The 56,218-nt window shown below is 68.6% G+C and carries 55 protein-coding genes and 2 pseudogenes (1 of these 57 cut by a window edge); 31 read left to right on the top strand and 26 right to left on the bottom strand.

Annotated elements, in window-relative coordinates:
- The 10 genes from clpB to AC5Y4Q_RS20650 form a co-directional block, all read left to right on the top strand.
- Positions 1-1,723, top strand: partial view of an ATP-dependent chaperone ClpB gene (clpB, locus tag AC5Y4Q_RS20695; RefSeq protein ID WP_064924411.1) — the 3' portion only. It extends 824 nt beyond the left edge of the window; the window shows 1,723 of its 2,547 coding nt (coding positions 825-2,547); its start codon lies off the left edge, out of view; it ends in the stop codon at positions 1,721-1,723.
- A gap of 160 nt (positions 1,724-1,883) precedes the next feature.
- Complete coding sequence (locus AC5Y4Q_RS20690) at positions 1,884-3,104, top strand: PecA family PE domain-processing aspartic protease (RefSeq protein WP_064924410.1); 1,221 nt, start codon at positions 1,884-1,886, stop codon at positions 3,102-3,104.
- Positions 3,105-3,218: 114 nt separating this feature from the next.
- Positions 3,219-4,451, top strand: coding sequence for a PecA family PE domain-processing aspartic protease (locus tag AC5Y4Q_RS20685; protein WP_064924409.1), 1,233 nt, complete (start codon positions 3,219-3,221; stop codon positions 4,449-4,451).
- Between the two features lie 86 nt (positions 4,452-4,537).
- Positions 4,538-5,416: a trehalose monomycolate transport factor TtfA gene (ttfA, locus tag AC5Y4Q_RS20680; protein ID WP_065019058.1), complete on the top strand. Its 879-nt coding sequence runs from the start codon at positions 4,538-4,540 to the stop codon at positions 5,414-5,416.
- A gap of 26 nt (positions 5,417-5,442) precedes the next feature.
- Positions 5,443-6,219 (top strand): SDR family NAD(P)-dependent oxidoreductase, encoded by a 777-nt coding sequence (locus tag AC5Y4Q_RS20675; RefSeq protein ID WP_064924407.1) that lies wholly within the window; start codon positions 5,443-5,445, stop codon positions 6,217-6,219.
- The gene (gene pyrE, locus AC5Y4Q_RS20670) at positions 6,206-6,754 is read left to right on the top strand and encodes an orotate phosphoribosyltransferase (protein ID WP_064924406.1); all 549 of its coding nucleotides are present in this window, start codon (positions 6,206-6,208) and stop codon (positions 6,752-6,754) included. The genes AC5Y4Q_RS20675 and pyrE overlap by 14 nt, the downstream gene beginning before the upstream one ends.
- Positions 6,755-6,762: 8 nt before the next feature.
- Complete coding sequence (locus AC5Y4Q_RS20665; RefSeq protein ID WP_064924405.1) at positions 6,763-7,656, top strand: hypothetical protein; 894 nt, start codon at positions 6,763-6,765, stop codon at positions 7,654-7,656.
- Positions 7,653-8,354 (top strand): TrmH family RNA methyltransferase, encoded by a 702-nt coding sequence (locus AC5Y4Q_RS20660; protein ID WP_064924426.1) that lies wholly within the window; start codon positions 7,653-7,655, stop codon positions 8,352-8,354. Before AC5Y4Q_RS20665 ends, AC5Y4Q_RS20660 begins: the two co-directional genes overlap by 4 nt.
- 17 nt (positions 8,355-8,371) lie before the next feature.
- Positions 8,372-9,214 carry a metal-dependent hydrolase gene (locus tag AC5Y4Q_RS20655; RefSeq protein ID WP_082952803.1) on the top strand — a complete coding sequence of 281 codons (843 nt, stop codon included), beginning with the start codon at positions 8,372-8,374 and terminating at the stop codon, positions 9,212-9,214.
- A 28-nt stretch (positions 9,215-9,242) separates the two neighbouring features.
- Entirely contained in the window at positions 9,243-10,343 is a 1,101-nt protein-coding gene (locus AC5Y4Q_RS20650; RefSeq protein ID WP_064924403.1) for a glycoside hydrolase family 76 protein, read from the top strand.
- 20 nt (positions 10,344-10,363) lie between these two features.
- On the opposite strand, the gene AC5Y4Q_RS20645 is transcribed toward AC5Y4Q_RS20650, so the two are convergent.
- Positions 10,364-11,050: a DedA family protein gene (locus AC5Y4Q_RS20645; protein WP_064924402.1), complete on the bottom strand. Its 687-nt coding sequence runs from the start codon at positions 11,048-11,050 to the stop codon at positions 10,364-10,366.
- Positions 11,051-11,136: 86 nt separating this feature from the next.
- On the opposite strand from AC5Y4Q_RS20645, the gene fbaA reads away from it, so the two are divergent.
- A complete protein-coding gene (fbaA, locus tag AC5Y4Q_RS20640; RefSeq protein WP_125225820.1) occupies positions 11,137-12,168 on the top strand; it encodes a class II fructose-bisphosphate aldolase in 1,032 nt (343 codons plus the stop codon).
- A 72-nt stretch (positions 12,169-12,240) separates the two neighbouring features.
- Here fbaA and AC5Y4Q_RS20635 read toward each other — a convergent pair whose 3' ends face one another.
- The 4 genes from AC5Y4Q_RS20635 to AC5Y4Q_RS20620 form a co-directional block, all read right to left on the bottom strand.
- Entirely contained in the window at positions 12,241-13,110 is an 870-nt protein-coding gene (locus AC5Y4Q_RS20635; protein ID WP_125225697.1) for an Rv0361 family membrane protein, read from the bottom strand.
- A 107-nt stretch (positions 13,111-13,217) separates the two neighbouring features.
- The gene (locus AC5Y4Q_RS20630) at positions 13,218-14,105 is read right to left on the bottom strand and encodes a cation diffusion facilitator family transporter (RefSeq protein ID WP_125225698.1); all 888 of its coding nucleotides are present in this window, start codon (positions 14,103-14,105) and stop codon (positions 13,218-13,220) included.
- A 106-nt stretch (positions 14,106-14,211) separates the two neighbouring features.
- The gene (locus tag AC5Y4Q_RS20625) at positions 14,212-14,997 is read right to left on the bottom strand and encodes a site-2 protease family protein (RefSeq protein WP_499960118.1); all 786 of its coding nucleotides are present in this window, start codon (positions 14,995-14,997) and stop codon (positions 14,212-14,214) included.
- A gap of 9 nt (positions 14,998-15,006) precedes the next feature.
- A complete protein-coding gene (locus AC5Y4Q_RS20620; protein WP_428844292.1) occupies positions 15,007-15,669 on the bottom strand; it encodes a peptidase M50 in 663 nt (220 codons plus the stop codon).
- Positions 15,670-15,747: 78 nt separating this feature from the next.
- Between AC5Y4Q_RS20620 and AC5Y4Q_RS20615 the strand changes: the two genes are divergently transcribed.
- Both AC5Y4Q_RS20615 and AC5Y4Q_RS20610 read left to right on the top strand, forming a co-directional pair.
- Entirely contained in the window at positions 15,748-17,046 is a 1,299-nt protein-coding gene (locus AC5Y4Q_RS20615) for an adenylosuccinate synthase (RefSeq protein ID WP_064924397.1), read from the top strand.
- Complete coding sequence (locus AC5Y4Q_RS20610; protein ID WP_064924396.1) at positions 17,043-17,699, top strand: PaaI family thioesterase; 657 nt, start codon at positions 17,043-17,045, stop codon at positions 17,697-17,699. Before AC5Y4Q_RS20615 ends, AC5Y4Q_RS20610 begins: the two co-directional genes overlap by 4 nt.
- Here the strand turns inward: AC5Y4Q_RS20610 and AC5Y4Q_RS20605 are convergent.
- Together AC5Y4Q_RS20605 and AC5Y4Q_RS20600 are read right to left on the bottom strand one after the other, a co-directional pair.
- Positions 17,696-18,052 (bottom strand): DoxX family protein, encoded by a 357-nt coding sequence (locus AC5Y4Q_RS20605; protein ID WP_064924395.1) that lies wholly within the window; start codon positions 18,050-18,052, stop codon positions 17,696-17,698. The genes AC5Y4Q_RS20610 and AC5Y4Q_RS20605 overlap by 4 nt on opposite strands.
- A 53-nt stretch (positions 18,053-18,105) precedes the next feature.
- Complete coding sequence (locus AC5Y4Q_RS20600) at positions 18,106-19,704, bottom strand: Na+/H+ antiporter (RefSeq protein WP_064924394.1); 1,599 nt, start codon at positions 19,702-19,704, stop codon at positions 18,106-18,108.
- Positions 19,705-19,784: 80 nt separating this feature from the next.
- Here AC5Y4Q_RS20600 and purT point away from each other — a divergent pair, with 80 nt between their 5' ends.
- The 3 genes from purT to AC5Y4Q_RS20585 are packed head-to-tail and all read left to right on the top strand — an operon-like array spanning position 19,785 to position 22,771.
- Positions 19,785-21,050, top strand: a complete 1,266-nt coding sequence (purT, locus tag AC5Y4Q_RS20595; RefSeq protein WP_064924393.1) for a formate-dependent phosphoribosylglycinamide formyltransferase — start codon at positions 19,785-19,787, stop codon at positions 21,048-21,050.
- 45 nt (positions 21,051-21,095) lie between these two features.
- Positions 21,096-21,500, top strand: coding sequence for a rhodanese-like domain-containing protein (locus tag AC5Y4Q_RS20590; RefSeq protein WP_064924392.1), 405 nt, complete (start codon positions 21,096-21,098; stop codon positions 21,498-21,500).
- The gene (locus AC5Y4Q_RS20585) at positions 21,497-22,771 is read left to right on the top strand and encodes an O-succinylhomoserine sulfhydrylase (RefSeq protein ID WP_082952802.1); all 1,275 of its coding nucleotides are present in this window, start codon (positions 21,497-21,499) and stop codon (positions 22,769-22,771) included. The genes AC5Y4Q_RS20590 and AC5Y4Q_RS20585 overlap by 4 nt, the downstream gene beginning before the upstream one ends.
- On the opposite strand, the gene AC5Y4Q_RS20580 is transcribed toward AC5Y4Q_RS20585, so the two are convergent.
- The 5 genes and pseudogenes from AC5Y4Q_RS20580 to AC5Y4Q_RS20560 form a co-directional block, all read right to left on the bottom strand.
- Positions 22,768-23,622: an SDR family oxidoreductase gene (locus AC5Y4Q_RS20580; RefSeq protein WP_064924391.1), complete on the bottom strand. Its 855-nt coding sequence runs from the start codon at positions 23,620-23,622 to the stop codon at positions 22,768-22,770. The two genes, AC5Y4Q_RS20585 and AC5Y4Q_RS20580, sit on opposite strands and share 4 nt — an antisense overlap.
- Before the next feature lie 38 nt (positions 23,623-23,660).
- Complete coding sequence (locus AC5Y4Q_RS20575) at positions 23,661-24,422, bottom strand: isocitrate lyase/PEP mutase family protein (RefSeq protein WP_064924390.1); 762 nt, start codon at positions 24,420-24,422, stop codon at positions 23,661-23,663.
- Positions 24,423-24,628: 206 nt separating this feature from the next.
- Complete coding sequence (locus AC5Y4Q_RS20570) at positions 24,629-25,768, bottom strand: acyl-CoA dehydrogenase family protein (RefSeq protein ID WP_064924389.1); 1,140 nt, start codon at positions 25,766-25,768, stop codon at positions 24,629-24,631.
- Positions 25,768-26,953: pseudogene (locus AC5Y4Q_RS20565) on the bottom strand (acyl-CoA dehydrogenase family protein). Before AC5Y4Q_RS20565 ends, AC5Y4Q_RS20570 begins: the two are co-directional and overlap by 1 nt.
- A 191-nt stretch (positions 26,954-27,144) precedes the next feature.
- Entirely contained in the window at positions 27,145-28,683 is a 1,539-nt protein-coding gene (locus tag AC5Y4Q_RS20560; RefSeq protein WP_064924387.1) for an acyl-CoA synthetase, read from the bottom strand.
- Between the two features lie 403 nt (positions 28,684-29,086).
- On the opposite strand from AC5Y4Q_RS20560, the gene AC5Y4Q_RS20555 reads away from it, so the two are divergent.
- A complete protein-coding gene (locus AC5Y4Q_RS20555; RefSeq protein ID WP_234786382.1) occupies positions 29,087-29,632 on the top strand; it encodes a hypothetical protein in 546 nt (181 codons plus the stop codon).
- A gap of 21 nt (positions 29,633-29,653) precedes the next feature.
- Positions 29,654-30,766 (top strand): alkaline phosphatase family protein, encoded by a 1,113-nt coding sequence (locus AC5Y4Q_RS20550; RefSeq protein WP_064924385.1) that lies wholly within the window; start codon positions 29,654-29,656, stop codon positions 30,764-30,766.
- 66 nt (positions 30,767-30,832) lie between these two features.
- Here AC5Y4Q_RS20550 and AC5Y4Q_RS20545 read toward each other — a convergent pair whose 3' ends face one another.
- Positions 30,833-32,329 carry a potassium/proton antiporter gene (locus AC5Y4Q_RS20545; RefSeq protein WP_064924423.1) on the bottom strand — a complete coding sequence of 499 codons (1,497 nt, stop codon included), beginning with the start codon at positions 32,327-32,329 and terminating at the stop codon, positions 30,833-30,835.
- Between the two features lie 157 nt (positions 32,330-32,486).
- Here AC5Y4Q_RS20545 and AC5Y4Q_RS20540 point away from each other — a divergent pair, with 157 nt between their 5' ends.
- The 7 genes and pseudogenes from AC5Y4Q_RS20540 to AC5Y4Q_RS20510 form a co-directional block, all read left to right on the top strand.
- The gene (locus AC5Y4Q_RS20540) at positions 32,487-33,167 is read left to right on the top strand and encodes a potassium channel family protein (RefSeq protein ID WP_064924384.1); all 681 of its coding nucleotides are present in this window, start codon (positions 32,487-32,489) and stop codon (positions 33,165-33,167) included.
- 26 nt (positions 33,168-33,193) lie between these two features.
- Positions 33,194-34,108, top strand: a complete 915-nt coding sequence (locus AC5Y4Q_RS20535) for an SAM-dependent methyltransferase (protein ID WP_082952801.1) — start codon at positions 33,194-33,196, stop codon at positions 34,106-34,108.
- A gap of 686 nt (positions 34,109-34,794) precedes the next feature.
- Positions 34,795-36,069 carry a PPE family protein gene (locus tag AC5Y4Q_RS20530; protein WP_064924383.1) on the top strand — a complete coding sequence of 425 codons (1,275 nt, stop codon included), beginning with the start codon at positions 34,795-34,797 and terminating at the stop codon, positions 36,067-36,069.
- A gap of 66 nt (positions 36,070-36,135) precedes the next feature.
- A complete protein-coding gene (locus tag AC5Y4Q_RS20525) occupies positions 36,136-37,407 on the top strand; it encodes a PPE family protein (RefSeq protein WP_064924382.1) in 1,272 nt (423 codons plus the stop codon).
- Between the two features lie 48 nt (positions 37,408-37,455).
- On the top strand, positions 37,456-38,643 hold the full coding sequence (locus tag AC5Y4Q_RS20520; protein WP_064924421.1) for a sodium-dependent bicarbonate transport family permease: 1,188 nt from the start codon (positions 37,456-37,458) through the stop codon (positions 38,641-38,643).
- A gap of 7 nt (positions 38,644-38,650) precedes the next feature.
- A complete protein-coding gene (locus AC5Y4Q_RS20515) occupies positions 38,651-38,989 on the top strand; it encodes a DUF732 domain-containing protein (RefSeq protein ID WP_064924381.1) in 339 nt (112 codons plus the stop codon).
- A gap of 5 nt (positions 38,990-38,994) precedes the next feature.
- Positions 38,995-39,348, top strand: a pseudogene (locus tag AC5Y4Q_RS20510) (winged helix-turn-helix domain-containing protein); the annotation flags it as partial.
- Positions 39,349-39,398: 50 nt separating this feature from the next.
- On the opposite strand, the gene AC5Y4Q_RS20505 reads toward AC5Y4Q_RS20510, so the two are convergent.
- Positions 39,399-39,794: a heme-binding protein gene (locus tag AC5Y4Q_RS20505; protein WP_064924380.1), complete on the bottom strand. Its 396-nt coding sequence runs from the start codon at positions 39,792-39,794 to the stop codon at positions 39,399-39,401.
- 217 nt (positions 39,795-40,011) lie between these two features.
- A complete protein-coding gene (locus AC5Y4Q_RS20500; RefSeq protein ID WP_207516073.1) occupies positions 40,012-40,755 on the bottom strand; it encodes an MBL fold metallo-hydrolase in 744 nt (247 codons plus the stop codon).
- 55 nt (positions 40,756-40,810) lie between these two features.
- Here AC5Y4Q_RS20500 and fgd point away from each other — a divergent pair, with 55 nt between their 5' ends.
- Positions 40,811-41,821, top strand: a complete 1,011-nt coding sequence (gene fgd, locus AC5Y4Q_RS20495; protein WP_064924378.1) for a glucose-6-phosphate dehydrogenase (coenzyme-F420) — start codon at positions 40,811-40,813, stop codon at positions 41,819-41,821.
- Positions 41,822-41,994: 173 nt separating this feature from the next.
- On the opposite strand, the gene AC5Y4Q_RS20490 is transcribed toward fgd, so the two are convergent.
- From AC5Y4Q_RS20490 to glnX, 9 genes are all read right to left on the bottom strand, one after another.
- The gene (locus AC5Y4Q_RS20490; protein WP_064924377.1) at positions 41,995-42,309 is read right to left on the bottom strand and encodes a hypothetical protein; all 315 of its coding nucleotides are present in this window, start codon (positions 42,307-42,309) and stop codon (positions 41,995-41,997) included.
- On the bottom strand, positions 42,306-42,542 hold the full coding sequence (locus tag AC5Y4Q_RS20485) for a hypothetical protein (protein WP_131809634.1): 237 nt from the start codon (positions 42,540-42,542) through the stop codon (positions 42,306-42,308). The genes AC5Y4Q_RS20490 and AC5Y4Q_RS20485 overlap by 4 nt, the downstream gene beginning before the upstream one ends.
- Positions 42,543-42,622: 80 nt before the next feature.
- Positions 42,623-42,928 (bottom strand): hypothetical protein, encoded by a 306-nt coding sequence (locus AC5Y4Q_RS20480; protein ID WP_131809633.1) that lies wholly within the window; start codon positions 42,926-42,928, stop codon positions 42,623-42,625.
- Between the two features lie 298 nt (positions 42,929-43,226).
- Complete coding sequence (locus tag AC5Y4Q_RS20475) at positions 43,227-44,708, bottom strand: hypothetical protein (protein ID WP_064924374.1); 1,482 nt, start codon at positions 44,706-44,708, stop codon at positions 43,227-43,229.
- Positions 44,709-44,714: 6 nt separating this feature from the next.
- Complete coding sequence (locus AC5Y4Q_RS20470) at positions 44,715-45,083, bottom strand: type VII secretion target (protein WP_064924373.1); 369 nt, start codon at positions 45,081-45,083, stop codon at positions 44,715-44,717.
- Between the two features lie 87 nt (positions 45,084-45,170).
- Complete coding sequence (locus AC5Y4Q_RS20465; protein ID WP_082952799.1) at positions 45,171-45,536, bottom strand: hypothetical protein; 366 nt, start codon at positions 45,534-45,536, stop codon at positions 45,171-45,173.
- 204 nt (positions 45,537-45,740) lie between these two features.
- Positions 45,741-48,023: a serine/threonine-protein kinase PknG gene (locus tag AC5Y4Q_RS20460; protein WP_064924420.1), complete on the bottom strand. Its 2,283-nt coding sequence runs from the start codon at positions 48,021-48,023 to the stop codon at positions 45,741-45,743.
- Complete coding sequence (locus AC5Y4Q_RS20455; protein WP_064924372.1) at positions 48,023-49,006, bottom strand: glutamate ABC transporter substrate-binding protein; 984 nt, start codon at positions 49,004-49,006, stop codon at positions 48,023-48,025. Before AC5Y4Q_RS20455 ends, AC5Y4Q_RS20460 begins: the two co-directional genes overlap by 1 nt.
- Complete coding sequence (gene glnX, locus AC5Y4Q_RS20450; RefSeq protein ID WP_064924371.1) at positions 49,006-50,325, bottom strand: protein kinase G-activating protein GlnX; 1,320 nt, start codon at positions 50,323-50,325, stop codon at positions 49,006-49,008. The genes AC5Y4Q_RS20455 and glnX overlap by 1 nt, the downstream gene beginning before the upstream one ends.
- Before the next feature lie 158 nt (positions 50,326-50,483).
- On the opposite strand from glnX, the gene AC5Y4Q_RS20445 reads away from it, so the two are divergent.
- The gene (locus AC5Y4Q_RS20445) at positions 50,484-50,957 is read left to right on the top strand and encodes an NUDIX hydrolase (protein WP_064924370.1); all 474 of its coding nucleotides are present in this window, start codon (positions 50,484-50,486) and stop codon (positions 50,955-50,957) included.
- On the opposite strand, the gene thiE is transcribed toward AC5Y4Q_RS20445, so the two are convergent.
- A complete protein-coding gene (thiE, locus tag AC5Y4Q_RS20440; RefSeq protein ID WP_499960126.1) occupies positions 50,954-51,610 on the bottom strand; it encodes a thiamine phosphate synthase in 657 nt (218 codons plus the stop codon). The two genes, AC5Y4Q_RS20445 and thiE, sit on opposite strands and share 4 nt — an antisense overlap.
- 78 nt (positions 51,611-51,688) lie before the next feature.
- Here thiE and thiO point away from each other — a divergent pair, with 78 nt between their 5' ends.
- The 4 genes from thiO to AC5Y4Q_RS20420 all read left to right on the top strand — a co-directional run bounded on the left by thiO (position 51,689) and on the right by AC5Y4Q_RS20420 (position 54,589).
- Positions 51,689-52,699, top strand: coding sequence for a glycine oxidase ThiO (gene thiO / locus AC5Y4Q_RS20435; protein ID WP_064924368.1), 1,011 nt, complete (start codon positions 51,689-51,691; stop codon positions 52,697-52,699).
- Positions 52,700-52,775: 76 nt separating this feature from the next.
- Positions 52,776-52,973, top strand: a complete 198-nt coding sequence (gene thiS, locus AC5Y4Q_RS20430) for a sulfur carrier protein ThiS (protein WP_013827329.1) — start codon at positions 52,776-52,778, stop codon at positions 52,971-52,973.
- On the top strand, positions 52,966-53,727 hold the full coding sequence (locus tag AC5Y4Q_RS20425; protein WP_082952798.1) for a thiazole synthase: 762 nt from the start codon (positions 52,966-52,968) through the stop codon (positions 53,725-53,727). The genes thiS and AC5Y4Q_RS20425 overlap by 8 nt, the downstream gene beginning before the upstream one ends.
- A gap of 85 nt (positions 53,728-53,812) precedes the next feature.
- Positions 53,813-54,589 carry an SGNH/GDSL hydrolase family protein gene (locus tag AC5Y4Q_RS20420; RefSeq protein WP_065019062.1) on the top strand — a complete coding sequence of 259 codons (777 nt, stop codon included), beginning with the start codon at positions 53,813-53,815 and terminating at the stop codon, positions 54,587-54,589.
- Here the strand turns inward: AC5Y4Q_RS20420 and AC5Y4Q_RS20415 are convergent.
- Positions 54,586-55,719, bottom strand: coding sequence for a PGRS repeat-containing protein (locus AC5Y4Q_RS20415; RefSeq protein WP_499960117.1), 1,134 nt, complete (start codon positions 55,717-55,719; stop codon positions 54,586-54,588). The two genes, AC5Y4Q_RS20420 and AC5Y4Q_RS20415, sit on opposite strands and share 4 nt — an antisense overlap.
- Between the last annotated feature and the right edge of the window lie 499 nt (positions 55,720-56,218).

Here is a 56,218-nt window from a genome sequence, read left to right as displayed (position 1 = left end):
CTTCATCGACGAGCTGCACACCATCGTCGGCGCCGGCGCCACCGGCGAGGGCGCGATGGACGCCGGCAACATGATCAAGCCGATGCTGGCCCGCGGTGAACTGCGGCTGGTCGGCGCCACCACGCTCGAGGAGTACCGCAAGTACATCGAGAAGGACGCCGCGCTGGAGCGTCGTTTCCAGCAGGTCTACGTCGGCGAACCCTCAGCCGAGGACACCATCGGCATCCTGCGGGGCCTGAAGGACCGCTACGAGGTGCACCACGGGGTGCGGATCACCGACTCCGCGCTGGTCGCGGCGGCCACCTTGAGCGACCGCTACATCACCGCCCGGTTCCTGCCGGACAAGGCCATCGACCTGGTCGACGAGGCCGCCTCGCGCTTGAGGATGGAGATCGACTCCCGGCCCGTCGAGATCGACGAGGTGGAACGGCTGGTGCGCCGGCTGGAGATCGAAGAGATGGCGCTGAGCAAGGAAGAGGACCCGGCGTCGAAGGACCGGCTGGAGAAGCTGCGCGCCGAGCTGGCCGACCACAAGGAGAAGCTGGCGGAGCTGACGGCCCGGTGGCAGAACGAGAAGAACGCCATCGACATCGTGCGGGAACTCAAGGAACAGCTGGAAACCCTGCGTGGGGAATCCGACCGGGCCGAGCGTGACGGCGACCTGGCCAAGGCCGCCGAGCTGCGCTACGGGCGCATCCCCGAGGTGGAGAAGAAGCTCGAGGCGGCGCTGCCCAAGGCCGAGGCCCGCGAGCAGGTCATGCTCAAGGAAGAGGTCGGCCCCGACGACATCGCCGACGTGGTGAGCGCCTGGACCGGCATCCCCGCCGGGCGGCTGCTGGAAGGTGAGACCGCCAAGCTGCTGCGCATGGAGGACGAGCTCGGCAAGCGTGTGGTCGGGCAGCGCAAGCCGGTGCAGGCGGTCTCCGATGCAGTGCGCCGGTCGCGGGCCGGGGTCGCCGACCCCAACCGGCCGACCGGGTCGTTCCTGTTCCTCGGGCCCACCGGTGTGGGCAAGACCGAGCTGGCCAAGGCGCTGGCCGACTTCCTGTTCGACGACGAACGGGCAATGGTGCGCATCGACATGAGCGAGTACGGCGAGAAGCACTCGGTGGCCCGGCTGGTCGGGGCGCCCCCCGGCTACATCGGCTACGACCAGGGCGGTCAGCTGACCGAGGCGGTGCGCCGCCGGCCCTACACGGTGGTGCTCTTCGACGAGGTCGAAAAGGCGCACCCGGACGTGTTCGACGTGCTGCTGCAGGTGCTCGACGAAGGCCGGCTCACCGACGGCCAGGGCCGCACCGTCGACTTCCGCAACACCATCTTGATCCTGACCTCCAACCTGGGATCGGGGGGCAGCGACGAGCAGGTGATGGCCGCGGTGCGCGCGGCGTTCAAGCCGGAGTTCATCAACCGGCTCGACGACGTGCTGATCTTCGAAGGCCTCAACCCCGAGGAGCTGGTGCAGATCGTCGACATCCAGTTGGCGCAGCTGGGCAAGCGCCTGGCGCAGCGCCGGCTGCAGCTGGAAGTGTCGCTGCCGGCCAAGAAGTGGCTGGCGCATCGCGGGTTCGACCCGATTTACGGGGCGCGGCCGCTGCGCCGGCTGATCCAGCAGGCCATCGGTGACCAGTTGGCCAAGCTGCTGCTGGCCGGTGAGGTGCACGACGGTGACACCGTGCCGGTCAACGTCAGCCCGGACGGCGAGTCGCTGATCCTGGGCTGACCGGCCGAGCAACGCAAAGGTTCCCCCGCCCCGGGCGGGGGAACCTTTGCGTCTGCCGAGCTGTGCTTACGGATGCGGTCGCAAACAGGATGAGTTACCCTAACGGTCGCTGAGAAAGTCCGGTTATTTCGAAATCCGTCGCTAATTCGGAGGGGGCCTCATGTCGGGTCGTCGTCATCGCCTGGTCGGGGCCGTCAGTGCGGTAGGGGCATTCCTGGTGGTGGGGACGGCCCCGCTTGCCGCCGCGCCCACCGCGAATGCCGAGTGGGACGACCTGTTCGCGCCCTTCGTGGATGCGTTCAGCATGGTCGATCCCGGCATCGCGGCCGACACCGACCCGGGCGCGGCGCTGGCGTCCCTGGACACCCTGCTCAACGGCTGGTACCAGGACCTCGTCTACACCCCGCTGCACGGGATCGCGCCCTGGTTGTTCGGTCCGGACCTCGCGGGTAGCGCGGTCGCCTACGATGCAGATAGCACCAACCTCCCGGACAGCTTCACCGTCCCGATGGAGGTCAACCTCACTACTCAGCCGGTGGTCAGCGTCTCGGTGGGCGGCGGCGCGCAGACAGACGTTCTGGTCGACACCGGCGCGGCCGGGCTGGTGATCCCGATCTGGAACATCAACCCCTTCGGCATCACCGGCCTGCCGACCGGGTTCAACATCGGCCAGTTCGGTGGTGCACTGAACTACTTCTATATGGAACTGCCCACCACGGTCACCTTCACCGGTGCGAATGGCGACACCCTCACCGCGGACACCACCGTGGATGCGGTGCTCTTCGCGTTCCCGGCGGACCTCAATCCCTTTGGCGCGTGGTCCATTTACGACTACCTGGCCGGCTCCTCCACCGGGGTCTTGGGGATCGGGCCCAACGCGCTCGGGCCCACTCCCGACCACATTCCGACCGCCGACCTGCCGGGCACCCTGGGCCACGGCGTGCTGATCGACCAGGCGAACAAGCAGTTGATCTTCGGGGACAACCCGTTGGAGGGCGGCACCGTGATTCCCGGCGCGCCCTGGTCCGAGCTGAGGGTGCAGCTCAACGACGGGCCGCTCACCAAAGTCGACGCGGTGATCGATTCCGGCGGGGTGTACGGGACGATGCCGTCCTCGGTGCTCAACGCTGCCGGCGTTGCCCCGACCGCCAATGGAACCCTGCCCAACGGGACGGAAATCTCCGTCTATACCGCGGACGGTAAGACGCTGTTGTACCAGTACACGGTGGGTTCCCAGGCGGACGAGGTGCGCAGCCCGACAGTGATCAGTGGCAACAGCATGAACACCGGCAACTGGCTGTTCGGACAGCAGCCGGTCTACATCAACTACCTCGTGAACGGTGGACAGACCATCATCGGTGGCACCCCCATCGAACCGTAAGGGCCATAGCGGCCCAGCGATTTTTGGCCGTTTCTTGGGTAAATCCCCTGGTGCTCTACGCCCATGCGTGGGTTAGCGTGACGCGATCGGCCTGGCGTGGGGAAGGTTCCGGAGATGGCAGTTCGTCGTCGGCAGCTAGTAGGTGCGACTGCGGCGGTCGGGGCGTTCCTCGCGCTGGAAACGCCTGCGCCGGCGGCGCACGCCGACTTCGATGATCTGTTCCAGCCGCTCATCGACACGCTCAGCGCGGTCGATCCCGGCATCGCCGCCGACACCGACCCGGGTTCGGCGCTGGCGTCGCTGGACTCCCTGTTCGACGGCTGGTACCAGAACCTGGTCGCCACCCCGATCAACGACCTCGAGCAGTGGCTGTTCGGCGGGGCCGCCGATGCCGGCACGGTCGGCAGCGCCGTCGCGTCCAGCCCGGACGCCGTCACCCCGGACACCTTCACCGTCCCGCTGACGGTCAACGCCAGCACCGAACCGGTGGTGAACGTTTCGGTGGGCGGCGGGACGGCGGAACCCCTTCTCGTCGACACCGGCGCCGCCGGCCTGGTCATGCCGATCTGGGACATCCCGTGGACCGGCATCACCGGCCTGCCCACCGGCTTCAACATCGGCCAGTTCGGCGGTTCCCTGGACTACTTCTATGTCGAGCTGCCCACCACGGTCACCTTCACCGACGCCGCCGGGGACCATGTCACCGCCGACAGCACGGTCGACGCCGTGCTCTTCGCGTTCCCGGCGAACTTCAACCTCTTCGGCCCGTGGTCCATCCAGGACTACCTCGGGCCGGCCAACGTCGTCGGCGTGCTGGGGGTCGGACCCAACGCGCTCGGCCCGACCCCCGACAGCATCCCCACGGCGGCGCTACCGGGGGATCTGGGTAAGGGTCTGTTGATTGATCAGGCCAATGGTCAGTTGGTGTTCGGGGACAACCCCTTGACCGGTGGAACTGCAGTCCAGGGGTCGCCGTACACGGAGCTCGAGGTCAGCATCAACGGCGCACCCGCCCAGCACGTAACCGCAGTCGTCGACTCGGGTGGTGTGTACGGCACCATGCCGAAGTTAGTGCTTGATCAGGCGGGCGTCGTGCCGACGCTCCAAGGAGCCTTGCCCAACGGAACGACTGTGCAGGTTTATACCGATGACGGTCAGACGCTGCTGTACTCCTACACCGTCAATTCGTCGGATCCGTCGGCCCAGAGTCCGACTGTGGTCGGTGGCGCCGGCGCCTTCATGAACACCGGCAACTTCCCGTTCGCCCAGCAGCCGGTTTACATCTCCTACAGCCCGAGCGGCAACGGGACCACCATCTTCGGCGGTTCCAACGCCGTCGAACTGTGACGTTGACCTCTTGGAATCGTGCTGATGCACGGTTGTGACCAGCAAGGGTTCTCGCTTCCGGCCCGACAGCAGATACGCTAGGCACAATGGTCCCGCTCTGGTTCACGCTGTCCGCGCTGTGTTTCGTCGGCGCGGGCGTGTTGCTGTACGTGGACATCGACCAGCGCCGCGGCCGCAGCCGGCGCCGCAAGTCCTGGGCCCGGTCGCAGGGCTTCGACTTCGAACCGGAATCCACCGAGATCCTGCGGCGCTGGAAACGCGGCGTGATGTCGACGGTGGGCGACGCGCCCGTCCGCAACGTGGTGCTGGGCCAGATCCGCGGCGAGGCGGTCTACATCTTCGACCTGGACGAAGTCGCCACGGTGATCGCGCTGCACCGCAAGGTCAGCACCAACGTCGTCGTCGACGTGCGGCTCAAGGGCCTCAAAGAACCGCGGGAGAACGACATCTGGCTGCTCGGGGCGATCGGCCCGCGGATGGTCTACTCCACCAACCTCGACGCGGCGCGCCGCGCCTGCGACCGCCGGATGGTCACCTTCGCCCACACCGCCCCGGACTGCGCGGAGATCATGTGGAACGAGGCGAACTGGACCCTGGTGAGCATGCCCATCACCAGCACCCGCGCCCAGTGGGACGAGGGCCTGCGCAGCGTTCGGCAATTCAACGACCTGCTGCGGGTGTTGCCGCCGACGCCGCGGCGCCAACCGGCCGAAGCCGCCGCCCCCGCCAAGCCGGCGGCCCGGCGCAATGGGCAGCCCAGCCGCCCGCTGGGTTCGGGCAGTGTGGCGGAATCACCGGAGGACGGTGCAGCCGATCAGGTGCCGTCTCCGTCCCGGGCGGCCGCCCCGCCGATGGGCAACACCGCCGCCGAACCGCGGCGGCGCCGTACGGCCCGCGATGAGGGCATGCTGCACGCCCCGGCCCCGGGCCGCAACGGGCGGCAGACCGCGCACTATCAACGCTGACAACCGACTTCGCTACGCTGTCGGTCATGTCACGACCCACGGCCCTGGTCACCGGACCTAGCTCCGGGTTGGGCGCCGGCTATGCGCGTCGCTACGCCGCCGACGGCTATGACCTGGTCCTGGTGGCCCGCGACGCCGAACGACTCGAAGTGCTGGCCGCCGAACTGCGGGCCGGCCACGGTTGTGAGGTCGAGGTGCTGCCCGCCGACCTGGCCGACGCCGACGGCCGCGCCAAGGTCGCCGACCGGTTGAGCGCCGGCGTGCGGGTGCTGGTGAACAACGCCGGCTTCGGCACCTCCGGGGAATTCTGGACCGCCGACCCCGCCCTGCTGCAGGCCCAGCTGGATGTCAACGTCACCGCGGTGATGCAGCTGACCCGGGCTGCGCTGCCGGCGATGGTCGACGCCGGCACCGGCACCGTCATCAACGTGGCCAGTGTCGCCGGCCTGCTGTCGGGGCGCGGCTCGACGTACTCGGCGTCCAAAGCCTGGGTGGTGTCGTTCACCGAGGGGCTGGCCGGCGGACTCAACGGCACCGGCGTGGGCATCCACGTGGTCTGCCCGGGTTACGTGCACACCGAGTTCCACGAACGCGCCGGCATCGACATGGCCACCCTGCCGTCGTTTCTGTGGATGGAGGTCGACGACGTCGTCGCGGCCAGCCTGGCCGACATCGCCCGCGGCGAGGTCATCAGCGTTCCGGGCTTGCAGTACAAGGCGATCACCACGGTCAGCCGGCTGATTCCGCGTGGCCTGTCGCGGACGCTGACCAACACCTTCGGGCGGGGCCGTGGGCGCACTTGACAACGGCGAACGCGACGAGCTGGCCGCGTTGGTACGCGAGCTGTCGGTCGTGCACGGCCGCGTGACGCTGTCCTCGGGTGCCGAGGCCGACTACTACGTCGACCTGCGCCGCTCCACGTTGCACCATCGGGCCGGGGCCCTGATCGGCCGGCTGGTCCGCCAGCTCACCGACGACTGGGACTACGTCGCCGTCGGCGGCTTGACTCTGGGTGCAGACCCGGTGGCCACGGCCGTCATGCACGCCCCAGGCCGGCCGATCGACGCCTTCGTGGTGCGCAAATCGGTGAAAACCCATGGCATGCAACGCCTTATCGAAGGCGCTGAGGTGGCCGGCCGGCCGGTTCTGGTGGTGGAGGACACCAGCACCACCGGCGGCTCCGCGCTGACCGCGGTGCGGGCGGTGCGGGAAGCCGGCGGCCAGGTCGTCGGCGTGGCCACCGTGGTGGACCGGGCCACCGGAGCGGCCGAAGCCATCGAGGCCGAGGGCGTGCCGTACCGCAGCGTGCTCGGCCTGGCCGAGCTGGGACTGGGCTGAGCGCGGTTGTGCGGACACTGATCGCGGCGTTGCTGGCGCTGGCCGTCGCCGCTGCGACGGCCTGCTCGGGTCCCGGCACGCCCGGCCCCTACGGCGCCCAGGGCGCCCGGATCGGGGAGGCGCTTACCCTGCTGGGCTGGGAGATGACGCTGACCAACCTGCGCTGGGAAGTCGACCACGTGCTGATCGACGTCAAGGGTCGCCTCGCCGACGGTGACGCGCCGCACGCCGCAGCCACAGAGCTGCGGTTCGGGATCTACGGCACCCCGGCGCACCCCGTCGAAGCGACGGGACTGGGCAGCTGCGATGTGCTGGGGCAGCTGACGCCGGCACCGCTGTCGGACCGCGACCCCGAGCGGTTGGACGGAACGGTGTGCCTGGGCCCGTTGAAGGAACGCAGCGCGGTGCGCGGGATCTACGCCTACTCCCCAGCCGACCGGATCAAGGACACCACGGTGGCCTATGCTGCGGCGTTCCCGGTGGGACTGCCGCCGGTGAACCCCTACGACACCGGCCTGGCGCTCACCGTCCAGGGCGTGGCGGCCTATCGCACCGACGGTGTGCCGCTGGCTCCGGCCGCCCTCGGTGATCCGAAAGCGTTCTCCGGCAACGGATATATGGTGCTCAGTCTCACCGCCGACGCGCTCGCCGGGCAGTACCGGGACGACGCGGAGGCCCGCGGTGGGCCGTTGATGCTGATCGCCGGGCCGGCCACGCCGATGTCCGGGCTGGGCCCGGACTGCCTCGCCTACGGCTCGTCGGTGCTGATCCTGCCCGAGGCGTCGCTCAAGGCGGTGCACGTCCCGACGTCGCTGTGCACGCACGGGGAGATCAACGCTGCGCTGCTCTACGCCTCGGTGTCGGTGGTGGGCACCCACGCCGCGGTGTGGACCACCTCGTGACCGAACGTGATTCGTGCGGCGGTCCCAGCTTCGCCTCTCCTTCGTCGAGCCTCGCTGAACCGCCGGGCCCCACCGAGTGGTTCCCGCCGGCCAACGGCGTCGGGCCGTGGCCGGGTGAGCCGCCCGCCGACCCGCGCTACGACCCGGAGCTGCTGCGCGACGGCGACCACCGCAACGTCGTCGACGCCTACCGCTACTGGACCCGTGAGGCGATCATCGCCGACATCGACCGGCGCCGGCACGCGCTGCACGTGGCGATCGAGAACTTCGGGCATGACGCCAACATCGGCTCGGTAGTGCGCACCGCCAACGCGTTTGCGGTACAAACCGTGCACATCGTCGGCCGGCGGCGCTGGAATCGGCGCGGCGCCATGGTCACCGACCGCTACCAGCGGCTGCACCACCACGACGACGTGGCCGGACTGCTGGACTTCGCCGCGCAGCACGGCCTGACCGTCGTCGCGGTGGACAACGTCGCCGGGGCGGCGCGCCTGGAACAGACCGTATTGCCGGCCGACTGCCTACTGGTGTTCGGCCGGGAAGGCCCCGGCATCAGCGACGAGATGCGTGCCGGAGCCGATGTGCTGGTGTCGATCGCCCAGTTCGGTTCGACCCGCAGCATCAACGTCGGCGTCGCCGCCGGGATCGTGATGCACGCCTGGATCACCCAGCATGGGAACCTGGAAAACGCTTGGTAGCGGCGAGCATTGGAGATGTGGTGCATGACAACCAGCTGACCACCCGGCGCATCCGTTTCCGGTTTCAGGCGCCCAGCGGCCGCTATTTCGCCGACGACAACATGGTGCTCAGCCATTTCCTCGCCGAGCTGTCGGGCAGCTTCCCGCCCGGCGAAGAGTCGTTCATCCGGTCGGTGCGCCGGGTCACCGACCAGATCACCGACCCGCGGCTGCGGCGCCGGGCCGCGGGGTTCATCGGCCAGGAGTCCACCCACGGCCAGGAACATCGCCGGCTCAACGCCGAACTCATCAATCGCGGCTACCCGATCGCGTGGCGGGACTCGAAATCCATGCGGGAGCGGCAATGTCGGCGCGAGCAACGCATGTCACCGCGGGTGCACCTGGCCATGACCGCCGGCGCTGAGCACTACACCGCGGTATTGGCCGAACGGATCCTGTCCAGTGCGGAGATCCAGGCCATTCCGGGCACACCGGAGGTGTGGAACCTGCTGAATTGGCATGCGCTGGAGGAACTCGAGCACAAATCGGTGGCGTTCGACGTCTACCGCGCCGTCGGCGGCACCGAGCCCATTCGGATCGTGGTGATGGCATTCCTGATCGCCACCACGGTTCCGGCCACCCTGCTGGCAGTGGCGATCTCGATCGCCCGCGACCCGGTGGCCCGCCGCCATCCGGTTCGCCTGCTGGCCGAAAGCCGTGCGCTGCTGCGTGGCCCGTTCTTCAAGGGGCTGTTACGCGACCTGCTGCGCTACCTCAAGCCCGGCTTTCACCCCGACGACGTGGACACCACAGCGCTGCTGGAACACTGGCAGCGCAAGCTGTTCGGCGACGGCGGCAGCTTGGTCGACCACCTGCGCTGAGCTAGCCCGTAGGGCAGGATCTGGGGCTATGGATCTGCTCTGGGCGAATCGGGCCGCTAGCGCCGAGGCCGCTGTCACCGCCAGACACCTCAAACCGCTCTGGCATCTCCCCGGCACTCAGCTGGGAGTGGTGGCCTGGCCGCCGATCCGGCGCGCCCCGCACTGGCACTACTGGTGGCAGGCGCACCTGCTGGACTGCCTCGTCGACGCGCAACTGCGTGACCCGCAAACCCAACGGGTGACCCGAATCAAGCGCCAGATCCGCACCCACCGGCTGCGCAACATGTTCCGCTGGACCAACGCCTACTACGACGACATGGCGTGGCTGGCGCTGGCGATCCAGCGGGCCTGCGCAGTCACCGGCATCGACCGGCATCGCGCGTTGGGCACCTTGACCCGCGAGCTAACCGACTCCTGGATGCCCCAGGACGGCGGTGGCATCCCGTGGCGCAAGGACGAGCAGTTCACCGAGCCGTTCTTTAATGCCCCCGCCAACGGCCCGGCCGGGATCTTCCTGGCCCGCGAGCCCGGTTGGCTGCAGCGCGCGAGCGAGATGGGCGACTGGATCGACGCCACCTTGATCGACCCGGATACCGGGCTGGTGTTCGACGGCATCCGGTCCGGTTCGCTGGTGCGCGCGGAGTACACCTACTGCCAGGGCGTGGTGCTGGGCCTGGAGACCGAACTGGCGGTGCGTACCCGGGCTGAGCGGCATGCGCACCGGGTGCACCGGCTGGTGGCCGCGGTGCACAAGCAGATGGCGCCCGGCGGGGTGCTCAAGGGCGCCGGCGGCGGTGACGGCGGGCTGTTCGCCGGGATCACCGCGCGGTATCTGGCGTTGGTGGCCACCGAGCTACCGGGGGATTCCGCCGCCGACACCGAGGCGCGCGACACCGCCGCGGAGCTGGTGCTGGGGTCGGCGAAATCGGCGTGGGACTACCGGCAGTCGATCGACGGGCTGCCGCTGTTCGGGGCGTTCTGGGATCGCACCGCCGACCTGCCCCGGGCCGACGGCGCGGTGGCCACCTCGATTGCCGGTGCGGTGTACGAGTCCGAGGTGCCCGAACGCGACCTGTCGGTGCAGCTGTCGGGGTGGATGCTGATGGAGGCGGCGGCCCGTCTGCGGTGAGTCAGCGCCCGGGGTGCGGTCTACTCGGACTTTTGCGCCGTGAGCGCGGACTCAGCGTCACCCGCGGGCGTGCGCCGGCTGCGCCAGGCCTTCCCGGCGGCGATGAACGCGGGAATCATCGAGATGAACAGGATCGCCAGGATGATCTTCTCCAGGTTCTCGTGCACGAACGGCACGTTGCCCAGGAAGTAGCCCAGCGTCGTCACCCCGCCACCCCAGACGATGCCGCCGACGATGTCGAACGCCAGGTAAACCGGGTAGCGCATGTAGGACACGCCGGCGACCACCGGCACGAACGTCCGGACGAACGGCGCGAACCGGGCCAGGATGATCGCCCACGGCCCGTACTTCTCGAAGAAGGCGTGGGACTCGGTGACGTAGTGCTTCTTGAAGAAGCGGGAGTCTTCCTTCTTGAACAACGCCGGCCCGATCCGCCGGCCGATGAAGTACCCGCATTGGTCGCCGAGGATCGCCACGATCGCCACCGCCGGCGCCAGGATCCAGATCTCGGGCGCCAGCCCCTTGGCGGACAACAGACCACCGGTGAACAGCAGCGATTCGCCGGGCAGCAGCGGAAACAGCAGGCCGGTCTCGATGAAGACGACCACCAAGATGGCGGGCAGCACCGCGCCGTGGAAGAGACCGCCGGCGCCCAGCCAGTACATCGGGTCCAGCAGGCCGGGCATCGCGACCGCGGTGGTGCTCATGACGCACCAACATACCGGGGGCCGCGGGGGAAACCGTTCCTGAGATACTCGACGTCAGGTTCGGTCAGCCAGGAGGAGAGAGTTCCATGCCCATCGCCACCCCCGAGGTCTACGCCGAGATGCTGGGCCGCGCCAAGGAGAACTCCTACGCGTTCCCGGCGATCAACTGCACGTCGTCGGAGACGATCAACGCGGCGATCAAGGGCTTCGCCGACGCCGGCAGTGACGGCATCATCCAGTTCTCCACCGGTGGCGCGGAGTTCGGCTCCGGCCTCGGCGTCAAGGACATGGTGACCGGCGCGGTGGCACTGGCCGAGTTCGCCCACGTGATCGCCGCCAAGTACCCGATCAACGTGGCGCTGCACACCGACCACTGCCCCAAGGACAAGCTGGACGGGTTCGTGCGTCCGCTGCTGGCGATCTCGACCGAGCGGGTCAAGGCCGGCAAGAACCCGCTGTTCCAGTCGCACATGTGGGACGGCTCGGCGGTGCCGATCGACGAGAACCTGACCATCGCCAAGGAGCTGCTGGCCAAGGCGGCCGCCGCCAACATCATCCTGGAGATCGAGATCGGCGTCGTCGGCGGCGAAGAGGATGGGGTGGAAGCCGAGATCAACGAGAAGCTCTACACCACCCCGGAGGACTTCGAGAAGACCATCGACGCGCTCGGCGTCGGCGACCACGGCGAGTACCTGCTGGCTGCCACCTTCGGCAACGTGCACGGCGTCTACAAGCCCGGCAACGTCAAGCTGCGCCCGGACATCCTGGGTGAGGGCCAGAAGGTGGCGGCGGCCAAGCTGGGGCTGGCGGCCGGCTCCAAGCCGTTCAACTTCGTCTTCCACGGCGGCTCCGGATCGCTGAAGTCCGAGATCGAGGAGGCGTTGCAGCACGGCGTGGTGAAGATGAACGTCGACACCGACACCCAGTACGCGTTCACCCGCCCGGTGGCCGCGCACATGTTCACCAACTACGACGGGGTTTTGAAGGTCGACGGCGAGGTCGGCAACAAGAAGACCTACGACCCGCGCAGCTACCTCAAGAAGGCCGAGGCCGCCATGACCGAGCGGGTCATCGAGGCCTGCAACGACCTGCACAGCGCCGGCAAGAGCCTGGCCTAAGTCGTTGACTCTGCGTCCACGGCGGGGAAGTTCGAGTAAGCCCCGCCGTAGGCGCAGAGTCAACGAACGTTTCTAGCCGCCGTGGGACTGGCAGATCTTCCACTGGTCGTCGCGGAACTGCAGGTCGAAACTGCGGGTCGAGCGGACCCGCGGCTCGTAGGCCATGAACGCGGTGACGTTGGCTTCGGCGTGCCCGTCGTTGACGACGACCTCGTCGATGCTGGCGACCACCGGATACTGCTTGGCTGCCGCGATCCGGCGGTAGGTGTCGTCCCAGGCCTTCTGGTCGTAATTGACATAGCGGTCGCGGATGTCGCCACAGGTCAGGCTGCGCAGCGCCGCGAGGTCGCCGTTCTGCATGGCGATGTCGAAATTCGAGATGGTGCCGCGGACCCGCTCCTCCTGCGAGGCGGCCTGCCGGTCATCGCGGGTCAGCCACAACGTGCCCAGCACCGCGACGGCGGCCAGCGCCAGAATGATCAGGATCAGCGCCATCACCCAGCCCCAGCTGCGTGAGACGGTGCCGGGCAGCTTGCCGCCCAGCCGCGGCGGAATCTGTTGCGGTATGGCCTTTCCGGGCTCAACGCCCGGCCGAGCGATCAACTCGGTGCTGGCGTCACCCACCGACGGAATGACCTCGGTCTGACCGGCGTCGAATCCGGGCGCGGTGAACCGGCGCTCCGGCGAGCCGTCCGCGGCGGGGCCGGGTTCCTTGGGTGCAGCCTCGGTCGCGATCACCTCGGTGACGGCCTCGGCATTGGCTTTCTCGGCAGCCTCGGCTTCGGCGGAGGCGTCGGGAATGGCGGTGGTAGCGGTGTCGTCCTCGGCCGAGACGATGGGATGGACTTCGGTGACCTGTTCGTCGCCGTCGGTCTGCTCGGCGGCAGCGGCGGCGCTGTCTTCGGTCGGCTCGGTGCGGTCCGGCTCCGGTGGGTTCGGCATGAGTGGCTGTGTCCTCCAATGTCCGCCGGCTGATTCGGAACGGCTGACGCTAATGGCAGCTTACTGACCGAACCTGGCCGGTTTTGGAGCACGTGCCGTGCGTGGCATCAGCATCCGATGGGGCAGTCGCCGCCCTGTCCGGGCGGCTCCACCTGGACGGTGGCGTGGGTCAGGCCGCGGGCGGCCAGCACCGTGCGGGCCTGGCCGAGCACCCGGCCGGGGTCGGTGTCGGTGCGCAGGTGAGCGGTGGCCATGTCTTGGCCCGGCACCAGCGTCCAGACGTGCAGATCGTGCACATCGGTCACCCCGTCGACGGCGGCCAGAGCCGAGCGCAATTCGTTGACGTCGATGTGGCTCGGGGATGCCTCCGACAGGATCCGCAGCGCCGCCCCGGCCAGGGCGAACGCCCGCGGCAGCACCCACAGCGCGACGAAGACGGCGACCACCACGTCGGCGTAGGGCCAGCCGGTGGTCACCGTGACGACACCGGCGATCAGCACACCCACGCTGCCGACGGTGTCGGCGACCACCTCCATGTAGGCGCCGCGCACCGCGAGGCTGCGGGTCGAATGCGAGCGCAGCAGCAGGGCCACCCCGATGTTGACGATCAGTCCGGCGGCCGCGACGACGATCATCGGCCCACCGGGCACATCCGGCGCGGTGCCGATGCGGCGGATCGCCTCGGTGAGGATGAACGTCGCCATCCCGATCAGCAGCACCGCGTTAGCGACCGCGGTGAACACCTCGGCGCGGTGCCAGCCATAGGTGCGCGACGGCGAGGTGCTGCGGCGCCGGGCCAACATCACCGCCGCCACCCCCATGAACAGGGCGGCCAGGTCGGTGAGCAGGTGCCCGGCGTCGGCGAGCAGGGCGATCGAGTTGATCACCACCGCCGTGGTCAGCTCGATCGCGAAGAACGCCGACAGGATCACCGCCCCGAGGACCATCCGGGACAACCGGGAGTCGGTGTGGGAGTGGTCGTGACCGCTGGCCATGGCTAGCAAATATATGTCGTCTCTCGTTGCCGAACGTGAAGTTAGGTTCACGTTGGACGGTCGAGCGTGAACCTGGCTTCACGCTGGGCGCGGTGGGGCTTGCGCGTTAGAACCAGCCGCTCCAGAACTGGGTCAGGCTCAACCCCCACGACACCAGCAGGCGCGGCACACCGGACAGGTCGAAGAACCACAGCACCAGCGAGAAGAACTTCTGGTTCAGCGCCGGCGACGAGATCAGCAGCACCAGCAGCACCAGCAGGCCCCACTGCTGGAACGGCGCCAGCGCGCGGCGCGTCTGTGGGCTCAGATGCGGCTCCAACGCGCCGTAGCCGTCCAGTCCGGGCACCGGCAGCAGGTTCAGCACCACCGCGGTGACCTGCAGGAAACCCAGGAACGCCACCCCGGACCAGAACACCGGATGTGCCGGGTCGTAGAACGCCTGGGTGGCGCTCAGCAGCAACGCCGCCAGCACCAGGTTGGTCACCGGCCCGGCGAGACTGACCAGGGTGCGTCGCAGCGGCGTCATGAACGAGGTCTGCACGAACACCGCCCCGCCGGGCAGGCCGATGCCGCCCAGGGCGATGAACAGCATCGGCAGCACCAGCGACAGCCCCGGGTGGGTGTAGCGCAGGGGGTTGAGCGTCAGATAGCCGCGCATCTCGACGTCGCGGTCACCGAAGCGCCAGGCGGTGACGGCGTGGCCGAACTCGTGCAAGCACAGCGAGACCAGCCAGCCGGCGATGACGAACACGAACACCCCGGCGTAGGCCAGCGGCCGGATGTCGGCGGCGGCCCGCCAGGCCAGCACACCGCCGAGGGCGGTCACCGCCACCAGCGCCAGGAAGACCGGGCTGGGCCGTACGGCCTGGCCGCGCAGCGGGCTGACATTCACCCCGTGAACCTATCGGACCAACAACCAGTCCTCGATGTGCCGATAAAACGTGGACCGCTTCACCGTCCGGGTGCCGTAGACCCCGTCGCGCACCACCAGCGCACCGGTGGTGCCCAGCTGTGCCGCCCGGCCCGTCACCCAGCGGCGCACCCGCCCGCGCCGCGACGGAATCCCGGCCCGCAGCCCCGGTGCGGTGCCGATCGGCTCGATCAGCGCCCCGGCCACGTCACCGTCGAACAGGGCGGTGTCGTCGACGATGCCCTCGCCGCGCAGCACGACGGTGCCGTCCACCGGCACCCAGCGCCCGGCACCGGCCAGCGCCGTCCCGGCGTCGTCGCGGATCAGCGGCACCGGCCCAGCGGTGCCGCGCCGGGCCCGCCGCGCCGCCCTCCAGCCGGCCGGTAGCCGGTAAGCCCTGGTCGCTGGGGTACGCCGCGGCGGCGCGTACCCGACCTCGACGTCTAACCGGTCCGCGCGCAGCAACCGGGTCAGCACTCGTGCCAGGTCGGCGTCTCCGCCTACCACCACCAGCCGGCCGAATCGGTCGATCGCGGCGTCCACCGGGGCTGCGTCGTCGTCGACCGGCAGCGTCGGAAGCCCCCGCAGCGGGCGCGGCAGCGGCCGCCCGGCAAACTGCAGAACGGCGGTTTCAGGGGCGTTAGTGGCGTTCAACGCTCTCCTTGTGAATCGCTTCAGATAGGCTCAGACCCCGGCTGGACCACAGTAAGCCAAGACAGTTAGCGAGAATCCATGCCGGCAATCGTCGTCATCGGCGCCCAATGGGGTGACGAGGGCAAAGGGAAAGCCACCGACCTACTCGGCGAACGAGTGCAGTGGGTGGTGCGCTACCAGGGCGGCAACAACGCCGGCCACACCGTGGTGTTGCCCACCGGGGAGAACTTCGCGTTGCACCTGATCCCCTCCGGGGTGCTGACGCCGCACGTCACCAACATCATCGGCAACGGTGTGGTGGTCGATCCCGGGGTGCTGCTCGACGAGCTGGCCGGACTGGAACGGCGCGGCGTGGACACCTCGCGGCTGCTGATCTCCGCCGACGCGCACCTGCTGATGCCCTACCACGTCGCCATCGACAAGGTGACCGAGCGCTACATGGGCAGCAAGAAGATCGGCACCACCGGCCGCGGCATCGGGCCCTGCTACCAGGACAAGATCGCCCGCATCGGTATCCGGGTCGCCGATGTGCTCGACGAACAGACGCTCGCCCAGAAGATCGAGGCCGCCCTGGAGTTCAAGAACCAGGTGCTGGTCAAGATCTACAACCGCAAGGCGCTGGACCCGCAGCAGGTGCTCGAGGATCTGCTGGCGCAGGCCGAGGGGTTCAAGCACCGCATCGCCGACACCGCGCTGGTGCTGGGCGGCGCTTTGGACCGCGGCGAGACCGTGCTGCTGGAAGGTTCCCAAGGCACGCTGCTCGACGTTGACCACGGCACCTACCCCTACGTGACGTCGTCCAACCCGACCGCCGGTGGGGCGGCCGTCGGCTCCGGCGTCGGACCCACCCGCATCACCACGGTGCTGGGCATCCTCAAGGCCTACACCACCCGCGTCGGCTCGGGACCCTTCCCGACCGAATTGTTCGACGCGCATGGTGAATACCTGTCCAAGACCGGCGGCGAGTTCGGCGTGACCACCGGCCGCCGGCGGCGGTGCGGCTGGTTCGACGCGGTGATCGCCCGCTATGCCACCCGGGTCAACGGCATCACCGACTACTTCCTGACCAAGCTCGACGTGCTGTCCAGTCTGGAAACCGTGCCGGTCTGTGTCGGCTACACCGTCGACGGCAAGCGCACCGACGAACTGCCGATGACGCAGGACGAATTCGCCCGCGCCGTACCGATTTACGAAGAGCTGCCGGGCTGGTGGGAGGACATCTCCACGGCCCGGGAGTTCGAGGAGCTGCCCCCCAACGCCCGCGACTATGTCTCGCGTCTGGAAGAGATTGCCGGAGCGCAGGTTTCGTGCATCGGTGTCGGGCCGGGCCGGGAGCAGACCATCGTGCGCCGCGACGTCGTGCGGAACGGCGCATGAGCGAGCGAGGGCCCCTGGAAGGCGCAGACGGCACCGATCTCGACCCCGACTACGCCAGCCACGGCGGATTCCCGGACTTCGCAGTCGTGGAGCCGAGTCCGGGCTTCGCGCGGTTCGTCACCACGATGCGGCGCCTGCAGGATCTGGCGGTGTCCACCGCCCCTGACGGCGCCACCTGGGACGACGCCGCCGACCGCGTCGAGGCGCTGGTCGGGCTGCTGGAGAAGTTCCCGGCGTCGCAGGCGGTCGCCCCGGCCGGACGGGCGCCGTCGCTGGCCGGCATGGGCAGCCTGCTGCTGCCGCCGTGGCGGATCACCCGGTTCGAGCCCGATGGAGTCTCGATGAAGGGGCGGTTCAGCCGGTTCCATGTGGGCGGCAACTCCGCGGTGCACGGCGGCGTGCTGCCGCTGCTGTTCGACTGGATGTTCGGGATGGTGGTGCACGCCGCGAACCGGCCGATCAGCCGGACGGCGTTCCTGCACGTCGACTACCGCAAGGTCACCCCGATCGACACCAAGCTGCTGGTGCACGGCCGGATCGACAAGGCGGAGGGGCGCAAGGCGTTCATCAGCGCCGAGCTCACCGACACCGACGGGACCGTGCTGGCCGAAGCGCAGGGGTTGATGGTGCGGCTGTTGCCGGGGCAGCCTTAACGCGAGTCTGGACCCTTGAGGGTCATCGCCGCGAACACGGCCAGAAACGACGCGGCCGGCACGGTGTTGGCGACGCTGTCGCGGACCCGGAGGTGTGCGCCCACCGCGAGGACGAAATACAGCGTCAAGGCGGCGGTGGTGACCCGGGCCAGCACCGGGAACCGTTGCGCCGAGAGCAGGCCGAGCGCCGAAGCGACCTTGACGATCGGCAGGATCGGCCGGACCCGCTGCGGACACCCGACGGTGTCCAGGGCTTTGGCGATGTAGGGCACCGGGATGGCGCAGGCCACCGCGTCGGCAACTTGGAAGGCCGCCAGCCCCGCATAGGTCTTCGGCGATGTCAGCACAGTCATGGCACCCACTGTATTCAGTTGCGCCGGCGGGGGACTGTTCGCCGGGGCGGAAACTAATCCAGGTTCAGCGTCGCCTCTTCCAGATCCAACCGGTGCAGCAGGGTGCGCAGCACCTGGTCGTCGATGTGGCCCTGGTCGCGTTCGGCGATCAGCGCCGCACGCTCGGCGGCCAGCATCTCCAGCCGCAATCGGCGAAACGCCGCGGCGGCGGTCTCGTCGCTGTCGTCGTTGTCCGGATCCAACCGGCGCAGCCGCTCGCGGGCCGCGTTGCGGCGCCGGGTGTTCCAGGTGCGCAAGGCGTCGGCGGCGCGCTCGCTGGCCGGCGACGGCTCGCTGGAGGCGAGCACCTCATCCAGCCGGTCGGCGGCGGCACGGGCCGCTTTGTCCTGCGCGGCGGCCGCCGCGATCGCGTCGTTGCGGTCCTGGTCGGTGCGGACCCCCAGCCGCCGGATCAGCCAGGGCAGCGTCATCCCGTGCAGCAGCAAGGTGCCGACGACGACGACGAACGTGAGAAACACCAGCTGGGGGCGGCCCGGGAACCGCTGACCGGCCAGCGTCGCCGCCGGCACACCGAAGGCGGCCGCCAATGACACCACGCCGCGCATCCCGGCCCACGCCAGGATGAACACCTGTCCGGGTGTGGGGGCGGGCTCGCGTTGCCGGATCCGTGCGGACAGCATCCGCGGCAGGTAGGAGAACGTCACCACCCACACCACGCGGACCGCCAGCGCCGTCGCGAAGACGGCCAGCGAGGCGAGGGTCAGACTCGAAAAGCGGACCCCGCGCAGGTTCTGCACCACCGTCGGTAGTTGCAGGCCGATCAGCAGGAACGCCAAGGATTCCAGCACCAGTTGCACCGCTCGCCAGACCGCCTGGTCCTGCAGCCGGGTGGCGTAGTGGGCGCGGGTGAAACGCTGCCCGAGGATCAATGCGGCGACCACCACCGCGAGCACCCCGGAGCCGCGCACCTCCTCGGCCACCAGGTAGATGACGAACGGGGCGACCAACCCGACCGCGCTTTCCACCAGCGGATCGGTCAACCGGGCCCGGATGACCACGATGAGCGCCCCGAAGACCACCCCCACCACCACACCACCGACCGCAGACAGCACGAATATCGCCAGCCCGGTGCCCCAGCCGGTCGCGGCGCCGATCGCCGCGGCCAGCGCCATCTTGTAGACGGTCAGCGCGGTGGCGTCGTTGAGCAGGCTCTCCCCGCTCAGCAGCGTCATGATCCGGCGCGGCAGCCCGAGCCGGCGGCCGACCGCGGTCGCCGAGACCGCATCCGGCGGCGCCACGATCGCACCCAAGGTCAACGCGGCCGCCAAGCTGAACTCGGGCACGGTGTAGTAGGCGACCACACCGACCGCGACGGTGGTGGCCAGCGGCAGGCCGACCGCCAGCAGCATGATCGAACGGCGGTTGCGGCGCATGTTGATGAACGAACTCTCCAGTCCCGCCGACCACAACAACGGCGGCAGGATCACGAACAGCACCAGGTCGGGCCGCAGCGCGATGTCGGGCACCGCCGGAATCAGCCCGACCAGCAGACCGGCGATCACCAGGACCAGCGGCGCGGACAGTTTGTGATGCCGGGCGATGGCCGCGACCAGCACGGCGGCCACCAGCGAGCCCAATAGCGCAGGGTTCACCGTCGTTCGCACCTCCGTCCGTGTTCCCGCTTATCCTTGAGCACCATGCAACATTGCCTCGGGGCGGGAGGATAGGGCGGTTGGACGGCGAGGCCGAGAAGGAGCGGGCGTTCACGACCGAACGGTCGTCCGCAGACGGTCCCAGCCGGACCCGGGTGGCCCTGCTCGGCTCCGGTGAGCTCAGCCGTGAACTGGTGACGGCGCTGCAACGCCTGGGTGCCGAGGTGATCGCCGTCGACCGTTACGCCGATGCCGCGCTGCACGGGGTCGCTGACCGCTCCGTGGTGGTGGATCTGAGCGACAACGACGAACTGGCCGCGGCGATCAGGTGGCTGCAGCCGAAGGTCGTGGTGGTCGCCTCCGACGTGGTGGCCACCGACGCGCTGGCCGCCATTGCCGATACGGATCTCACCGCGGTGGTGCCGGGCATCCGCGGTGCTCAGCTGGCCGCCGACCCGGAGGGGTTGCGCCGGCTGGCCGCCGACGAGCTCGGGCTGCCGACCGCACCGTTCTGGTTCGCCGGTTCGGTCGAGGAGCTGCGGGCGGTGGCCAAGCACGGCGGATTCCCGATGGTGGTCAAACCGCTGGGAGGAGCCGTAGGCGAGGGCCGCTCGGTGATGGTGCGTGACAGCGACATCGAACCCGCCTGGGAACGTGCGGTTTCGGTCGCCGCTGCGGGCACACCGGCCCGGGTGCTGGCCGAGAGGGTGGTGGAGTTCGACAGCGAGGTCATGTTGCTGGCGGTGCACCGCGACGGCGCGGACGGGCCGGCACTGGATTTCTGCGCGCCCATCGGGCACCGCACCGAGGAGGACCCGAACGGGCAACTGACCGTGGAGCTTTGGCAGCCGTACCCGATGAGCGCGGTGGCGCTGGATGCGGCCAAGTCGGTCGCCGCACGGATCGCGCGGGCCCTCGGCGGACGCGGCCTGTTCGGGGTGGAGTTACTGGTTCACGGCGACGAGGTGTACTTCACCGGCGTCAATGTCCGCCCCTACGATGCCGCGCTGCTGACGTTGCGCACCCAGCGGCTCTCCGGTTTCGAACTGCAGGCACGCGCGATCCTCGGGCTGACCACCGACGCCATCCTGGTCTCGCCCGGCGCCGCCCGGCTGATCTACTCGCGGCGGCCGCCGGGCGGGGCCGCCACCGAGGCGACCGGAGACAGTGTGGCGGTGGTCGCCGATGCGCTCAGCGTGACCGAAAGTGATGTGGTGGTGTTCGGCCACCACGAGGGGCACCCCCGCCGGCGGCTGGGTTTGGCGCTGGCCACGGGTCCCGATGTGGCGGTCGCCCGCGACCGGGCCGAGCAGGTCGCGGCGGTTCTGGGCAAGCTCTGGCCCTGACCCCCGGCGTGGCGTGGAGCCGCCGCGGGTGCGACACTTCGGCAGGTGAGCTACGCCGGAGACATCACCCCCGAGCAAGCCTGGGCGATACTGCGCGACGACCCCACCGCGACGCTCGTCGACGTGCGCACCGACGCCGAATGGCGCTTCGTGGGACTGCCTGACTTGTCCGATCTGGGCCGCCAGGTGGTGTGCATCGAGTGGGTGCACTCCGACGGCAGCCCCAACCTGGACTTCGCGCGTGAGCTGGCCGCCCGGGTCCCGGCCGGGCCGGCGGTCTTCCTGTGCCGCTCGGGCAACCGCTCCATCCCGGCCGCCGAGACCGCGACCGCGGCCGGCATCGCCCCGTCCTACAACGTGCTGGACGGTTTCGAAGGCCAGCTCGACGCGCATGCTCACCGCGGGGGCACCGGTTGGCGCGCGGTCGGCCTGCCCTGGAAGCAGTCGTGAGCGAGCGCTCGGGTTCATGCGCCGGTCCCAGCGTCGGTTCTCCTTCGTCGAGCGTCGCTGAACCGTCGGTCCGCGTCCCCAAACCGCTGCCGGACGGCGTCAGCCCGGCCACCATCGGGGTGCGCGGCGGGCTGCTGCGCTCGCAGTTCGACGAGACCGCCGAGGCGCTGTTCCTCAGCTCCGGCTACGTCTACGACTCCGCAGCCGCCGCGGAGCAGGCGTTCACCGGCGAGGTCGACCGGTTCGTCTACTCGCGCTACGGCAACCCGACGGTGTCGATGTTCGAGGAGCGACTGCGGCTGATCGAGGGCGCCCCGGCGGCATTCGCCACCGCCAGCGGCATGGCGGCGGTCTTCGTCTCGCTCGGTGCGCTGCTGAGTGCCGGTGATCGACTGGTGGCTGCCCGCAGCCTGTTCGGCTCATGCTTCGTGGTCTGCAACGAGATCCTGCCCCGCTGGGGCGTGGAGACCGTCTTCGTCGACGGCGACGACCTGACGCAGTGGGAGCAGGCACTGTCGGTACCGACCACCGCAGTCTTCTTCGAGACACCGTCGAACCCGATGCAGTCGCTCGTCGACATCGCCGCGGTCACCGAGTTGGCTCATGCTGCCGGTGCGAAAGTGGTGCTGGACAACGTGTTCGCCACTCCGCTGCTGCAGCAGGGCTTTCCGCTCGGGGTCGACGTGGTGGTGTACTCCGGCACCAAGCACCTCGACGGGCAGGGCCGGGTGCTCGGCGGGGCGATCCTGGGCGACCAGGACTACATCGACGGTCCGGTGCAGACGCTGATGCGTCACACCGGCCCGGCGCTCAGCCCGTTCAACGCCTGGCTGCTGCTGAAAGGCCTTGAAACTCTTTCGATTCGGGTCGACTACGCCAACGCTGCGGCACTGCGGATCGCGCAGTTCCTCGAGCAGCATCGCGCGGTGCGCTGGGTGCGCTACCCGTTTCTGGCGTCGCATCCACAGCACGACCTGGCGCGCCGGCAGATGTCCGGTGGCGGTACCGTCGTCACCTTCGAACTCGATGCCCCGGCGGGCGCGGCCAAGCAGCGGGCGTTCGAGTTGCTCGACAAGCTGAGACTGATCGACATCTCCAACAACCTCGGCGACGCCAAGTCGCTGATCACCCATCCGGCGACCACCACCCACCGGGCGATGGGGCCGGAAGGACGTGCCGCGATCGGCCTCGGCGACGGGGTGGTGCGCATCTCGGTCGGGCTGGAGGGCACCGATGATCTGATCGCCGACCTGGACCAGGCGCTGGGTTAGTCGTTGTCGATAACCCCAGTGGCATGCCGGGCGCGGTCCTCGTAGGCCTGCCGGGCCGCGGTGTCCAGCTGCAGGAACACCGTGTCGTTGCCCGTCTTCTTGTTGAGCCAGCGGCGGGCCCGATCGGGTAGCAGGGTCGCCAGGATCGCGGTGCGACGCCCGAAACCGGGCACCGAGACCAGGGTCTTCGGCTTGTCGAGTACCTTGACCACCGCGGCCGCGATGTCTTCGGGTTCCACCGGCCGCTGGGCCGCCGACGGTGTTGTGCCCGAGATCAATTCGGTGTTGGTGAACGTCGGTAGCACTGCGGTGACCGCCACACCCTGCGGTGCGAATTCGTCAGACATCGCGGTGCTCAAGCCCACGACGGCGAATTTGGTTCCGGCGTAGAGCACTTGGCCCGGGACCGCCACGATCCCGGCCATCGAGGCGACGTTGATGATGTGGCCGCTGCGGCGTTTGACCATCTCGGGAAGCACCAGCTGGCACCCGTTGAGTACGCCGTAGAAGTTGACCTCGGTGGCCGAGCGAATGGTCTCTTGGGTCTGGTCGAGGAACGGTCCGACCGGCATCACGCCGGCATTGTTGATCAGCACGTCGATGCGGCCGTCACCGTCGGCACGAGCCTTGTCCAGAAACGTCGAGAACGACTCCCGGTCGGTGACGTCGAGCGGGTAGCCGGTGACGGGCTGCCCGGGGCCCAGCCCCTGCACCGCCGTGTCGAGCGCGCGGGTGTCGCGGTCGCCGATGACTACCCGGGCACCGCGCGCGAGCAGGGCCGCGGCGGTCGCCAGCCCGATCCCCCGGGCGGCACCTGTGATGGCAACGGTCTTGCCACGGATGTTGTCCACCCGAGAAACTTAACAGGTGTCAAGTTCCTGGGGAAGCCTCAGGACCAGCGGGCGAGAACCTCCCCGGCGTGCTTGCCCAGGGCGACCTGCAACAGCGGGCCGAAGCTGACCCGCCCGATCCCGAGCTTGCCGAACGAGGCCGGGTCGTCGGAGTCGGGCGCGGCGAGCGCGTTGACCGGCCTGGGCAGCCCGGAGGCCAGGGTGCGCAACGTCTCCGCGTCGTGGCGGCCGACCGGGTAGAGCACGTCCGCGCCGGCTTCGGCGCATGCGGTCAGCCGGGCGATGGCGCGGTCGATGCGGTCGGTGTCGTCACCGTCTTGGCGCAGGAACAGGTCGGTACGGGCGTTGATCACCAGGTGCGTGCCGGCGGCGTCGGCGGCTGCCCGCAGGGCGGCCACATACTCGGCGTGCTCGGCGGACGACCGCAGCCGCTTGCCTTCGCTGTGCACCGAGTCCTCGATGTTGCAGCCGACCGCACCGGCCTCCAGCAGGGCCTCGACCAGCCGCTCGGCGGATTCGGCGTAGCCGGACTCGACGTCGAGGGAGACCGGCACGTCGACGGCCTCGGTGATCTGACGGACTCGGCCCAGCACGTCGGTGAAGGCCATCCCTTCGCCGTCGCTGCGGCCCATCGACTCAGCCAACGGCTTGCTGCCGATCGTCAGCGCGGCGAATCCGGCGCCCACCGCCAGCTTCGCCGACCACACATCCCACACGGTCGGCGCGATCACCGGATTGCCCGGCTGGTGCATCGCCAAGAAGGCTGCCGCCCGCTGGCCAAGGACCTCGTGACTCGTCATTTCTACGACTCTTCCATGTGGTATTTGCTGCTTGATCGCCGGGGTTCGATTACCGGGCGGACGGTCTAAGAATCTGGACGGATGGTCTCGGTGCGCTGCCGCAGTTCGGCCGCGTGATCTAGGGAAGGGGCACAACGGTTGGGCGGAACTCCACGAGCATCGGTCGAATTCCGTTGGGAGACCGCATCACTACGGTGATGCCGCTGTCATATCCCGAGGTCCTTGGCGATGATCGTCTTCATGATCTCGTTGGTGCCGCCGTAGATGCTCTGAATGCGGGCGTCGACGAACGCCCGGGACACCGGGTACTCGCGCATGTAGCCGTATCCGCCGTAGAGCTGCAGGCAGCGGTGCGCGGTGCGGAACTGCACGTCGGTGGTCCACCATTTGAGCTTGGCAGCGCGCGCCGCGGTCAGTTTGCCGTCTAGGTGCTCCGCGATACAGGCGTCGAGATAGGTTCGGGCCACGTCCAATTCGGTGGCCACCTCGGCCAGCACGAACTGGGTGTTCTGGAAACCGGATATCGGGGCGCCGAAGGCCTGGCGTTGCTTTACGTAGTCCAGCGTTTCGGCCAGCACCCCTTCGGCGGCGGCGACGGCGCCCACCCCCAGCGAGAGCCGTTCCTGGGGCAGGTTGCGCATCAACTGGTAAAAGCCCTGCCCTTCCTCGCCGAGCAGGTTGGCAACCGGCACCCGCATATCGGTGAACGCCAGCTCGGAGGTGTCCTGGGCGTGCAGACCGATCTTGGCGAGGTTGCGGCCGCGGTGGAAGCCGGGTGTGTCGGGTTCGACGACCAGCAGGGACAGGCCCTGGTGCCGGTCGTCACCGGTGCGGACCGCCACCACGAATAGATCACCGCTTTGTCCGTTGGAGATGAAGGTCTTGGCGCCGTTGACCACGTAGTGATCGCCGTCCCGCTGCGCGGTGGTGGTGATGCCGGCCAGGTCGCTGCCGGTGCCCGGTTCGGTCATCGCGATGCCGAGCACCGTTTCGCCGGTCACCACCCCCGGCAGCCAACGCTTTTTCTGCTCGGTGTTCGTCAGGTCGGTCAGATAGGGCAGCACGACGTCGTTTTGCAGCGAGAACGCGATAGCTTCCGCTGCGGCACCGGCGCGCTGCAATTCGTCGACGACGATCGCGTGGTAGCGGAAGTCGTTGACACCGGGGCCGCCGAACTCCTCCGGGATCGGGAATCCGAGCAGGCCGAGCCGGCCGGCCTCGATGAATATCGAGCGATCCCAGGTGCCGTCGCGTTCGGCGTCCTCGTGGGCGGGAATGACCGTGCTGCGCACGAAATCCCGGACCAATTCCCGGAATTGTCGGTGCTCCGAGCCGTAGCCCAGCATCAGCGGAAGGCACCCAACCCGGTGAAGGCCTGACCCAGCACGAGTTGATGCATCTCGGGGGTCCCCTCGTAGGTCAGCACCGACTCCAGATTCACCATGTGCCGAATGACCGGGTACTCCAGCGATATCCCGTTGCCGCCCAGGATCGTTCGTGCGATGCGGCAGATCTCCAGCGCGCTGCGGGTGTTGTTGAGTTTGCCGAAGCTGACCTGCTCGGGACGCAGGCCGGCGCGATCCTTGAGCCGGCCCAGGTGCAGCGAGAGCAGCTGTCCCTTGTGCAGCTCGACGGCCATATCGACGAGTTTGGCCTGGGTGAGCTGGAAGCCGGCGATCGGCTTGCCGAACTGGGTGCGTGCCGTGGCGTAGTCGCGGGCCGACTGCCACGCCGACCGGGCCGCGCCCATCGCCCCCCAGATGATTCCGTAGCGTGCCTCGGACAGGCTGGCCAACGCGCCTTTGACGCCGCGGGCCTTGGGCAGCATCGCATCGGCCGGCAGCCGCACCTCGTCGAGCACCAGCTCGCTGGTGATGGAGGCGCGCAGCGACAGCTTGTGGTGGACGATGTTGGCGGAGAACCCGGGGGTTGTCGGTGGGCACGATGAAGCCCCGGATGCCGTCGTCGGTGGCCGCCCACACCACCGCGACGTCGGCGATCGACCCGTTGGTGATCCACATCTTGCGGCCGTTGAGTATCCAGTCCGAGCCGTCGCGTTTGGCGCGGGTGGTCATGGCGGCCGGATCCGAGCCGACGTCGGGTTCGGTCAGCCCGAAGCAGCCGATGACCTCACCGGTGGCCATGCCCGGCAGCCACTGCTGCTTCTGCTCCTCGGAACCGTTGTTGTAGATCGAGAACATCGCCAACGAGCCTTGCACGCTCACCAGGGAACGTAGGCCGGAGTCGGCGGCCTCCAATTCCACGCAGGCCAGCCCATAATGCACCGCGGACGCCCCGCCGCAGCCGTAGCCGTGCAGGTGCATGCCGAGCAGCCCGAGTTTGCCGAATTCCCGCGCGAGTTCGCGCGCCGGTAGATCGCCGATCTCGAACCATTCGGCGATGTGCGGCATGACGTGTTCGGCGCAGAATTTCGCGACGGTATCGCGCAGCGCGATCTCGTCGTCGGAGAGCAGGGAGTCGAGGCTCAGCGGGTCGAGCGGGTCGAACGCCGGGGTGGTGTGGGTGCTCATGGGTTCAGCCTGCCATTGTCAGGCCGCCGTTGCCGCCGTTGCCGCCGCCGGATACGTAACTGGCGTCGCCGCCCGCGGCACCGCTTCCGCCAGTGCCTCCGGTGCCGCCGCCGACTCCGGTAGCCGATGTTGAGCTGCTTCACCGTTGTGCGGACGGCCGCTGCCGGTCTACCTGCGTCTCCGCGGGAACCTCAGGTCTCGAGGTGCTCCGAGATGGCCTCGCGCAGCTGGTACTTCACCACTTTTCCGGACTGCGTGCGGGGCAGCGTGTCGACGAACTCCAACCGGATCGGCAATTTGAACGCCGCCAGCTTGTCCCGGGCGAACTCGCGCAGCTCCTCCAGCGTCAACGTCGCACCCGGCTGCAGCGCCACCACCGCGGTTACCGCTTCACCCCACTTGTCGTGCGGGGTGCCCAGCACCGCGACTTCGGCGACGGCCGGGTGCCCGTAGAGCACATCTTCGACTTCGGCGGGGTAGACGTTCTCGCCGCCGGAGATCACCATGTCCTTGACCCGGTCGATCACCCAGATGTATCCCTCGTCGTCGGCCTGACCGATGTCGCCGGTGTGAAACCAACCCTCGGAGTCGATCACCGCGGCGGTGGCTTGCGGGTTACGCCAGTAGCCGGCCATCACCTGCGGTCCGCGCACGCAGATCTCGCCGCGCGCACCGGTGGGCACCGGGGCGTTGTTGGCGTCGACCAGTCGCACGTCCGACAGTGGCAGTACCTGGTTGCCGGCGGCGCCGATTTTCACCCCGACCTCGTCGGTGCGCAGTACCAATGCCAGCGGCGCCGTTTCGGTCAACCCGTAACCTTGCGCGAACGGGATACCCCGCTCGCCGTAGCGGCGGATCAGCGCCTCGGGTACCGGGGCGCCGCCGCAGACGAAGTTGCGCACACTGGACAGGTCGGATTCGGCGAACTCCGGGCGCTGGCTCATGAACAGGAACATCGCCGGCACCCCGAACATGGTGGTGACCCGGTGCTCGGCGATGAGCTTGAGGGCTTCGGCCGGATCGAAGGTGGGCATCAGCACGATCCGCCCGCCCTTCTGCAGCGTCAGCAGCGTGGTGACGTTCAGCCCGCCGATGTGAAACAGCGGCGCGCAGACCAGCGACACGTCCTGCTGGCTGGTGTCGAACGCCAACAGCGCATTGATGTTGTTCCAGAACAGGTTGGCGTGGGTGAGCATGGCCCCCTTCGGGCGCCCGGTGGTGCCTGAGGTGTACATGATCACCGCGACCTCGTCAGGCTCGGCGAACACCGGGTCGGCCAGCGGGGCGCGCCGCGCGAGCAGGTCGTCGGCCACCTCCCAGCCGGGAACCGGCGCCAGCGCGATCGTGCGCTGCAAGCCCGCTTCGGTGCGCACCGGGTCGACCACCATGGCGCGCTCGGTGTCGGCCAGCAGGGTGTGCACTCCCGCGTTGTCCAGGATGTAGCAGAGTTCGTCGGCGGTGAGCCGCCAGTTCAGCGGTACGAAGGCCGCGCCGATCCGGGCGGCGGCGAACAGCGTGACCAGAAAGTCGGGGTGATTGAGGCCGACATAGCCGACGCGGTCGCCGCGACGCATTCCACCGGCGAGCAGCTCGGCCGCCAGCCGGTCGATACGGTCCGCGAAATCCCGATATGTCCAGGTGTTGTCGCCGAACGTTATCGCCGGCAGCTTCGGTGTTGCCGCCGCCCGCCGGGCGATCCAGGAGCCGAGATCGATCGGAGCTGTGGTCACCGATGAACGCTAACGCGGCGGCTCCGCCTGGGGGCCCGATTCGCCGCGCTGCGACCGCCGCCGGCCGGTGGGGGCTTTTAACGATCGGCCTGATTTTTTTGTGTCGCCCGGCGCCGGTCTTCAATTCCGCATGTGCGCGGCGAGCGCTGTTATGTGGGAAAGAGAATTGTTCGCGGTGATTTTAACTGTTAACCATTGTGACGGCCGTCTCAATTGCCGCCTCCACCTGCGGAAATGCCGGTCGATGTGCTGACGGTGGCGTGCCGGGTGACGATAGGTGAACGGTCATTGAACATTGTTATTCGCGGCCCATTTCGACTCGCGTAATCGGAGTTGAAGCGGCTAGGTTCGTCCTCGCCGAGCCGACCATTGCCCGGCCCCGTAGCGGAAGGGTTTTGAGGAGATGAGCGGTCGCCGGCGTGGCGGTTCAGCCCGAGGGGTAGTTACGGCGTTTGTGGCGCTGGGCTGCTGGCTGCTGGCCGCACCGACCGCGCATGCCGACCTCGACGATCTGCTCGACACCGTCCTGGGCGCGGCCACCGCCGGCGCCGACGTGGACCCGGGCGGCATCCTCCCCACGGATCCGGGCGACCTGACCGATCTCGGCGTCCTTCAAGATCCGCTGGGGCAGCTCGACCAGCTCTTCCACAACACGCCGGCCGCCGCCGACGGTACTCCCGCGGACGGCACTCCCGCGGCGCCCACCGACAACGGCTCCGGGACACCCGCCGACACCGGTGCCGGTAGTGCCGAACACAGCTCGGGGAGCGGCAGTTCCAACAATCTGCCCAGCCTGCCCAAGTTCAGCATCCCCAGCACCGGAAGCGGCTCGGGTGGCTCAGGCGGCTCGGGTGGCTCGGGCGGCTCGGGCAATAGCCCAGCGCGGACCAAGTCGAACACCAGCGCCGCCAACAGCGCGCCGGCGCCCGAGCCGGCAGCGGCGCCGTAGCCAAGGTGGCAGTCTGAACCGGTGCCCGGTTCGATCTGTGACATCCTGCCGTCCGCGGCGGCAGCGCTCGGCGTGCCCGGCGCGCCCGATGTCCTCGGCCTGGAAGAGCGGATCGGCGATGTGCGGCGGCTGGCGGTGGTGCTCGTCGACGGGCTGGGCTTGCACCTGTTGCCGCAGCTGGTGGCCGACGCGCCGCTGCTGGCCTCGGTGCTGGCCGGTGCCGCTGGGCAGCTGACCGAGCTGGCCTGCACCTTCCCGTCAACCACACCCACCAGCCTGGTCTCGCTGGGCACCGGCGTATTGCCGGGGGAGCACGGTGTGCTGGGCTTCACCGTCAACGTGCCCGGAACCGATCGGGTGCTGACCCACATCTTCTGGGCGGACGACCCGCCGCCGGGGGCCTGGCAGCCGGTGCCGACCTGGTTCGAACGACTCCGCGACGCCGGCGTCAGCGCCCGGGCGGTGCTGCCGGAGATGTTCATCGGCAGCGGCCTGACCGAGGCCGCCTACCGCGGCGCGGAGTTCCGCCCGGTGGCCAAGGGTGAGCCCTACGCGCCGCGGCTCGCCGCGGAGCTGGCTTCGCCGGGTCTGGTCTACGGCTACACCGCAGCACTCGATCACGCCGCACACGTCTCGGGCGTCGGCTCCTCGCACTGGCATGCTGCCGCCGCCAAAGTCGACGCGCTGCTGCGTCATCTGCTCGAGCACCTCCCGGGCGACGCCGCGCTGGTGGTCACCGCCGACCACGGCGGGCTCAACGTGCCCGAGCAGGCGCGCATCGATCTCGACGCGGACCCGGCGTTGCGCGCCGGAATCCGGGTGGTCGCCGGCGAGCCGCGGGTGCGCTACCTGCACACCGAGCCCGGCGCGACGGCAGATGTGCTGGCCGCCTGGACCGAACGCCTGGCCGGTCGGGCCCTGGTGCAGACCCGCGAGCAGGCTGTGGCCGCCGGCCGGTTCGGACCGGTGCGCTCCGAGCACCTGGCCCGCATCGGCGACGTCGTCGTGACCTGTACCGGCGACACCGCGATCCTGGCAACCGACCACGAGCCGCCGCAGACCGCCCAGCTGGTGGGCTTGCACGGTGGGCTCACCCCCGCGGAGGTCGCGATCCCGCTCATCACCCTGCGTTGACTCTGCGCCCAGGGCGTGAAAGTGCGAGTGGAACCCGCCCTGGGCGCAGAGTCAACGCCGGATGGGTCACTCCGAGTCGCCGTACTCGTCGAACCAGTGGGCCAGTTTGCCGCGCCGACTGACCGCACGCAGCCGCCGTTCCGCTGACGCGCGGGTCTTGCTGGTGGTGACGATGAGCAGTTCATCGCCCACGGTGATCCGGGTGTCAGGCTGGGGGACGAAGGTGTCGCCCTTACGGATGATCAGGGTGATGACGCTCGGGTCGGGCAGCCGCAGCTCGAGCACCGAGACGTTGTGCAGCTTCGATTCCGGCTGCACCGTCATCGTCAACAGCTCGGCCTCCAAGACGTCCAGCGGTGCCGCCTCGACCTGGATCTCGCGCGTGGTGTCCCGCGGTATCAGCCCCAGCCAGTGGGCGAACAGACCCAGGCTGGGGCCCTGCACCACCGTGTAGACCACCACCAGGATGAACACGATGTTGAGCAGTCGATAGCTGTCCGGCACGCCCTCGACGATCGGAAAGGTGGCGAGCACAATCGGAACCGCGCCGCGCAGGCCGGCCCAGGACAAGAAGATCTGCTCGCGCCACGGCACTTTGAACCAGATCAGCGACGCCACCACCGATATCGGGCGGCTCAACAGCAGCAGCACCGCCCCGATCACCAGCGCCGGCACCAGCTCCCCGGACAGCTGGCTGGGGCTCACCAGCAGGCCCAACAGCACGAACAGTCCGATCTGGGCCAGCCAGCCCAGCCCCTCGGCGAACGAGCGGATGGCCGCCCGATGCGGCAACCCGGAGTTGGCCAGCACCACCCCGGACAGGTAAGCGGCGATGAACCCGCTGGCGTGCACCGAAGCGGCCGCGGCGAACGCCACCATGCCCAGCCCGAATGTCGCCAGCGGATACAGGCCCGACGCCGGCAGTGCGGCGCGACGCAGCATCATCGCCCCCAGCAACCCGGCGACCAGGCCGATCGCCGAGCCGACGACCAGCTCGAAGACCACGTCGCCGATGGCGTGGATCGGTGCGATGGTCAGCGGCGTGGTGCTCAGCATCAGCACCACGATCGCCGCGGGCGCGTCGTTGAAGCCGGACTCGGCCTCCAGCAGGCCGGCCACCCGCCGCGGCAGCGGCAGCACACGCAGAATGGAGAACACCGCGGCGGCGTCGGTGGGCGAGACGATCGCGCCGAGCAGGAAGGCCAGCTGCCAGCTGATCCCGAGCAGCAGGTGCGCGGCGACCGCGATCACCGCCATGCTGACCACGACGCCGACGGTGGCCAGCACCGTCGCCGGCGCCAGCAGCTTGCGGATGTTGGCGAAGCGCGTCGTCAAACCACCTTCGACCAGGATCACCGCCAGCGCGGTGGTGCCCAGGTCGCTGGCCAGTTGGACGTCGGAGAAGTCCAGACCCAGCCCATCGTTGCCGATCGCCACCCCGACCAGAAGGAACAGCAGCAGGCTGGGCAGACCAACCCGGTCCGCCGCCCGGGTGGCGATGATGCTCGCCAGCAGAACCAGGCCCCCGATAAGCAGGGCCAGGTAGAGCTGTTGCAGGCTCATCTGATCCCCATTCGGGCCGGCGGTGGTGGTCGAACCCACTCGTGTGATTCGCTCAAGGTCGGCGAGTTCGTGTTATCTGTCAGTAAATCAGTACGGCTGTCACGGCTGTGGTACACCCGGAGCAGCCGGGGTGCTTGCGGGGACGAGGGGAGCGATCATGCGCATCGGGATCGCCGGTGCCGGCGCGGTCGGGCGCTCTGTCGCACGAGAACTGATCGGCGACGGCCATCGGGTGCTGCTCATCGAGCGCAATCCGGCGCACTACCAGCCCCACTCCGTCCCCGAAGCCGAGTGGCTGCTGGCCGACGCCTGCGAACTGTCCGCGCTGCAGGAGTGCTGCATCGAGATCTGTGACGTGGTGATCGCTGCCACCGGTGATGACAAGGCCAACCTGGCCGTCGCGCTGCTGGCCAAGGGGGAGTTCGGGGTGTCCCGGGTGGTAGCCCGGGTCAACAACGCCCGCAACGAGCCCCTGTTCACCGAGGAGTGGGGTATCGATGTGGCGGTCTCCACACCGCGGGCGATGGTCGCCGCGGTGGAGGGCGCCATCGACGTGGGCCACCTGGTGCCGCTGATGGGCTTGCGCCGGGGTCAGGCAAGCCTGACGAAACTGACGCTGCCTGAGGATAATCCGCTGATCGGCCGGCAGGTCTGCGACATCGCGCTGCCCGAGGGTGCCGCCCTGGTCGCGGTGCTGCGCGGCGACGCGGTCATCCTGCCGCGGGCGGCCGATGCGCTGCAGGCCGGCGACGAGATGCTGTTCGCCGCCGCGAGCGGGATCGACGACCAGATCCGGGCGGTCGTGCACGGGGTGCCGGCCGGCAGAAGAATGCCCTGACCGTCGTGCCGCCACGGTGGACACCCATGAGCACGGCGCCCGCCTCCCGGGACGACCCCGGGAGCCTGGCCACCGGTGCCGGCGTCATCGCGACGGTGCTGGCCGCGGCGCGCGCAGCGGCGACGTCGCGGGGCCTGATCAATGACCCGTTCGCCGCGCCGTTGGTGCACAAGGTGGGTCTGGAGTTCTGCATCCGGGTGGCCGACGGCGATCTGGACATCAGTCGGCTCGGCAAGGACGGCGGGTTTCCGCGGCTGGCGGAGTTCTCCGCGGCCCGAACCACGTTCTTCGATGCGTTCTTCACCGACGCCGCGCGCGGCGGGATCCGCCAGGCGGTGATCCTGGGATCGGGGCTGGACACCCGCGCCTACCGGCTGTGGTGGCCGGCCGAGACCGTCGTCTACGAGGTGGACCATCCTCCGGTGGTCGACTTCAAAGCCACCACCATGCGGGCGTGGGGCAGCACGCCGAGCGTCAACCGTCGCGCGGTCGGTGTCGATCTGCGCGGCGACTGGCCGGCCGCGCTGCGGCGGGTGGGGTTCGACGCCGCCGCACCCACCGCGTGGGTGATCGAGGGTCTGCTGGTCTGGTACGTGCCGTCGGATGCGCAGAATCGCCTGCTCGACGGCGTCAGTGCGCTCAGCGCCCCGGGCAGCCGGCTCGCCGCCGACCACGCAGTGCCGCCGAGCCGGCCGCAGGCGGTCCATCACGAGTCCCTCGTCGAGCGCTGGCGCCGGCGCGGCCTGAGCCTGACCGGGCCCGGACCGTTCTACTCCGGAGAGCACACCGACGTGGTGCGGCACCTGAAAGAGAGCGGCTGGATGACCGTCGACTCCAGCATCGCTGACCTGTTCGCCGCCGCTCGGCTGCCCCGGTTGACCGACCGTGAGCTTGACGGCGCCCCGGCCGCGATCCGCTACGTCGCCGCTACCCGGAGCTAGCCCCCGGCGTCGAGAAGCGTTGCACGCGAATTTATCTCGCATAACGTGATACCGAGTGCGAGACTCGTCACTGCGCCGGGGCTATTGCCTCGTGTTACGTGGAATTGGCAGAGCGTGTGGCCGTAGAAGCGAATTCCCGGCAAATGCGTTGTGGTGCAATGGGTTACAGCATACGAGTCGGCGTGCGTGTATGTCGAATGCGGGCACGGCATGGCGTGACCTGCAACACGCCGTTTGTCCAAGTGGGGTTTTCGATAATTACCTTCCAGTTCATACACAGCAAATCCCCGGAAACAAGTCCTAGTTTGAAGGCTCGTCAATCGGCGGATAGCGCGACGATGGCGTGAATAGCTCGTATTTCCAGGAGGTTACGTCATGATCACACCTCTCGATTCACGCGTTCTGCCGGTCGCCGCTGCTCACGATTCGGCACGGCGATGACGGGCGCCTTGTCGATCGGCGCCTGGGCGCATGCCGTCGAGGGGTACCTGCAGCGCCGAATACACCGGCCGTGGCGCAAGCGCGGCTCCTAGCCGCCGTCTTGTCGCTGACCAACGCCGGAAACCGGTCCGCCGTGGCCCGGTCCTGGTGTCCAAAGCATTCATGCGAATGGCCTCACCGCTCGGCATCGCCGCTGACGTGGGCTGATTCGCACTCCTTCGAAGCGTTGTAAGAGGTTGGGAAACATGGATTTCGGGGCACTACCGCCGGAGGTGAACTCCGGCCGGATGTATACAGGGGCCGGCCCGGGACCACTGCTGTCCGCGGCATCCGCCTGGAGTGAGCTGGCTGCCGTGTTGCACTCGGCGGCAGCGGAATACGGCACCGCCGTGTCGGATCTGTCCGCCGATTGGCATGGGTCCTCCGCGGACGCCATGGCGGTGGCGGCGGCGCCGTACGTAGAGTGGATGAGCGGGCTCGCCGGTCAGGCTGAACAGGCGGGCGCGCAGGCGGCCGCGGCCGCCGCTGCCTACGAGGCGGCGTTCGCCGCAACCGTTCCACCGGCGGTGATCGCGGCGAATCGCAGCCTGCTGATGACGCTGATCGCGACGAACATTCTGGGCCTCAACACGCCGGCGATCGCGGCCACCGAGGCGCATTACGCCGAGATGTGGGCCCAGGATGCCGCAACCATGTACAGCTATGCCGGTGCGTCGGCGGCCGCCACCCAACTGACACCGTTCGCCGAGCCGCCACCGACCACGAACCAGGCCGGAGCCGCGGATCAAGGCGTTGCGACAGCGCAGGCCGTCAGCCGCTCCGGCGCCTCTGTCGGACAACAGGTTTCGCAGGCGATGAAAGCGCTGCCGAAGGCACTGCAGTCGCTGTCGGCGAACCCCGCCGCGGCTGGATCGGCGTTGCCGGGTGGCCTCGGCACCGATTTGGCCAACTGGAACACCATCATGTCGACGCTGACCGGCGCGTACAGCCCGCTGTTGGGATGGTCAAGTATCCCGGGCGGCCCGCTGCTGTCGTTCGGACAGATCTGGAGCTGGCCGATCAATGCGATGGGAGCCAGCTCCTACCTGGCCGGGCCGAAAGCCATCACGGGCGCGTTGACGCCCTTGTCGTCCTTGGCGAACCAGGCCCTTCCGGCGGCCGGACTCGGCGGCGGGCCCGTGACGGGCTCCCTCGGCCGCGCGGCGCTGGTCGGAAAGCTGTCGGTGCCGACGGCGTGGGCCACGTCTGCACCGGCAGTTCAACCGGTCGTCTTGACGATGCCGGCGAGCGCGGCGGCCCCGGCGGCCGCGTTCGCCGGTGAGGACGTCATGTTCTCTGAGATGGCCTTGTCCAGCCTGGCGGGACGTGCCGTGGGAGCCACGGCGAGCCGGACCGTCGGCGCGACGATGACCCGCGCTGCCGGTTGCGGAGTGAGCGCCGATGTCCTCGGTGCCATTGCCGGTGAGGCGGACCCCACGGCGGCCACGATCGTGGTGATCCCGGCGCTCGACGATGAATGACGTTGCGGACCCGGCCTGTAGCCCAGCTCGCGCGATGCGGGCGCGCATTAGATGAGGGATAGGCGAATGTACTTTTCTTTATTACCGCCGGAGGTCAACTCGGGAAACATGTACGCCGGCCCGGGATCCGGACCGCTGCGGGCAGCGGCGGCGGCATGGGACCGTCTGGCCAGTGAATTGCAATCGGCGGCAGCAGATTACAACGCCGTGGTGGCGGAGTTAACCGCCCAGTCATGGAGCGGGCCGTCGGCGGAGTCGATGGCGGCCGCGGCGGCGCCTTATGCGGCGTGGATGTCGGCTACCGCGGCGCAGGCCGCGCAAGCGGCCGCGCAGGCGCAGGCCGCCGCAACCGCCTATGAAACCGCGTACGCGGCCGTCGTCCCACCAGAACTGGTGGCGGACAACCGTGCTCGGTTGACGTCGCTACTCGCGACGAACCTCGCCGGGCAGAACACGGCGGCGATCGCCGCGACGGAGGCTCAATACCTGGAGATGTGGGCTCAGGACGCCGCCGCCATGCACAGTTATGCCGTCGCGTCGGCGGCCGCGACGAAGGTCAGCGCTTTCACCGAACCGCCGCAGACCACCACCGCGTCCTCGGCTGGTAACCCCCTGCTGCAGGCCGGTGCCGACCTGGCGACCGGCTACACCTCGTTCTTCAACAACATGCTCAACAGCCTCACCGGCTCATCCGATGCCGGCTCGACGTTTGCGGCGATGTACTCGGCGCTCAAGGTACCGCTCGGCTTCACCACCCAATTCAACGACGTCTCGATGCTCGCCAACTTCCCCATACAGAACTTTCTGAAGTTCGCTCCGCCACTCGGGCGTGCTCTCGTTGACATCCCGAAGACGCGACTGGGCGCCGGGCTGGCGCTGCGGTCGCCACTGGTCTCGGCGGTGTCAGCCGGAATGGGCGAAGCCAATGTGGTGGGATCACTGTCGGTACCGCCCGCGTGGGCCGGCCAGAGCCCGGCGATCAGGTTGGCGCTCAGCGCGATGCCGAATGCCGGCGCAGCCGCTGCGCCCGCGGCCGTCTCGGGCAACCTGCTCAATCAGATGGCTCTCGGTGCCATGACCGGTGGTGCAGTCGGCAGTGCGGCGCCCAGGGGCGCCGCCGCAACGGCAGGCCGGACGCGGGTCACCATGGGCGCCAAGACGCCCGCCCGGCTCGACCGGGTGATTGCCAAGCTGCGGCATCAACCCGAGACGGTGCAGCACTGGAACACCGACCAAGCCGGATTGGACAGCCTGCTCGACGAGCTGTCGCGGAAGCCCGGAATCCATGCCGTGCATCTCAAGGGCAGCAAAACGAAGGCACCCACGAAATCCGGGTGACGTGATCTCGCCCGCCGTCTTGCACCCGAATCGGAGAGAGCAATGCACATGCTTTGGGAGTTCTGGCAGAACTTCACCCACAACCTGTTCAAGCCATTACTGCTGTTCTTCTATCTTGGCTTTGCCCTGCCGATCTTGAAGGTGCCGTTCGAATTTCCGACCGCCATCTATCACGGCCTCACCATGTACCTGCTGTTGGCCATAGGCTGGCATGGCGGCGAAGAGCTGGCCGGCATCGACATGGCCAGTATCGCAGGGATTGTCGGCTTCATGGCGACCGGGTTCGCCGTGAACTTCGTCATCGGTGCACTGGCGTACTTCATCTTGAAGCACACCACGAAGTTGCGAGAAGTAGACCGGGCGACGGTCGCCGGCTATTACGGCTCGGACTCGGCGGGAACGTTTGCCACCTGCGTAGGCGTACTGGCCACCGCCGGCATTGCTTTCGACTCGTTCATGCCGGTTATGTTGGCAATCATGGAGATTCCCGGCTGCCTGGTCGCGCTGCTGCTGGTGGCCCGGCTGCGGCGCCGGGGCATGGACTCTACCGGTCTGCTTCCGGGTGAGACCGGCTACACCGGGTCGGCCAGGGCCGTGGCGCACACCGCGCAACGCAGCGGTGACGACACCGTCTATTCCGTTGCGCTCGAGGACCTCCCGGAGTACCTGGGGGCTGACGCCGCCAAGCCGGCAACGCCCGCCGCGCAGGCGTCGTTCCTTTCCGGCACGATGCTTCGCGAGGTGCTTCTCAACCCGGGACTGTGCCTGCTCATGGGTGGCATTGTGATCGGCTTCATCAGCGGGCTGCAGGGCCAGAAGGTCACCGCTGTCGACGACCCGGTCTTCCTGACGGCCTTCCAGGGGGCTCTGTGCCTGTTCCTGCTGGAGATGGGGATGACCGCCTCGCGGAAGCTGAAGGATCTCAAGGCGGCGGGGCGAGGATTCATCGTGTTCGGGGTGCTCGCGCCGAACTTTTTCGCGACGATCGGTATCGCGGTGGCCCACGTGTACTCTCAGGTCACCGGCGTCCATTTGGCGACCGGGTCCTACGTGCTCTTCGCGGTGCTCTGCGGCGCGGCATCGTATATCGCCGTTCCGGCGATCCAGCGGTTGGCCATTCCCGAAGCCAGCCCGAGTCTGCCCTTGGCCGCCTCGCTGGGCCTCACCTTCTCCTACAACGTGACGATCGGCATACCGCTCTACATCGAAGTGGCTCACGTGCTGGCGCGGGTGTGAGTGGCGGATGCTGGTGTTGACGGTGAACAAGATCTTCGTAGCAGCGGGGCTGGCCTTCGCGATCGCCGCCGCCGGTCCCGCTCACGCAGGTCCCGACGGTGCCAACAGCGACCAGGCTTTCATTGCGTCCCTTCGGCAGTCGGGTATCACGTTCGCCAGCGAAGGGCAGGCGATTGCCGCCGCCCGGGCGGTCTGTGGGCTGATCAACAACGGAGAATCCGGATTGCAGGTCGTCAGTGAACTGCAGAGCGACAACACCGCGCTGACGTTGGATGGCGCGGCTCAGTTCGCGGCGATCGCCGCAAACGCCTATTGCCCTGCGCAACTGCAGAGCGCCAAGTCGTGACCGGCCCGACGGGGGACGCCTGCGTCGTTTGGGCCGCCGGACACCGGATCGAAATCCGGCGCGGCCGTGTACTGGTCGACGGGACGGTTCGTCCGCTGACCTCCGGCGAGATGACGACGCTGCATGCCTTGGCGCGAGTCCCCGGAGCGGTCGTTTCACACAGCACCCTGTCGCGTGCGCTTACCGGCGACGGCGGAACTGCACACGCGGTGGAGACCGCGGTATGGCGACTACGAACAGCGCTGGGCGACAAAAACATCGTGTCGACCGTCGTCAAGCGCGGCTATCGGCTGGCGATCGACCACGACCCCACTCCTACTGCCCGCAGCAGTGGGCGAAGAGATCAGTGCGGGCAGTAGGAGCTGTCATCGGGGGCCCGGATCAGAGTCGATCCGATGGCGGGTCGGCGTTACCCCGCCATGAATTCCGAGTAGGCGGAAGCCAATTCGGGTGGAAGCACCGCCGTCTGGCACTGCCGTTGCTTCTCACCGATCGGTGCCAGAATGCCGCGCAACTCGTAGTACTCCTGCGGGTGAGCGGTGAAATAGCTGCGCACCTCTGCTGCGGCCTGCGGGCGCGGTGAGGTGATGGCCTGGTTCACCACCGCATTTGCGCCGGGATGAGTGCTCAGGTACTGGCGGGCCGACCCGGTGACCGAGTCGACGGTGCTGGTCACGGACGCCTGACTGCAGTCCGGTGCCGCCGATGCCGTCGGAGCGGCGATCAGGGCCGCAGCAGTAGCACCCAGCAGCCCGGCGCCGAGACTGAACCGCTGAATCATGCTGACGCCGAGGGGTTTCGACATGGAGTTTCCTTCCGGGTTGGTGAATGCAATTCCCGTCCGGGGCCCAAGGTACGCGCGACCGCGGTGGGCGCAGTGTGTCCTGGCGCACAGCCGAATGCGCTCTGCCGCAACCGTTTCAGCACCTGCCGGTGTTTACTCGGCAGTACTTCCGCAAATGCGGGCGCCCTCGGTAAGGCCGCTCTTAAACTCCGAGATCAGCGCTTAACGGATCGTGACCTTAAGGTTTGCCCGCACGGTTGATCGCCGCCTCCGCGGCCTCCCGGATCGGGCCGCGCCAGACGTCACCGTGGCCCGGTGCGAGCACCTCGGTCTCCAGTAGCGACAGCGCAGCCAGGCTGCGGATGCAATCGTCCTGGCTGTGGCTGAACAGTGCCGGCAGCAGCTGCGGTCCGGTGCGCGCCAGCACCGGATGGCCGGTGATCAGGGCGTCGCCGCTGGCCAGGACGCCGTCAACCAGATACGAGCAGTGGCCGCGGGTGTGGCCCGGCGTGGGGATTGCCACCGGCTGGCCGGGCAGACCGGCGGCGATATCCCCGTTCAGCGGCTGGGCTGTCGGGATGCCCTCACGGTTCAGGCCGCCGTTGCGCAGGACGTGCACGCTCCAGCGGGCCCAACCCGGCCGCCACAGGTGCGGAGCCACCGCCAGCGGCGAGGCCTGCTCCAGATACTCGCGTTTGGCGTGTCCCACCTCGTCGGCATGGCAGTAGACCGGGGTGCCATAGGTTTTGGCGAGCCAGATCGCCGCACCGAAATGGTCGACGTGAGCGTGGGTGAGCAGGACCGCGCGCACATCGCCGGCGTGGTATCCCAGGGCGCCCAGCGACGCCAGCACGTCGGTGCGATCGCCGGGGTAGCCGGCGTCGATCAGCAGCACCCCGGTGTCATCGGTGACCAGCAACCAGTTGACCGCTTCACCTCGGGCCAGGTGGACCCGATCGGTCACCGGAACGACCTCGACCACCCTGTCACCCATGCCCGTGAGTCTAGGAAGAGCGCGGGAGAGTAGAAAAGGTGGAATGGCGGAACTCAAACTCGGATACAAGGCGTCGGCGGAGCAGTTCGGGCCGCGAGAACTGGTGGAGCTCGGTGTCGCCGCGGAGGCACACGGCATGGACAGCGCCACCGTCAGCGATCACTTCCAGCCCTGGCGCCACGATGGCGGGCACGCCCCGTTTTCGCTGGCCTGGATGACCGCGGTCGGGGAGCGCACGAAGAAGATCCAGTTAGGCACCTCGGTGCTGACACCGACGTTCCGGTATAATCCGGCCGTCGTCGCGCAGGCGTTCGCCACCATGAGCTGCCTGTATCCGCAGCGGGTCTTCCTGGGGGTGGGCACCGGCGAAGCGCTCAACGAGATCGCCACCGGTTTCACCGGCCAGTGGCCCGAGTTCAAGGAGCGGTTCGCCCGGCTGCGCGAGTCGGTGCGGCTGATGCGCGAGTTGTGGCGCGGCGATCGGGTGGATTTCGACGGCGACTACTACCAGCTCAAGGGTGCCTCGATCTACGACGTGCCCGACGGCGGCGTGCCGGTCTACATCGCGGCCGGCGGACCGGCGGTGGCCAAGTACGCCGGGCGGGCCGGCGACGGCTTCATCTGCACCTCCGGCAAGGGTGAAGAGCTCTACACCGAGAAGCTGATGCCGGCCGTATTGGAAGGCGCCAAGGCCGCCGAGCGGGACGCCGACGGCATCGACAAGATGATCGAGATCAAGATCTCCTACGACCCGGACCCCGAGCTGGCGCTGAACAACACCCGGTTCTGGGCGCCGCTGTCGCTGAGCGCCGAGCAGAAGCACTCCATCGATGACCCGATCGAGATGGAGAAGGCGGCCGACGCGCTGCCGATCGAGCAGATCGCCAAGCGCTGGATCGTCGCCTCAGATCCCGACGAGGCGGTGGAAAAGGTCGGCCAGTACGTGACGTGGGGGCTGAACCACCTGGTGTTCCACGCCCCCGGCCACGACCAGCGGCGCTTCCTTGAGCTGTTCAAGACCGACCTGGAGCCGCGGCTGCGCCGGCTGGGCTGATCGCCGAGCGCTCTCGATCGCCGAGTGTGCGGATTCGTACGCGACACGCCGAGACCGGCGTACCAAACCGCACACTCGACGGGCGCCCAGACGTATTCGCCCACCGAGTACCGGTACTCGTCGGTGAGCGCCGAGACCAATAGTGCAGTGCCAGACGCTGGTCGGACGACAGCTCATCGTCCCCAAGGCGGCTGTTCGCCACATGCGCCGGTCTCGCGGCGCATGCTGGCGATGAGTGCGCCGAGGGCGACGATCACGGGCACGCTGAACCAAACGAGGAGCAGCAGTGCGGGTCCCCACATCACGATCGCAACGAAGTACAGCCGGATGTAATCGCCTGTCTGGGTGGGGATTGGATCGTCGCTGGATACGAGGAGGGCACCGACAAACAACGCACTGCCCGCTATGAACCAAGCTGCGAGCGCAGCCGCTGCGGTGGACCACAGGAGGCGCCGAAACGACGGCTTGACGAGCTGAAGACGGGTCATCGTCGCGTAGGGCCGCGTTCGGCGCTCTCGCCCGTCTTACTGCGGCGGACGCTTGCGATCAGCAAGCCGATGGTGATGATGAGGGGGAGGGTGAGATACCAAAACGTGAGCAGGAGTATTGGGCTCCAGAACGTCAGGAACATCACCGCAAGCTGGACGTATTCGCCGGGCGTAGTTGGGTCTGAGTCATTACGGCCGGTGACGATGGCGCCGACAACGTAGGCGCTGCTCACGACTACAACGCAAGCGACCGCAACTGCGACCATCGACCAGATCGCCCGCCGCAGCGATGGTTTCGCGAAGTGAAGGCGCGTCATTGCCCGGTAGAAGTCTGTTCGGCGCTCGCGCCGGTCTCGCCGCGGCGGACGCTTGCGATGAGCATCCCGAGCGCGACCCCGACGGGAATCGTGATAAACCATGGGATCAGCAAGTACGCCTGACCCCATAGCAAGAGGGACCAGAGGTAGACCCGGATGTATTCGCCCCCCGAGTACTGGTACTCGTCGGTGAGCGCCGAGCACAATAGTGCGGTGCCTGATGCCGCACTGGCTACGGCGTAGACAGCAGCGACCGAAAGAACCACCCGCCCCAGCGATGGTCTAGCGATGCGATAGGCCATCCTCACGAAGGCGTCTTTTCGTTGCTCTCGCGGCGACGAAAGAAGGAGAAGAACCCTCCGAGAACTACTACCAGGGGGACGCTGATAAACCAGAACATTAGCGCGTATATCGGCGCAGCAAAAAATGCGTCCCAGGCCAGAAATGCGTCATGATCATTTGATGAAGATAGCGGGCTATCGTCCGTAATCGCGGCTAGCGCAAAAATTACGACGATCCACATCACGTAAACGACGAACGTTGCCAAAACGAGGCACCAAAAGGATCGCCACGGAGACGGCTTAACGAACTGAAGTCGGGTCATCGTCCTATTCCTACGGTGGGGATACCGCCCTTAAATGGGTCGGTCAATTGTGTCGTGTGGCTTATGAAGGGGTCGTGGGCGAACGGTAATGCGTTTTCGAGCTCCCACTTCCAGTCTGGCATGTCGGGGCGTACGGCCGGGATCGTAGCGTCGCCAATCCAATGATGACGAGAAAGGCTAGTGCCTGGACCGTACTTACTTCCCGAGTTGGCCGGCGTCCACTGCAGCTCTGCGGGAGCAGCACCGTTGTGATATTGGTAGGTCTCCATGCTTGGATATATCGTCGTGTTGCCGCCGAGTCCAACTGTGCCGTCCGGATGTGGTTCAAAGGTGATTCGTCCGTTAACCGATATCCCCATAGCTGTGCCGACCAGATTCTCGTATGCATCGTGCGCGTCGTAATCGATAGTTAGACGCCCGTCGGCCGCTTGAGCGACGTGGACGCTTGGTACCGCCGCTGCTGCGCCACCGCGTTGTCCGTCAGCGTTGACAGTCGGATTTTGGCGAACCACGACTGTGCCGTGATCGTAGTCAACGAATACCGATACGCGCGAGTCTTCAGGGTCCGCCGTGGCACTCGGACCCCTGTTGTCGCCCAAATTCATAGGGAAATACCTGCCCTGTGCTACATCGGTGGGGTCTTTCGCGACGTTTTGCACCTGGTCAGTCGGGATGAACATATTCGACCGAACAACCCCCTTGCCCGGTTGCGGTGTGATCCTGCCCGCCACAATCTCAGGCGGGACCCCGTGGTACTTCGGGTCGTAGCTGTGCGGGTCCAGGGCTGCCGCCATGCGCCAATCGTTGTCGCTGACCGGGTCGCGTCCGTAGACCTTGTTGAACGCTTCCCGTTGGTTGGCAGCACGGTCGGAGCCGGACTTCCAGCGGTCATCCAGCGGCACCGCGTGGGGCCGCCCATCAGCAGCGCCCGCGCCGCCGTCGGCCCCCTCGGCGGGGAAGCTGAAGCCGTGTAGTCCCGCGGTGGCGGTGGCGATGTTGCGGCCGATCTCCGCTTCGTGGACGACCAGGTTGACGGCTCGAGATTTGATGAAGCTGGCGGGAGCCTGGGCGGCCTGCTCGCGGGCCTCCTGCTCCGCGGCGGACGTGTAATACGTCCAGGTGTCGGCGACGGAGTAGTCGTCGCCCACCCGGAAGTCATCGCGCTCAGCGGCGTCCACGGCTGATAGCACCAGTCCCTTGTTTGCCACTTGTGCGTCGTAGCCGCGCTCGGCGATATCGGCGGCGTTGACCAGGATGTCGGCGGGGCTGTGCACCGTCACCACATCGACGCCGGTGCGGTGCCGGAACGCTTCGGCGCCGGCGCCGGTCCACGGGGTGCCGCCGGGACGCGCTGCGGCATCGCGGATCTGGGTGAACGCGGCTTCCCAGGAGTGGGCGAGGCTTCTCCAGGCGGCGGCGCTGGTTTTGAGGTAGTCCCAGTTTGCGTTTTCGATCTCTCTCAGCGTCGGAAGGGCCATCGTCGGCTACCTCGGTGTCCCGATCCCGCTGGCTGCGCCACCGTCGGCGCCGGAGCCGCGCGGGACAAGTGGGGTGAAGCCGGCTCCGCCCGGAGGGACTCCGGCCAGGGCGGTTGCGCTGTCGTGATCCATCGCCTCGTAATCGTGGGCGGCCGTGTAGAGCGCGCTCGCGCTCGACATCATCCGCGCCCGCATCGCGGCGGCGGCCTTACCCCCACCGGCGTTGGCGGTACTGACCGCCGCCGCGCTGGCCTGCCAGCCCGGTGCGGACACCGCCGGCAGGATGGGCGCGACCTGAGCCGCCAGGTCCTCGCAGCGCTGCGCCAACTCGCGCAAGCCGGCCGGGGTGACCTGCAGGGGCGCGGGGGAGGTCATGGAAAGAGCGTAAGTGGGATTTTCGACTGTGTGAATTCACGGCCGACCTGACGTGCGCCCCGCCGACCACCGGATCACCGACGCCCCTCAGGACACCGCCAAGCCCAACCCACGGATACGGTCGGCGTAGCCGGCCTCGATGCGGTCGACCGCGCCGTGCATGCGCTGCAGGCGCTGCTGGTAGATGCCGGCCTGTTCGGCGCGGGTAATCTGCTCGGCGGCCAGCACAACCCGTGCGTCCGCATCCATCGCATCGAGCATCGACCAGTCCCGGCCGTCGGCGACGGTGGTGCCGGTCTCAGTGTCCACGACGTAGCCCTCGGACTCGACCCGCCTCATGAACGCGATCACCGGCTGACGCCGCTCGTAGATGCTCTCTTCGCCCTCGGTGAGCAGATCGGCCAGCTTCTTCATCACGTCGGCACACAGCCTCAGCAGCGCCAGGTCCTTCATCCATATCGTTCTCGCTGAAGCTCAACGTCATCGCCGTCCCTGCTGGGAACCGGTCGGTGAACACTGTCACCCGGTCGATCAGCCGGTCCAGGATCGCACAGGCCGCCACCCCGGTGCGCCGATGCCCCAGATCACGGCCGAACGTACGGCGCTGCTTCTGCAGCGCCTGTCGCATCGCGTGAAGGCTTTCCATCGCAGCAACTTTCAGAAGGTGCTCATCGGCCGCACCGCATTGGCCATGTCGACCAGCGCGTAGCGGTGCGCCTGAGTCGGCGCGAGCCGGGCCAGCGCCCGCAACGCCATCTCCACGCCCAGTCGCAGCCCGTGGTCGGTGAACGGGAACCCGAGGATGTGGTTGGTGCTGGCCTCGTGCTCGGCCAGCCAGTCCATCGCCGCGCCCAACACCAGCGCCCGGATCTGCAGCACCCGCGGTTCGGTGTCCGGCAGCGCCTCCACCCGGCGGGCGGCGTCGCGGATCTGGGCCTCGGTGATCTCGTGCGTCGACCGTCCGGACAGCAGCGTCACCGCGCTGGTCAGGCGAGCGGTGGTGAAATGCCTTGAGGTGGCAGGAACTTCGTCAAGAGTTCGCACCGCTGCGGTGCGGTCTCCCTCCACCGAAAGAGCCCGCGCCAAGCCGAAAGCCGCCGAGATCACGCTGTCATCGGTGCGCCACACCGTCTCGTAGAACGCGCGTTCGTCTTCGGTGCCGGCCAGCTCAGCGGTGGCGGCCAGCGCCATCTTCGGCGCCAGCTCACCCGGGAACATGTCGAGCACCTCGGTGAAATCCTTACGCGCCGCTTCGTAGTCGCCGGTGAGCAGCTCGGCCACGCCCCGGAACCAGACCAGTCGCCAGCGCCACCCCACCTGCTCGGCCAGCTCGTCGAGCTTGCTCATCGCCTTGCTGACGTTGCCGAGATCCAGCAGGGCGCGCACCTCCATCAACGGCAATCCGATGGACTCCGATAAGTCGATGCCCTCGGACTCCAGTGAGCTGTTGCGCACGGCGCGCAGTGAATCCAACGTCTGCACCGGTTCGCTCAGCTCCATCGACGTCAATAGCGGAGCAGCGACATCGCCCGGGTCGATCAGCGGCACCTGCAAGGCGGTGACGATCTCACGCGCCGTCAGGTTCTGGGAGTGCACATGCCCGTCTAGGTAGACGTCGGTGTGGGCGACCAGCAGGTGCTCGCCGAACGTGGACCGCGACCGGGTGAACACCGTCGACAGCCCAGGCCGTGGGGTCCCGGTGTCCTGGGCGACCACTTCGCGCAGCACGGCCATCAGCTGCGCGGACATCTCCTCGGCGGAGGTGAACCGGCGGCGCGGGTCCGGGTCGATGGCCCGGCGCAGCAGCCGGCGGTAGGAGTCGTACTTCTTGAGCACCGGGTCGTCATCGGGCAGGCCGTCGACGTAGCGGCCCTCGCGGGTGCGCAGCTTCAGCGTCAACGCCGCCAGGGTGCGGCCCACCGTGTAGATGTCGGTGGCCACGGTCGGTCCGGTCCGCACGATGTCCGGTGCCTGGTAGCCGGGGGTGCCGTAGAGGTAGCCGAACGAGTTGATGCGCGACACCGCGCCGAGGTCGATCAGCTTCAGCTGCTCCTCGGTCAGCACGATGTTCTCCGGCTTCAAGTCGTTGTAGACCAAGCCGAGGGAGTGCAGGTATCCCAGCGCCGGCAGGATCTCGAGCATGTAGGCGATGGCCTGGGCCACCGGCAGCCGTGTGCCGCGGCGCTGCTTGAGCGACTGCCCGCCGACATACTCCATCACGATGTAGCCGACCGGATCCCCGTGCGAATCCGGATGCTGGACGAAGTTGAAGATCTTCACGATCGACGGATGCGTCACCTCGGCGAGGAACTGGCGCTCGGCCATCGCGATCGCCTGCGCCTCGGCGTCACCGGAATGCACCAGGCCTTTGAGCACCACCGGGCGCTCGTTGACGTTGTGGTCGACCGCCAGGTAGACCCAGCCCAGGCCACCATGTGCCACACAGCCTTTGATCTCGTACTGGCCGGCCACCATGTCGCCGGGTTTGAGTTGCGGCAGGAAGGAATACGGGCTGCCGCAGTGCGGGCACCAGCCTTCTGAGGCGCCCTTGGCATCCCCGGTGGAACGGCCCACCGGCCGGCCGCAGTTCCAGCAGAAGCGCTTGTTCTCGGCGACGACCGGATCGGCCATCAGCGCCTCGAGGGGGTTGATCTCGGGAACCCGGGGGATCTCCACCAGCCCGCCGCCCAGACGCCGCCGCGGCGCGACGGTGCGCACCACCGAGACGTCGTGGGTTTCGTCGTGGCCTAATGCCGCGGAACTCGAACCTTCGCGGGGGCGGAAGATCGCCTGGGTCGACATCGGACGTCGCACCGACGACGATTCGGCCAGCACGTCTGCCCGCTGGGTGGCCGGGCCATTATCGTCGAAGTCGTCGAACTCGGCGGGCGACTCCCGCTGCTCGTCCGCGCCGCTGAGGTCTGAATCGTCGCTGGCCATCAGTCCGAATACCTCGGTGTAGGCGGCGCCGGTGCCGGACCGAGCACCGTCAACCACTTGCGGTACAAGGTGTTCCAGGTGCCGTCGCGGCGGATGCGCTCCAAGGTGGCGTTGACGAACCGGACCAGCCCGGTGTTGTCCAGGTTGATCCCGATGCCGTAGGGCTCCTCGTCCATGCTCGGCCCGACGATGTGCAGATACGGGTCTTGGGCCATCAGCCCGGCCAGGATCGAGTCGTCGGTGCTCACGGCGTCGACCTGGCGCTGTTGCATCGCCACCAGGCAGTCGGCCCAGTTCACCACCGAGACGATGATCGGCGCTGGGGAGATGTCGCGGATGCGGCGCAGCGAGGTGGTGCCCTGCGCGACGCAGACCCGCTTGCCCGACAGATCGCCGGCCCGGCGGATCGAGGAGTCACGCGGCACCAGCAGGCGCTGATTGGCGACGAGGTACACCGTCGAGAAGTTCACCAGCTTTCGTCGACCGCAGGTGATGCTCATGGTCTTGACCACGATATCGACTTCGGACTTCTGCAGCGCCGCAATGCGTTCGGCCGACGCCAGAATCCGGTACTCGACCTGCGACGGGGTCCCGAAGATGTCCCGGGCCACCTCACCGGCGATGTCGACGTCGAAACCGGTGATCTCGCCGGTGATCGGATCGCGGAAGCTGAACAGGTTGCTGCCGATATCCAGCCCGACGATCAGCCGGCCACGCTGGCGGATCTGGGCTACCGCCGCGTCGGCCTCGGCCTTGCTGCGGAACGGGCGCAGGCTGGCAGTGGCATCACAGTTCTCGGCGCCCGCGTCCGGCGGTCGCGGCGCCTCGGGTGTCAGCTCCTGCATCCCGGCCGGTGTGGGCGGCGGCAGCGTCGGCACCGCGGTGGGCGTCACGAACTCGGAGTGGCTGCACCCGGTCAATCCGGACAGCACCAGCACCGCGCTGAGTGCGCCCACGAGCAGACGGGGCCGGTGGCGGGTCATCATTTGTACTCGTTCAGTCGGGGCCACAAACCGAGCGCGACCGCGATCGCGGCGCCCATGCTGAGCACCGCACCACCGACGGGCGCCACCGACAGCACCCGCCGGGCGTTGAGGACGTCGCTGCGCAATTGATTGCGGCTGTGCTGCAGCGCCTTGTCCAAGGCGGCGTCGAGCTGGTCGAACGCGGGTGTGGAGTCATCCCCGCTGCCGCCGAGGGCCACCTGGGTGGCGGCCCGGTAATTGCCGACGGCGATGTAGGAGTTCATCCGGTCGTTGGCCTGCCGCCACCGGGCCAGCAGCTGCCCGGCGTTGGCCAGATCGGCCTTGTCGACGGCGTCGCCGCGCTCCAGGTAGCCCTGCAGCTGCTCCTGCATGGTGTCGATGCGCTGGTAGAAGGTCTGCTTGCGGGTCTCCTCGTCGCCGCGCCGAATCAGCGACAGGGTCTCGTCGGCGCGCGCCTGCTGGGCGGTGATCGCCAGGTTGGTGATCGCCTTCAGCGATTCGGCGGCGGTGTCCTTGGCGGTGCGGCTGCCCGCGGTGGAGATCACCATGACGGTGCCGACCCAGATCACCATCAGCAGAATCGCCAAACCACCGGTGACCAGCCCGGGGTTGATCCGGCGCCGGGTGTGCCGGGCCAGCCAGCGGTGCGCGAATGCACCGAACAGGACGGTGGTCGCCACCACCAGGATCACCGGGGCCGGCACCCGGGTCGAGGCCGTGGTCTGAACGTCCACCGTCGCCGAAGTGGCCTGGTAGAGCCGCTGGGCGTCCGGCAGGATCGTGTGCTGCATCAGCTCGGAGGCTTCCGACAGGTACGACGACCCCACCGGGTCACCCGATCGGTTGTTGGTCCGGGCGGTCTCGATCAGGCCGGTGTAGACGGCCAATTCGGCGTTGATCCGTCCCAGCAGCGCCAGCAGCGGCTCGTCATTCAGTCCGCCGGAGGCCCGGGTCACCGCCACTGCGGCGGCGGTGATGGCCTGCTCGTAGCGTTCCCGCACCGCTCGTGGCTCGCCTTGGGCGATGAAGGCGGTGGCCGCCGCGGCGTCGGCGACCGACAAGGTGGTGTAGAGCTGGCCGGCGGCATACGCCAGCGGCTCGGTGTGGTCGAGCACGGTGGTCAGGGTGTTCTGCCGGTTGTTGATCGTGGTGGCGGTGGCGAACGCGCTGATGCCGCCGAGAGCGGCCAGGATGACGCCGATGGCCAGAATGCGACCGGGGGTGGTGGTGAAGAACCACCAGCGAGGTCGGGCCGATTCGGTCGGCGACCGTAACCCCGCCGGCTCGGTTGACGGATGCGCCAACTCAACGGTCACGTCTGTTCAGACTCCATCCCTACTCGCGTCACCAACGATCATAAAGGGATTCTAAGAGTGCAGGTGTCGTCCGCGTCGACCTGCGCGGCGGTTGTTGCCGAAATAGTCGCGTGATCTCACCACAACCGAGACCTTGCGCGCCGGATACGCTTCCAGGCGTGCGTGGTGACGGCGATGGGTGGGCATTTTCCGACACCGGCGCCCGCTTCTGGGGCCGGCACGGCGCGGCGGGCCTGCTGCTGCGGGCGCCCCGGCCCGACGGCACCCGCACCGTGCTGCTGCAGCACCGCGCCTGGTGGAGCCATCAGGGCGGCACTTGGGCGCTGCCCGGCGGTGCCCGCGACAGTCACGAGACCGCCGAGGAGGCCGCCATCCGCGAGGCGCAGGAGGAGGCCGGCCTGCCCGCCGACCGCATTGTCGTGCGCGCGGCGGTAGTCACCGCGTCGGCCAGCGGGACCAGCTGGACCTACACCACCGTGGTCGCCGACGCCGACGAGCTGCTCCCGGTGGTGCCCAACCGGGAGAGCACCGAACTGCGCTGGGTGCCCGAGCTCGACGTGTCCGCCCTGCCGCTGCACCCGGGCTTCGCCGCCAGCTGGGACGCGCTGCGCGGGTTGCAGCTGCCGGGCTAACTACCGGTCAGCGCCGTGCGCAGGGCCGCCGCCGCCGCACGCGGATCTTCGGCGGCCGTGATCGCCCGCACCACCACCACCCGCTCGGCGCCGGCGGCCAGCACCTGTGGCAGCCGCTCGGCGTCGATTCCGCCGATGGCGAACCACGGTTTGCCGGCGCGCTGCTCCGCGGCGAACCGCAGTAGCGCCAGGCCCGGGGCTTCGCGGCCCGGCTTGGTCGGGGTGGGCCAGCACGGGCCCGCGCAGAAGTAGTCGACCGGCTCGGTCAGCGCCGTCTCGACCTGATCGCGGTCGTGGGTGGACCGCCCGATCAGTACGTCGGGCCCGACGATGTCGCGGGCGACCGGCAGCGGCAGATCGTCCTGGCCCAGGTGCAGCACGTCGGCGCCGGCCGCACGGGCGATGTCGGCGCGGTCGTTGACCGCCAACAGCGCCTGATGCCGGCGAGCGGCGTCGGCCAGGACCTCCAGCGCCGCCAATTCGTCGCGGGCCTCCAGCGGACCGAACCGCTGCTCGCCGGGCGAGCCCTTATCGCGCAGCTGGATGATGTCCACCCCGCCGGCCAGTGCGGCCTCGGCGAACGCGGCCAGGTCGCCGCGTTCTCGGCGGGCGTCGGTACACAGGTACAGCCGGGCACGCGCGAGGCGGGACAGACGGTCGGAGCGTTTATGCACACCGCGACGCTAGCGGCTAGCTTGGTGAGTTGACACCGAGGTCGAAGGGAGCAGCACATGCCTGGACCCTCGCTCGGTTCGCTGGCCGTGATCGGCGGCGGTGTGATCGGTCTGTCGGTGGCCATGCGGGCCGCCCGGGCCGGATGGACGGTGCGGGTCCACCGCACCGGCGACCACGGTGCCTCCTGGGTGGCCGGCGGAATGTTGGCCCCGCACAGCGAGGGCTGGCCGGGTGAGGACCGGCAGCTACGGCTGGGCCTGCGCTCCCTGGAGTTGTGGCACGAGTTCCTTGGCCAGCTGCCGGCCGCCGTCGTCACCGCGCGCGAATCGCTGGTGGTGGCCGCCGACCGGGCTGACGTCGCCGACCTGCGCACGGTCGCCGACTGGCTGTCCGGCCAGGGCCACCCGGTGATCTGGGAATCAGCGGCCCGCGAGGTCGAACCGCTGTTGGCCGCCGGCATCCGGCACGGCTTCCGCGCCCCAACTGAGCTGGCGGTGGACAACCGCGCGGTGCTGTGCGCCCTGGTAACCGCCTGCGAGGAACTCGGGGTGGCGTGGGCGGGACCCGTGCACGAACTGGCCGCGGTGGCCGCCGATGCGGTGGTGCTCGCCAACGGCATGGACGCTCCGGCGCTCTGGCCCGGCCTTCCTATCCGGCCGGTCAAGGGGGAGGTGCTGCGGTTGCGCTGGCGCAAGGGCTGCCTGCCGGTACCGCAGCGGGTGATCCGGGCCCGCGTGCACGGCCGGGCGGTCTACCTGGTGCCGCGCCCCGACGGAGTGGTGGTGGGGGCCACCCAGTACGAGCACGGCCGCGACACCACCCCGGTGGTCTCCGGCGTCCGCGACCTGCTCGATGACGCCTGCACCGTGGTACCGGCGCTGGGGGAGTACGAGCTGGCCGAGTGCAGTGCGGGGCTGCGACCGATGACCCCGGACAATCTCCCGTTGGTGCACCGGCTCGACGAACGGACATACGTCGCCGCCGGCCACGGCCGCAACGGTTTCCTGCTGGCCCCATGGACCGCCGAACAGGTTGTGTCCGAACTACTTCCGGTTGGAGTGCAGTAATGATCAGCCGCGGCGTGACGATGCAGTGGGGGCACTCCCCGTTTGCTGGGGACGGAGCGATGAGGAGGAGCGGCGCATGATCATCAACGTCAACGAGAAGCAGGTCGAGGTGGCCGAAGCGACAACGGTTGCGGCGCTGCTGGCATCGATGGGTTACCCGGACCGCGGTATCGCGGTGGCGGTCGACCAGGCGGTACTACCGAGATCACGTTGGGCCACTACGCTTTCCGATGGTGCCCGGCTCGAGGTGGTGACGGCGGTGCAAGGTGGTTGACGACGCGAAGCTGACCATCGCCGGGCGGGAGTTCAGCTCCCGGCTCATCATGGGGACCGGTGGGGCGCATAGCCTGGCGGTGCTCGAAGAGGCGCTGGTGGCCTCCGGCACCGAGCTGACCACGGTCGCGATGCGCCGGGTCGACGCCGAGGGCGGGACCGGCATGCTCGATCTGCTGAGCCGGCTGGGCATCGCCCCGCTGCCCAACACCGCCGGTTGCCGCAGCGCCGCCGAGGCGGTGCTGACCGCGCAGTTGGCGCGGGAGGCGTTGGGTACCGAGTGGGTCAAGCTGGAGGTGATCGGCGACGAGCGCACCCTGCTGCCCGACGCCGTCGAATTAGTCCGCGCGGCAGAGCAATTGGTCGACGACGGGTTCGTGGTGCTGCCGTACACCAATGACGACCCGGTGTTGGCTCGCCGGCTCGAGGACGTCGGGTGCGCGGCCGTGATGCCGCTGGGTTCACCGATCGGCACCGGCCTGGGTATCGCCAACCCGCACAGCATCGAGATGATCGTGGAGGCAGCCGGGGTGCCGGTGGTGCTCGACGCCGGTATCGGCACCGCCAGCGATGCCGCGCTGGCGATGGAGCTGGGCTGCGACGCGGTACTGCTGGCCACCGCAGTCACCCGCGCGGCCGACCCGCCCGCAATGGCGGCGGCGATGGCCGGGGCCGTCACCGCCGGCTACCTGGCGCGCCGAGCCGGGCGCATCCCGAAGCGCTTCTGGGCGCAGGCATCGTCGCCGGCCCTGTGATGGCGGCGTCTTCTGCCATGAGCGTGCGTGTCGGCCCGCGACACGCCGCGAGGAACCGTACCACTGTGCACGTTCACGGCCGATCATGAATCGCTATGTGGCCCTGGGGAGTTCGATGGCGGCCGGTCCCGGAATTCGGCCCGCTGTCGCCGGTGCGCCATGGGTGGCGGGACGCTCCACCCGCAACTATCCCCACCTGGTCGCGCGCGCCCTCGGCCTCGAGCTCGTCGACGTCACGTTCTCCGGTGCGACGACATCCCACCTGCTGACCGAACCCCAGCACGGTGCACCGCCGCAGGTCGAGTCGCTCGACGGCTCGGAAACCCTGGTGACCATCACCATCGGTGGCAACGACGTCGGCTACGTGCCGCTGCTGATGGCTGCGACGTTGATGCCCTGGGCTGCCCGCCTCGTGCCGCCGATCGGTGCCCTCTTCGACGGCCACAAGCGTCAGCAGGCGCTGGACCGGGTCGAAGCCGCGCTGCGGGCGGTCGGTACCGCGGTGCGAGAGCGGGCGCCGCGGGCCCGGGTGCTGTTCGTGGACTATCTGACCCTGTTGCCGCCGGCCGGATCGCGGGCGGGGCGACTACCCGGACACGTCGTCGAGCTGGCCCGCCACATCGCCGACGAACTGGAGCGGCACACCGCCACCGCCGCGGCCGCCACCGGCTGTGAGATCGTGCGCGCCGGGCAGGCCAGCCGCGAACACCACCCGTGGTCGGCGCAGCCATGGACGGTGGGCGCGGGCCTGCCGCTGCCGTGGCGGCCCTGGCCGTTTCACCCCAATGCCGCCGGAATGGCCGCGGTAGCCGAGCTGGTGACGGCGCAATTGGCCGGGCCGGGGATCCAGCCCGCCGACTAAGCGGTGTCGCCGGGTGCGCCGGGCTTCCCGGGGCTGCCTGTACTGCCGTGAACGGTGCCTGGTCCGGCCTTGCCGGCCGGGCCGCCGAGCCCGCCGGTCGCCCCGTCGCTGCCGGCGCCGCCGTTGCCGCCGTTGCCGCCGTTGCCGCCGTCACCGCCGAAGCCCACGCCGTTGCCGCCGTTGCCGCCGTGGCCGCCGGTCCCCCCAACGCCGCCGACGCCGCTGGCCGCGCCGCCAACACCGCCGGCGCCGCCGTCGCCACCGTTGCCGCCCAGGATGCCCAGGACGATGGGCGTTCCGCCGCCGCCGTTGCCTCCGTCACCACCGGCTCCACCGGTGCTTCCGGCCCCGGTCGCCGCGCCGCCGTCACCCCCGGCGCCGCCGTGGCCGCCGCCGGCGGGGTCGCCGCTGCCGCCGACCCGGCCGCCGTTACCGCCGTTGCCGCCCGCGCCGCCGGTGCTCCCGGGCCCGGTGGCCGTACCGCCGGTGCCGCCGTGTCCGCCTGCCCCGCCGGCGCCGAACTGCTGACCGCCGTCCCCGCCGATCCCGCCGTGACCACCGGCGCCGGCGGTGCCCGATGCGGTTGCGGCGCCGTGGCCGCCGTCGCCGCCGTGACCGCCGTTGCCGAACATCGTCCCGCCGGCACCCCCGTTGCCGCCGTTGCCGCCGGCGCCACCGTCGATACCGGCCGCGCCGTTGCCGCCGTCGCCGCCATTGCCGAACAGGCCGGCGTGCCCGCCGTTGCCGCCGGCCATGCCGGCAACGGTGGAGGTCCAGCCATCGCCGCCATCGCCGAACCACACGCCGCCGTTGCCGCCGTCGGGGTCGGTCTCGGTCCCGTCGGCGCCGTTGCAGATCACCCCGCACGCGTCCGGGTAGAGCGGTGCGAAGAGCTGGTTGATCGGCGCGGTGAGCTGCTCACCGAGCGGCGAGTCGAGCCAGTCCTGCAACGCCGCGTGTAACGGTGTGTAGAAGTCGAACACGGCACCGCCGGCGGCCGACCCGGCCAGCGCATCGCCGGACAGGTCCCAGCCGGGTGCGGTGAACAGGCTGTTGAAGTCATCGGCCAGGTTGCCCCAGGAGCTCGGGTCGAACAGGTCGGCCAACAGATCGTCGAAGTCGGCATGCACTGCGGGGGCCGACGTCAGCGCGGTGAGGCCTACTGCTGTGAGGATCCCGAGGGCGGCAGGAGCTGTCCTCAGTTCGATGCCGCGCCCTCGTAGGCGCCGCCTTCCTGCGGTTTCGAGACGACGAGACATCGAGCCGACCTTCCTGCGATGACTAGAGACTTCCGTACATGTTTGGCGACTCTAGCCGAACCCACAAGAGAAGAACCATACTAAAAGTATGAAAACATGCCCCATTGCAAACTCTGCGTAGACAATTGACGCCTGCGTAAGTACCGTGCTGTTCCTAAGGCGCATGTTAACCAAGCTTCATGGCGCCAGGTGGCCTGATGGGGAACGGGGGCAGTGGTGGTGGTTCGGCGCGGCGTTGCGGGTGGCGGGAGTTCTAGCTCGGGCGGGTCTGGTCGGCGGGGCCGGCGGATCGTGGGTGCGTCTTCGGTGGTGGGGGCGTTTTTGGCGTTTGGGGTGGCGCCGGTGGCCGCTGCTGATTTCGAGGATTTGT

Source organism: Mycobacterium sp. NGS16, from assembly GCF_059813225.1.
The sequence above is the reverse complement of the archived record's forward strand: the minus strand, read 5'-3'. Positions and strand labels throughout refer to the sequence as shown.

What these genes read in the sequence shown, in the direction of transcription:
- AC5Y4Q_RS20690 (WP_064924410.1), top strand. Translation starts at nt 1,884, where the DNA reads ATGTCGGGTCGTCGTCATCGCCTGGTCGGGGCCGTCAGTGCGGTAGGG.
- AC5Y4Q_RS20685 (WP_064924409.1), top strand. Translation starts at nt 3,219, where the DNA reads ATGGCAGTTCGTCGTCGGCAGCTAGTAGGTGCGACTGCGGCGGTCGGG.
- ttfA (WP_065019058.1), top strand. Translation starts at nt 4,538, where the DNA reads ATGGTCCCGCTCTGGTTCACGCTGTCCGCGCTGTGTTTCGTCGGCGCG.
- AC5Y4Q_RS20675 (WP_064924407.1), top strand. Translation starts at nt 5,443, where the DNA reads ATGTCACGACCCACGGCCCTGGTCACCGGACCTAGCTCCGGGTTGGGC.
- AC5Y4Q_RS20650 (WP_064924403.1), top strand. Translation starts at nt 9,243, where the DNA reads ATGGATCTGCTCTGGGCGAATCGGGCCGCTAGCGCCGAGGCCGCTGTC.
- AC5Y4Q_RS20645 (WP_064924402.1), bottom strand. Translation starts at nt 11,050, where the DNA reads ATGAGCACCACCGCGGTCGCGATGCCCGGCCTGCTGGACCCGATGTAC.
- fbaA (WP_125225820.1), top strand. Translation starts at nt 11,137, where the DNA reads ATGCCCATCGCCACCCCCGAGGTCTACGCCGAGATGCTGGGCCGCGCC.
- AC5Y4Q_RS20635 (WP_125225697.1), bottom strand. Translation starts at nt 13,110, where the DNA reads ATGCCGAACCCACCGGAGCCGGACCGCACCGAGCCGACCGAAGACAGC.
- AC5Y4Q_RS20630 (WP_125225698.1), bottom strand. Translation starts at nt 14,105, where the DNA reads ATGGCCAGCGGTCACGACCACTCCCACACCGACTCCCGGTTGTCCCGG.
- AC5Y4Q_RS20615 (WP_064924397.1), top strand. Translation starts at nt 15,748, where the DNA reads ATGCCGGCAATCGTCGTCATCGGCGCCCAATGGGGTGACGAGGGCAAA.
- AC5Y4Q_RS20610 (WP_064924396.1), top strand. Translation starts at nt 17,043, where the DNA reads ATGAGCGAGCGAGGGCCCCTGGAAGGCGCAGACGGCACCGATCTCGAC.
- AC5Y4Q_RS20605 (WP_064924395.1), bottom strand. Translation starts at nt 18,052, where the DNA reads ATGACTGTGCTGACATCGCCGAAGACCTATGCGGGGCTGGCGGCCTTC.
- AC5Y4Q_RS20575 (WP_064924390.1), bottom strand. Translation starts at nt 24,422, where the DNA reads ATGACGAGTCACGAGGTCCTTGGCCAGCGGGCGGCAGCCTTCTTGGCG.
- AC5Y4Q_RS20570 (WP_064924389.1), bottom strand. Translation starts at nt 25,768, where the DNA reads ATGCTGGGCTACGGCTCGGAGCACCGACAATTCCGGGAATTGGTCCGG.
- AC5Y4Q_RS20555 (WP_234786382.1), top strand. Translation starts at nt 29,087, where the DNA reads ATGAGCGGTCGCCGGCGTGGCGGTTCAGCCCGAGGGGTAGTTACGGCG.
- AC5Y4Q_RS20545 (WP_064924423.1), bottom strand. Translation starts at nt 32,329, where the DNA reads ATGAGCCTGCAACAGCTCTACCTGGCCCTGCTTATCGGGGGCCTGGTT.
- AC5Y4Q_RS20540 (WP_064924384.1), top strand. Translation starts at nt 32,487, where the DNA reads ATGCGCATCGGGATCGCCGGTGCCGGCGCGGTCGGGCGCTCTGTCGCA.
- AC5Y4Q_RS20535 (WP_082952801.1), top strand. Translation starts at nt 33,194, where the DNA reads ATGAGCACGGCGCCCGCCTCCCGGGACGACCCCGGGAGCCTGGCCACC.
- AC5Y4Q_RS20530 (WP_064924383.1), top strand. Translation starts at nt 34,795, where the DNA reads ATGGATTTCGGGGCACTACCGCCGGAGGTGAACTCCGGCCGGATGTAT.
- AC5Y4Q_RS20525 (WP_064924382.1), top strand. Translation starts at nt 36,136, where the DNA reads ATGTACTTTTCTTTATTACCGCCGGAGGTCAACTCGGGAAACATGTAC.
- AC5Y4Q_RS20520 (WP_064924421.1), top strand. Translation starts at nt 37,456, where the DNA reads ATGCTTTGGGAGTTCTGGCAGAACTTCACCCACAACCTGTTCAAGCCA.
- AC5Y4Q_RS20515 (WP_064924381.1), top strand. Translation starts at nt 38,651, where the DNA reads ATGCTGGTGTTGACGGTGAACAAGATCTTCGTAGCAGCGGGGCTGGCC.
- AC5Y4Q_RS20505 (WP_064924380.1), bottom strand. Translation starts at nt 39,794, where the DNA reads ATGTCGAAACCCCTCGGCGTCAGCATGATTCAGCGGTTCAGTCTCGGC.
- fgd (WP_064924378.1), top strand. Translation starts at nt 40,811, where the DNA reads ATGGCGGAACTCAAACTCGGATACAAGGCGTCGGCGGAGCAGTTCGGG.
- AC5Y4Q_RS20490 (WP_064924377.1), bottom strand. Translation starts at nt 42,309, where the DNA reads ATGACCCGTCTTCAGCTCGTCAAGCCGTCGTTTCGGCGCCTCCTGTGG.
- AC5Y4Q_RS20480 (WP_131809633.1), bottom strand. Translation starts at nt 42,928, where the DNA reads ATGGCCTATCGCATCGCTAGACCATCGCTGGGGCGGGTGGTTCTTTCG.
- AC5Y4Q_RS20475 (WP_064924374.1), bottom strand. Translation starts at nt 44,708, where the DNA reads ATGGCCCTTCCGACGCTGAGAGAGATCGAAAACGCAAACTGGGACTAC.
- AC5Y4Q_RS20470 (WP_064924373.1), bottom strand. Translation starts at nt 45,083, where the DNA reads ATGACCTCCCCCGCGCCCCTGCAGGTCACCCCGGCCGGCTTGCGCGAG.
- AC5Y4Q_RS20465 (WP_082952799.1), bottom strand. Translation starts at nt 45,536, where the DNA reads ATGAAGGACCTGGCGCTGCTGAGGCTGTGTGCCGACGTGATGAAGAAG.
- AC5Y4Q_RS20460 (WP_064924420.1), bottom strand. Translation starts at nt 48,023, where the DNA reads ATGGCCAGCGACGATTCAGACCTCAGCGGCGCGGACGAGCAGCGGGAG.
- AC5Y4Q_RS20455 (WP_064924372.1), bottom strand. Translation starts at nt 49,006, where the DNA reads ATGACCCGCCACCGGCCCCGTCTGCTCGTGGGCGCACTCAGCGCGGTG.
- thiO (WP_064924368.1), top strand. Translation starts at nt 51,689, where the DNA reads ATGCCTGGACCCTCGCTCGGTTCGCTGGCCGTGATCGGCGGCGGTGTG.
- thiS (WP_013827329.1), top strand. Translation starts at nt 52,776, where the DNA reads ATGATCATCAACGTCAACGAGAAGCAGGTCGAGGTGGCCGAAGCGACA.
- AC5Y4Q_RS20420 (WP_065019062.1), top strand. Translation starts at nt 53,813, where the DNA reads ATGAATCGCTATGTGGCCCTGGGGAGTTCGATGGCGGCCGGTCCCGGA.